The following is a 53475-nucleotide window of genomic DNA, read 5'->3' as shown; positions in this document are numbered from 1 at the left end:
CCAATCGCGCCTCGGACTGTGCCACGCGCGCATGTGCCGCCAGCGCCAGCGCCAGACCGGCCCCGAACGTGGTGCCATGCAGGGCGGCAACCACCGGCTTGGGGTAGTCCTCAATCAGACTGGAGAGCGTATCAATCCACGGCTCCGCCAAAGGGCCATCGTATTCCGTCAGGTCCACGCCCGAGGAAAACCCCGTCCCGGCCCCTGCCAGAACAACGGCGCGCACATCCTGAGCCACCGCAGCGGCCTCCAGAGCGCGCCGCAAATCTGCGCGCAGCTCGGCAGCCAAGGCATTGGCCACAGGCCGATCGAGCAGCAGCACCGCCACCCCGTCGCGCAACTCTTGACGTATTTGCCCTGTCACACCGCCCCCGCCGATCAAACGCACCTGCACACTAGTTCTAAGGGGAAAATCCCCATGCGCAAGCGTCTGACGGAAGAAGCGGCAGGATCAGACCGGCATGTTCTCGAATTGTGCCTCAATAGCCTCGCAGAGCAAGACCTCATGCAGGCTCTTGGTCTGGTCGGGAACCGCCAGCCCCTCGGCGCGCAGCCGCTCGATCATGCGGCGCAACTGCGGCTCCAGTCTGTGGCGGCTTTCGACATCCGCCTGCCCAATTTGATGCTGTAGGCGATCAAGCTCAGTGCAAGTATTGGTCATGGTCGTCCTCCCTGGTGGCAATTGCAACTCTAACGTGTTTTTTTCCTTGAGGCTACAACATAGGCCGAGCCCGTAACAGATGCGTGACCGATCTCAGGATAGCTGCGCAGCACAGCTCCGACACAGCGGGGTTTCCGGCAGAATATCCAGCCGGTCGGCGGAAATTGGCTCTTCGCATTTGGCACAGATGCCATATGCCCCCTTGCGGATGCGGTCGAGCGCAGCACGGATTCGCACCACCTCTTCCTGTCCATGCTGACCCAGATGCTCGAGAACCTCGTCACCTTCGCGCTCGATCGCGGCGTCGTCCCAATCCTTGGATCTTGTTGAATCCAATTCACCTTCAATCGCGTGCAGGCGTTTATCCAATTCACCCAGACGCGCCATCAGCGCCGACCGATACTTTTCTGTCTCCAGCATGAGAACCCTCCCTGATTATCCTCAGTCTATCAAACCGGCGCGCTTCGGTCATTGATGCAAGTCAACCGAGGCAGGTTGATCGGCACCAAAGCGCCGGTTCACACCGGCTCCCGGCTCTGACCGGCATCGGACAGAGACACGAGATCGCGCCCCGTGCGCGGCGGCGATGCGCTTGCGGCACTGGCAACCGGCACCTGCGTCGCGGTCTCATCCTCTGGGTCGGGCCGGTCGGGCAGCGGCGCAGCCCCACCCGCGATCAGGCGCAGCGCGCGCCAGCCGTTCATCTGTCCCAGCTGTGCGATGGCCACAATATGCCCCTTGGTGCCCACCAACTGCGTCTCGCCCAGTGCCTCACGCGGGATCGGCACCAAATCGCCGGGCTTGAACGCCCAGACATCGCGCAACGGCAGCCGCAACCGGCCCATCACCGCATCAAGCACCACCGGCGCAGTACGCACCACCTGGTCCAGAGGCGCCGAGCCGTCCCCCAATGCGCCCACCCCGGGCGCTGCGCGGACGGGCAGTGGCACCACCGGCAACAGCAGGTCGAGATGCCCAGTCTTGGCCCCCGGCCCCAAATCGACCGTCAGCCGCAGCAAGTCGTAATCTGGGGCCAGAAGCACAAGCGACAGCGCGCGCATATCCTCGACCAAGTCGCCAAAGCTGAAGCCGCGCGCCAGATAGCCCTCGACCTCGGCTGTCATCTGGCTGTCAAACTCGGCCATCACCGCATCAATCAGCGGCGCGACCATCGCCGCATCGGTGCGTGTGGCGGCACGCGGCCGCGCCACGGCGGGGCGCACGGCCCCCGTGGTTTGCACCTCGATCAACCCCGCCAGAAACTGCGGATCAAGACAGAGCGCCCCCCGCGTGCCCGCCGCGCCATCAAGATGCACCAAGAGTCCCTCATCGCTCACATGCTGGGCAACCTCAGCCAAGGGCAAACGCATCTGCTCGACCGTCGCGACCGTGATGCCAAGGCCAAAGAGCGAATCCGCCACCCGTGCAAGCGCCAGCCGCAACGCCTTGGCCGGGGACATTTGACGGCTGTCAAACCCGCCCCGTGCCGCCTGTGCCATGCGTTGAATGACCGAACCGTGATCCTGCGACCCCATAGCCAGCGCCATTGCCCCCTTCTGAAGCTCATGGGGCAACCCTAGGCAGGCTTGGTTACGATTTCCTTTAGGCGGGGCCGAAAACCGCGCGCCGCTACTGCGCCGCCATGCGCGCCATCAGTGGCAAGGTCACGCGAAATGCCGCGCCCTTCTGTCCCGGCAAATAGCTGACCGCGCCCTCCAACCGGGCCATGATCTCGCGGCAAATCGCAAGGCCAAGGCCCGCCCCCCCCGCCTTGTGCTGCCCAATGCGCGAGAATTTCTCAAATATAACAGCCTGTTGTGCAGGTGCGATGCCCGATCCATTGTCGGTAAAGTCAATCACCAACTGCCCGTCCACCACGGCTGTGCGGATGGTCAGCACCGGCGGCTGCCCGTCACAATATTTGCGTGCATTGGCGATGAGATTGATGAATACCTGCGCCAATCGGTCAAGGTCGGTGGTCAATTCCACAGCCTCGGCCCCACGGTCGCGCACCACCCGGAGCGTGCCGCCCTGCACCCCCGCCGCGCGTTCCGCCCGGTCGAGGAGATCCGCCAGCGATCCCGTCTGCACATGCAGCACGACCTGACCATTCTCCAACACGCTGAGATCCAGGAGGTCATCCAAGAGCCGTGTCAGGCGCACTGCCTCGTCATGAATCACCGAGGCATATTTGTTCTGCTCCTCTGGTGTCAGATCCCCGGTGTCGCGCAGGATTTCCGAGAACGCCCGGATCGACGTCATCGGCGTGCGCAACTCATGGCTGATCTGGCTCAGGAACCCGTCCTTTTGCACCGAAAGCTGTGTCAGCTTTTCATTGGCCTGCCGGAGCTGCCGTGCGGTGCGGGCCAGTTCCTGCGATTTCGCCTCAAGCTGGCTGGAATATTCCATGATCTGCGCGGTCTCATCCGCCACCGCCATCAGATCCTCGACCGAGACCGCCGCGCCGCCGACGATCTGGCTGATCATCGCATGGGCCGTCGCGGCCCCGACCGACCCCGACAATTCCCGCTCCAACTCTTGCAGGAACGTCGGGCTGGGTTCGGGCAGATACCCCGCCAGCCCCTGCCGCCTCGCGGCCTCGGCAAAGAGCGCCTGCGCCTCGGTCGCCCCCATGATCCGCTGCGCCATGATCAACAGATCCTCGCTCTGCGCCATGCCGCCGGTCCAGCCGCCGGGCGTGCCGGAATGATCGAACACATTGACGAATTGCGCGCCCTGCAACCGCTCGACCGGCTGCGGAAAGCTGAGCAGCGAGCCAAGGACAAAGGCGGCGGTGTTGAGCAGCATCGACCACAGCACCGCATGCACCACAGGGTCCATCCCCTCGGCCCCAAAGAGCGCGCGGGGCCGCAGCCACTGCAGGCCAAAGAGCCCCTCGTCAAACACCACCTGCGGCAGCACAACCGAGGGTCCAAAGCTGGGCAGGAAGAGGCAATAGATCCACACCGTCGCCCCGACACAGAGCCCCGCCAAGGCCCCCGTGCGCGTAGCTCCGCGCCAGAACAGCCCGCCCATCAAGGCCGGCATGAACTGCGCCACACCTGCAAAGGCGATCAGGCCAATCGCCGCCAGCGCAGTCCCCCCTCCCGACAGGCGGAAATACATATAGCCCAAAAGCACGACCCCGGCGATGCTGAGCCGCCGCGCAAGCAGCGCCACATGCCGCACATCCCCCGACACCATCGCCGCACTTCCCGAAAAATGCAGCCAAAGCGGCATCACCACATGGTTCGACACCATGGTCGAGAGCGCGATAGCGGCGACGATGACCATCGAGGTGGCGCTGGAGAATCCGCCCAGAAACGACAGGATCGCCAACCCGTCGCGCCCATCCATCAACGGCAGGGTCAGCACAAAGAGATCGGGATTGGCCCCTGCCGGCATCACCTCCAGCCCCACCGCCGCGATGGGGACGACAAAGAGGCTCATCAACATCAGATAGGTCGGAAACGCCCAGGCCGCCGTGCGCAGATGGTCCTCGTCCTCATTCTCGACCACCATCACCTGAAACATACGCGGCAGGCACAAAAACGCCGCCGCCGACAGCATCGTGAGACCAACCCAGCGACTGCCCGACACCTCAAAGCGTGCAATGGCCGAGGCGTCGATCCGGTCGAGCGTCGCCGCCACCCCGCCCGATAGGCCCCAGACCACGAAAATCCCGACCGCCAAGAGCGCACAGAGCTTGACCACCGCTTCGAGCGCGATGGCCATGACCACGCCGTGATGGCGCTCGTTCGCATCCAGATTGCGCGTGCCGAAAAGAATGGTAAAGAGCGCCAGCCCCCCCGCCACCCAAAGTGCCGTGGATTGCATATCCGGCAGGGTCGTGGCCGTGGGATCGGTCTCGGCAAAGGCGGCAAAGGACAGCGTCACCGATTGCAATTGCAGCGCGATATAGGGCGTCGTGCCGATCACCGCCAACACCGTCACGATCACGGCCAGCAGGTTGGATTTGCCATAGCGCGAGGAAATCAGATCGGCGATCGAGGTGATCCGCTGACTGCGCCCCACCCGCACCATCTTGCGCAGGGTCCACCACCAGCCGATCATGATCAACGTCGGCCCCAGATAGATCGTGACGAATTCCAGCCCCGACCGCGCGGCAAAACCGACCGCGCCGTAGAATGTCCAGGCCGTGCAATAGATCGACAGCGACAGCGTATAGACATAGGGCGAGCGCAGCCAGCTTCCGCGCCCGCGCAGCGCCGCACGATCCGCCGCAAAGGCCACGGCAAAGAGAAACACCACATAAAGCACGCAAACAAGGATGAGGGCGTTGAGGATCGTCATCTAGCGCTCCTGCGATCCTTTCGGGTCATCCTCGGTATCAGTCGGGCGCAGCCGCGTCGAAATCACGCCCGAGATCCCCGCCAGCACGATCCAGAGACCAAAGATATAGAACATCGCATCCGTGGTGCGCACCTCCCTAGTCTCCCACAAGAGCGGCAGCGAGAACAACACCGCCCCGGCAATCGGCAGCATCCGCGCCGCATCCGACAAACGCCGCAGCCGATAGGTGCGCCGCGCCAGAAACAACGGGCTGCGTTCGGGACTCATGGCACCACCAGCGCCCGTACCGCCGCCAGAACATCGGCGTTGGAAAACGGCTTGGTCATGTATTGGCTGGCTCCGGCACGCTCTGCCATCTCGCGATCCTTGGTCTGGCCACGTGCCGTCAGCATCAGGACCGGCGTGCGGCCATAGACGGCATCGGCGCGGATTTCCTGAAGGATGTCAAAGCCGCTCTTGCCGGGCAGCATCACATCCAGAATGATCAGATCCGGCGCGCGGGCGCGCACCGCTTCCATCGCATCATGGCCATTCGCGTGGGTCTTTACCTCCCAGCCATCCCGCGACAGGATAAAGCTGACAGCCTCGATGATGTTCGGTTCATCCTCGATCACCAGAACCCTCTTACTCATGCAACTGGCCTCCCCTCCGTTGCGCGCGCAGGCGCTGCCGCACGTCTGTCTGTCGGTCCATCCCGTCACAATCCTTTCGCGACAATCGACGGCTCACGCCGCGCCGCACAGTCGGGCACCGGACAGATCCGACAACTCACCCCCATCTGACGCAACTCGCCCCCCGCCTCGCCCGGATCGGGCACAAGCAGCATCAGCGCCTGCATCAGCGGCGGTCGATCAAAACCCGCAGCCACAGCCTGTGCGGCCACGGCAAAGGCCTCGACCACCTCGGCCCCGCGCCCCGCCTGCCGCAACCGCATCCGAATGGGCACCTGCGGCTGGCTCAGCACCTGATAGAGCGGCCAGAGCGTGCAGGCCCCCGCCATACGCGGCATGGCAAATCCGCCAATCGGCTTGCGAAATGTCAAGGTGCCCGACGCATCGCAAATCACCAGGCCGACCGGCCCCACCTCTGCCTCCGGCAGGCTCGCCAGACGCCGGAACACCCGCGCCATATCCGCCCCCGTCGCCTCTGCCAATCGGTCGGGCCTTAGCCCCAGCATCCCCACCCGCGCCAGAAACGCCCTGAGCGGCAAGGCCTGCGCATCCTCCATATACCGCAAAAGCGCGTCGCGCGTCAGGCTCTGCGCCGGACTCGACATGCCCTGCGCCGCGGCCGCCTCGATCAACCGCGCCACATCGCGCGGCCCCGCCATCTCGCGCTCCAATTCCGCCAGATGATAGCCGCGCGCGGCCAGAAAGGCATGCATTTCGTCCTGTGGCGACGTCAGTTCCGCCTCGGTGTTGGGGGCCGCCTCCAGATACCGCACCAAGGCCTGCGCGCCTTCGGTCAACCGCGCGCTGTCCTCGTTGATGTTGCGATGAAACCGCGCCTGCCATTCCGGCTCGATCGCCTCGGTTTCGACCAGAATCGAAGACGTCGCCCGAATCGCCGTCACCGCCGAAATCACCTCATGCAGCGAATCCGACAGAAACGGGTCATGCGCCAGCCGGTCGGTCAATGTCTCGATGGTGCGCTCCAACGCCTGATTGCGGCGACGCAGCTCGTTCAACAGCCCCGCCCAACCGGGATAGCGCCCGGCGAATTCCTCGATCCGGTCCAGTTCAGGCCCATCCGTATCCGGCTTGCCCGCCGCCTCGCGCAGACCGGAAATCAACGTCACCTCAGCCCCTTGGGTCAATTGCGACGGCTCAACCTTGAGCGCCTCCGCAAGCTTGAGCAGGGTCTTGCCCCCGATCCGGCGGTGATTGTGCTCGATCAGGTTGAGATAGGAGGGCGAAATCCCGGCCTGCTGCGCCAAATCCGATTGCCGGATACCGTTCAACACCCGCCTCTCGCGAATTCTGGTGCCGATCATGAGCCGGTCCGGCATCTGGCGAGTCCTTGTCCCGGAGGGCTATCTGTGGGCAATCTGTGAGTGCGAGAATTTTTTTACAACAAGCGCACAAGACTTGTCTATAAGTTTACAGCCTGTTTATTCCACGAAAATAACGCGGCGCGCAATATTCTTACGTCGATATCCGAGGTCACGTTTTCGTACAAGCCTGCGACCCCGCCCCAATGGCCCTCAGCACCCGAGAGGCCGCGCAGACCCCTGCCCGGTTTTTACGCATCCGCGTCGCAAAGAGGCGCGACAGTCGCTTTTGATCTCCCCAGCCTGAGACGACCCTAGGACACTGCGGCGCGCGCGCCAAACTGATAGAAATGGACCCCCATGGCCACGCTTTCGGCACATCCCACCCCCGCGCCGTCGCGCGCGCTGCAGGGGATACTCTGCGTCGAGATCGCCATGCTGCTCTTTGTCGGGCAGGATGCCATGATGAAAACGCTGCTGACCCTCTATCCGGTCTGGTTGCTGATTTTCGTGCGCTCCATCGTGACCCTCTTGGTGATGACGCCGCTCATCTTGATTCTCGGGGCCCCACACCGCCTGCTGACGCCGCTCTGGCCGCTGCATCTCTTGCGCGCCTTCCTCTTCGCCACAGGCTTTTCCATGTTCTACGCGGCCTTCCCGTTCATGGGACTGGCCGAGGTCAGCACAATCTTCTTCTCCGCGCCGCTGATCACCGCACTCTTCGCCTCGGTGTTCTTGCGTGAAACCATCGGACCGCATCGCTGCGCGGCCCTCGTCGTGGGCTTTATCGGCGTGCTGATCGCCATGAACCCGGCGGGCGAGAATTTCTCTTGGGTGGCGATCCTGCCCTTGCTCTGCGCTGTGACCTACGCCATCTCGCAGATCATCGCCCGTCAGATCGGCGACCGCGAGAGCACATTGACCGTGGGTCTCTATACCCTGACCTTCGCCGGGCTGCTGATCCTGCCGATGGGCTGGCTGGTCAATCAGGTGATCGAGATCACCCCGGCCACCCACCACCTGCGCTGGGAATTACCACCCGAGGCCTTTGGCGACCTGCCACGCCTTGCCCTTTTGGGGGTCATCGGCATGGCAGCCTATTCGCTGGTCTCGCGGGCATACCAGATCGCCAACGCAAGCCTCGTGGCCCCCTTTGACTATACCTACCTGCCCTTTGCCGCGATCCTTGCCTATGTGCTCTGGGACGAAGTTCCGGCGCTGAATGTCCTTGCCGGTATGACGCTGATCATTGCCTCTGGCCTCTATCTCGGCTGGCGCGAATTGCGCGCAGCGCGCCATAGCGACGAGGTGCCTGTCACCGCCGAGGCGATCTTTGCCCCCGGCAGCCCCCTTCCGCCGCAAATCCCCGAAGAAGAAAGCGCCAAATGACCACCGTCCTGACCCGGTCCGAACGTGACCTGCGCGGCTATGCCCTTGTGTTTCTCGCAGGTCTGGTCTGGTCCACCGTGGGCCTTGGCATCCGCCTGATCGACGAGGCGCAGGTCTGGCAGATTCTGTTCTACCGCTCTGTCTCGATGACGCTGTTGCTCTATGGGGTGATCCGCCTGCGCACCGGACAAGATCCGCTGCGCCTTGCGTGGCGCATGGGTTGGCCGGGGGTGATTGGCGGGCTGTCACTGGTTGCGGCCTACACAGGCGCGATCTTTGCCATCCAGACCACATCCGTCGCCAATGCCATGATGCTTTTCGCCTGTTCTCCCCTCTTGGCCGCTGTCCTTGGCCGTGTGATCCTTGGCGAATATGTGCGGCCCCAGACATGGGTCGCCATTCTCGTTGCGGGCTGTGGCATCGCGGTGATGGTCTGGGACAAGTTCGCCGGGGCCGCCCTCTTGGGCAATCTCGCCGCCATCGGCTCTGCGGTGGGGTTTGCGACCTTCACCATCACCCTCCGCTGGGGCAAGGCAACAGAGATGATGCCCGCCGTCTTTCTGTCGGGTGTCTTTGGCATGGTGCTGATGGCGATCATCTGCCTCTGGCTTGGCCTGTCGCTCGGGATCACCCCCGGCGACATGGGGATTTCGCTCGGAATGGGCGTGTTTCAGGTGGGTTTGGGGCTGATCCTCTATACCATCGGCTCCAAGACCGTGCCGGCCGCCGAACTGACGCTTCTGTCCTTGGCCGAAGTGGTGCTGGGCCCGGTCTGGGTCTGGCTTGTGCTCGGCGAGACGGCCACCCCGAATACCCTGATCGGCGGCACGATCCTTTTGACTGCGATTGCGGGCAACGCCCTCTCGGGCGCGCGGCGCAGACCCCCGCCACCGATGCTGTGATCGGATATCCGCCGCTCCTCCGGTCTCCCGGATGGAACAAATCCCCCGACCCTGCGTTGAATCCTGTGTTCAAACCAAATCAAAAGGGGATTACCATGAACCGCAGTCTCATTCTCGCCAGCGTCACCAGCCTCGCCCTTGCAGGCTGCATGCAGGGCGTCAGCGACCGGGAACTGGTCGGCGGCGCAGCCGGTGCAGCCGGTGGTGCCTTGCTCGCCTCCGCCTTTGACGCCGATTCCGGCTGGACCGTCGTTTCGGCACTGGCAGGGGCTGCCGCAGGCACGCTTGTGGCCCGCAACACCGCCAAGAACCAATGCGCCTACTCGAATGGCGACGGCACCTATCGCACCGTGCCCTGCTGATGCGAAAAGTGGAGGGTCTTGGCCTTTAGGTGACGTCGGCCCCAAGCGGCGCTTACGCGCGGCATCAAGCCCGAAGGGCGCCGCGCAATCGCTGGGCCGACGTCCCCGTCAGGCCAAACCCTGCCCCTCACCCTCTCCCGCGATAGGGTGGCACACCTTGATCAGGAATCCAGACCCCCTCGGGCATCGCCCCGGTCTGCCAGAAGACATCAATCGGAATGCCGCCACGCGGATACCAATAGCCGCCAATCCGAAGCCACTGCGGCTCCAGAAACGCCACCAGGCGCCGCGCAATCGAAATCGTGCAATCCTCATGGAATGCCCCATGATTGCGGAAACTGGTGAGATAAAGCTTGAGCGACTTGCTCTCGACCAGCCATTTGCCCGGCACATAATCAATCACCAGATGCGCGAAATCAGGCTGGCCGGTCATCGGACAGAGCGAGGTGAACTCGGGCGCGGTAAACCGCACGTTATAGAGCACATCCGCCTGCGGATTACTCACCCGCTCCAACAGCGCCTCTTCGGGGCTCTGCGGTATCTGCGCAGCACCACCCAACTGCTTGAGGTCCTTGTAGATATTTTCGCTCATCGCTCTCTCCTTCACACCCCGCGCTTGTTGCCCCAGAGCATCACATGCAGTTGCGGCAGCACCTTCGCCTCAAACCATCCGTCGCCTGTCACCCGCTCCACCAGCCAGCGCATCCGCTCATCAATGCCCGCCTGATCGACGGTCGCGGCATCGTCCTCGGGCGGTGGCGGCGTGTGATTACCCGGTTGCAGATAGAGCGGCAGATGCGGATAACGCCCCGCCACCTGCCGCGCCCATTGGTAATCCACCTCGTCAAACACCACGATCTTGAGCACGCTTGCCGCGCCCTTGGCCGCCGCAACACATTCCTCGAACAGCGCCCAATCCACCACCATGCTAGATGACGGCGGCTTGGGGCTGAGCACCAGCATATCAAGCGCCGCAAACCAGTCGCGCGCCACGGACCCCTGAGTTTCCATCGCGAACCGATAGCCCTGCGCATGGCCCAGATCAATCAACGCCCCCAGCGGCTGGATCGCCGGATTGCCCCCCGACAGCGTCACCATGATAGCCCGGCCGCCCGAGAGGCGCACCACCTCGGCCATCACGGCCTCAGCGCTCATCGGCACCCAAGTCTCGCGATAGGCCGATTCGACCGCATGCAGGCTGTCGCACCAGCTACAGCGATAGTCACAGCCCCCCGTGCGCACGAATACCGTCGGCTGACCGATCAGCGCCCCCTCGCCCTGTATCGTCGGCCCAAAGATTTCCGATACCCGGATCGCGTCGCTCACGGACGAAACTCCGCCCAGGTCTTCGGCGTTTCGCTGACCTTGACCGCCGTCACCTCCGGCCAGCGCGCATGGCACCAGTCGTAAAAATGCTTGGCCATCCGCTCTGCGGTCACACAGCCATCGCCCAGCACATCATTCAGATGCCGGTGATCCAGCGCGTCATCAATATACCGCTTCAGATCGCCCAGATCGAGGTAATCGCGCACGAACCCATGCGCGTTCAACTCGGCGGCGGTCAGCTCCACCACGACGATGTAATTATGCCCATGCAGCCGCGCGCATTGATGCGTCTCAGGCAGGCCAAACAGCTGATGCGACGCGGAAAAATGGAATTCCTTGGTGATCCGGTACATCACGCCCCCCGCCCGGCCACAGCCGCCAGCCAGAAATCGCGGTCCTCATAGTCGGTCGGATCAACCACCCCCGCCAGATGAAACGCCTCGCGCCGCTCGACACAGGTGCCGCAACGCCCGCAATGCCGCGCACCCCCCTTGTAGCAGGACCATGTCTCGGCAAAGGGCGTGCCATGCTTGGCCCCATCGGTGACAATATCGCCCTTGGACCCCTGCAAATAGGGCGTATAGAGCTTGACCTCGGCATAGCCCTCCAGCGCCGCATCCTGCATCGCCTGAAAGGCGTTGATGAAACCGGGGCGGCAATCAGGGTAGATGAAATGATCCCCGCCATGCACCGCTGTGGCCACCGCATCGGCCTTTTCCGCCGCGGCCATGCCAAAGGCGATGGCCAGCATGATCGCATTGCGATTGGGCACGATGGTGATTTTCATGGTCTCTTCGGCGTAATGCCCATCCGGCACCGCCACATCATCGGTCAGCGCCGATCCCGACAGGGCCGCGCCAATCTGGCGAATATCCACCACCTTATGCGGCACGCCCAGACGGCGCGCGCAAGCAGCGGCGTACTCCACCTCTTTCACATGGCGTTGCCCGTAATCAAAGCTCAAAAGCCCCGCCAATTCATGCTCGGCGGCCACCTTATGGGCGAGCGATACGGAATCGAGCCCGCCCGAGCAGATAACAATCGTCCTCATCTTTCATCCTTGTTTTTTAAAGCGGGTAGGCTGCGACCGCTCGACCCCGCGCATCTAGCGCCTTTGCGCGGCGAAAACAAGGTGGGGTTACTCGGCGAAACGCCCCCGCAACTCGGTCTTGAGCACCTTGCCGTAATTGTTCTTGGGCAGGTCCGGCACCGCAATATAGCGCTTGGGCCGCTTGAACCGCGCGATCTGGCTCAGGCAATGGGCATCGAGTGCGGCCTCATCCAACGCCCCGTCACAGACCACGAAGGCCACCACAATCTCACCCCATTCGGCATCCATCTGCCCCACAACCGCCGCCTCAATCACTGACGGGTGGGTCAAGAGCACCTCCTCCACCTCGCGTGGATAGATATTGCTGCCGCCCGAGATGATCATATCCTTGGACCGATCCTGCAAGGTCACATAGCCGTCAGCGTCCATCCGCCCCAGATCGCCGGTCCAGAGCCAGCCGCCCTTGAGCGCCTTGTCACTGGCCTCGACGTTCTGCCAATACCCCGGCATCACCGCATCGCCGCGCACGAGGATTTCACCGACCTCGCCCGGCGGCACCCCCGCGCCTGTCTCATCGGCAATCCGCACCTCCCCCACCGATTGCGCCCGACCGACAGAGGCCAGCCGTTCGCGCCAACGCGGATGGCTGCGGTCCGCCACATCGACGCGGGACAGGGCGGTGATCGCCATCGGGCATTCCCCCTGCCCGTAGATTTGCAGGAAAACCGGGCCAAAGACCTCAACCGCCTCCAGAATATCGGCCAGATACATCGGCCCCCCGGCATAAACCACGCTGCGCAGCCCCGCGCCGGTCTCGCCGCTCAAACGCGCCCGCGCCGTCAGCCGCTTGACCATCGTCGGGGCCGCAAACATATGCACCCGACCATGATGCCGCGCGAGATCGAAAATCTCGGCCTCGTCAAACCCGCCCGACGCAGGGCAGACATGCCGCGCCCCGCGCAGCACATGCACCATCGCATAGAGCCCCGCACCATGGCTCATCGGCGCGGCATAAAGCGTGGCATCCGCGCCCGTCACCTCATCCACATCCGCCAGATAGCTCAGCGACATCGCCACCAGCATCCTATGCGTGATCCGAATCCCCTTGGGCCGCCCGGTGGTGCCGGAGGTGTAAAACAGCCACGCCAGATCCTCCGGCGCACGGGTCTCCACCTCGGCCACGGCCTCGCCCCGCGCCACCGCCTGCGCCGCAACGCCCTCTGCGGCCAAAGCCTCCCGCCGGGCCGCATCCGCCAGAACCACAGCTGCGCCCGCGTCCGCAATGATCCACGCCGCCTCTGCCCCGTGCAGCTTGGCGTTGATCGGCACAGCGGCCGCCCCGGCATACCAGATGCCATAGAGCGCCAGCAGATACTCGGGCGCATTGCCCATGAAAATCGCCACCCGGTCGCCGGCAACCACCCCTTGCGCCATCAACCCGCCCGCCACCTCGCGCGCCGCGCGGTCAAACCCCGCATAATCCGCGACCACGTCGACACCTTGAAACAGCGCCTCGCGCGCGGGCCACGTCTGCGCCGCCCGCTCCAGCCAAATCCCGATATTCATCACCCAATCCTCCCCGTCGCCACCAAACCACCGACAAAGCCCCGGCACAATTCCGTAGAAACACGCAAAGCCCTTGGCGCGCCGCATCCCGCGCGCCATAAACGGGCCATGGAGACCGCCATGGAGATCAAGGAACTCGCCTTCGACCACGCCCCCGTGGGCCTCGCGCTGCTGGAACACCGCATCATCCGGCAGTGCAATCAAAAATTTGCCGTGATCTTTGGCGATGCCCCTACCGATTACATCAACATCCCCCTTGCCCGCTATTACCCCTCGATTGAGGATTATCGCCGCATCGGGGCGGATGCGCTCTCGATCATGCGCAAGACCGGGCGCTATTCCGACGAGCGGGTGATGAAACGGCGCGATGGCACGCTCTTCTGGTGCCGGGTGCGCGGCCAATCCCTCACCCCCGAGGCCCCGTTTCAGCGCGGCATCTGGTCGTTTTCCGATCTCTCTAACGAACGCCCCATGGTGCAACTCACCCAACGCGAACGCGAAGTGGCGATTCTCACCTGTCGTGGCCTCACCTCCAAGGAAATCGGCCTGGATCTCGGCCTCAGCTACCGCACGATCGAGGTCTACCGCGCCCGCCTGCTTGAGAAATTTCAGGCCCGCAACCTTGCGGAACTCGTAGCCAAACTTTCGGGCATGCCGCTCTGAATACGCGCGCCTCTCGCAAAATTGCCCTCCCACCCCCAGATTATTGGGCAATGGCCGCTTTTCTCAGCCTCCGCCTTGCCCTATAAGCGGCCAAAACAAAATGCCATGAGCCCCGGACGGGACATCATCGCGCTGTGGTCGAGGAAGATATGTCGAACAAATCCCATGAATCGGACGTGGCCTTTATCAAGGCGTTGGCGGAACTCTTGAACGAGAACGATCTGACCGAACTGTCGGTCAAACGTGAATACGGCGACTCAGACACGCTCAACGTGCGCGTCAGTCGCCGGGGCGAGACTGTCACCACCCATTACGCCCCCCCCGCAGCACCCGCCCAGATGCACGCCCCCTCCGCCGCCTCGGCCCCGGCCGCCGCAGCGCCCACCGAAGACCCCGCAAGCCATCCCGGCGCCGTGACCTCGCCCATGGTCGGCACCGTCTATATGCAGGCCGAACCGGGCTCGCCCGCCTTTGTCAGCGTCGGCGCGCAGGTGGCCGAGGGCGACACTTTGCTGATCATCGAGGCGATGAAGACGATGAACCATATTCCCGCCCCGCGGGGCGGCACCGTCAAACGCATCCTGATCGAGGATGGCGCGGCGGTCGAATATGGTGCGCCCCTGATGATCATCGAATAAGGCCCGCTGCACATGTTCGAGAAAATCCTGATCGCCAACCGGGGCGAGATCGCCCTCCGCGTGATCCGCGCCGCCCGTGAGATGGGGATCAAGACCGTCGCCGTGCATTCCACCGCCGACGCCGACGCCATGCATGTGCGCATGGCGGACGAATCCGTCTGCATCGGCCCGCCCGCCTCGTCCGAGAGCTATCTGTCGATCCCCTCGATCATCGCCGCCTGTGAGGTCACGGGCGCGCAGGCCATTCATCCGGGCTATGGCTTTCTGTCGGAGAACGCCAATTTCGTGCAGATCGTCGAGGATCACGGCCTGACCTTCATCGGCCCGTCTGCCGAACATATCCGCATCATGGGCGACAAGATCACCGCCAAGGACACGATGAAGGCGCTTGGCGTGCCCTGCGTTCCCGGCTCAGAGGGCGGCATCGCCACTCTCAAGCAAGCGCAGGCGCTCTGCGCTGACATCGGCTTTCCAATCATCGTCAAGGCCACCGCCGGCGGCGGCGGGCGCGGCATGAAGGTGGCGCAGAACGCCGCCGAGTTGGAAAAGGCATTCCTGACCGCCCGCTCCGAGGCCAAGGCGGCCTTTGGCAATGACGAGGTCTATATCGAGAAATACCTCACCACGCCGCGTCACATCGAAATTCAGGTGTTCGGCGATGGCAAGGGCCGTGCCGTGCATCTGGGCGAGCGCGATTGCTCGCTTCAGCGCCGCCACCAAAAGGTTCTGGAAGAGGCCCCCGGCCCCTGCATCACCGCCGAGGAACGCGCCCGTATCGGCAAAATCTGTGCCGATGCCTGCGCGAATATCCAGTATCGCGGCGCGGGCACCATCGAGTTTCTCTATGAAAAGGGTGATTTCTTCTTCATCGAGATGAACACACGGTTGCAGGTCGAGCATCCCGTGACCGAGGCGATCTTTGGCGTCGATCTTGTGCAGGAACAGATCCGCGTCGCCGAAGGCCTGCCGATGTCCTTTACGCAGGACGATCTGATCATCAACGGCCACGCCATAGAGGTCCGCATCAACGCCGAGAAGCTGCCTGATTTCGCGCCGCGCCCCGGTCGGATCACCCAGTTTCACGCCCCCGGCGGTCTGGGCGTGCGGATGGATTCGGCGCTCTATGATGGCTATAAGATCCCGCCCTATTACGACAGCCTGATTGCCAAGCTGATCGTGCACGGCAAGGACCGTCACAGCGCCCTCCAGCGTCTCGCCCGCGCCCTTGGCGAATTGATCGTCGATGGCGTCGACACCACCGTGCCGCTCTTTCACGCGCTCTTGCAGGAAGAGGACATCCAGTCCGGCAATTACAACATCCACTGGCTGGAACACTGGCTGGAAACGCATCTGCGCGACTGAGGTCAGGTGCAACGACCGTCCGGACGGACGCGAATGGCGTGAAGGGGACGTTGGACCTTTGCTATGAGCCGCGCAGCACCCGTCCGCCGGGTGGGCGCTGCGACCTCATCGGCTGGCACTTTATCCCCGCCAAATACTTATGCGTTTTCAATATGTTGAGCCGTTGCAAAAGCGCCCGCCCGAGGGGGCGGACGGGCGCTGCGCGGCGGTGCCTACGGCACCTTGATTCCGCGCTTTGGTGCGTGGAACCAACGCCCCCTTTAGGCCAAAACCGCTCCTAACTCTTCCCCGAAATCACCCGAGCCGCCGCCGCCAGCCCGCCCTCACCATGCGGAATATCGAGCGCCATCAGCCCGGCCTCAATCGCAGCAAGCGCCCCCAGAACCATATGCGCATTGACATGCCCCATATGGCCGATGCGGAAGAACCCATGCCACGCCGGATCACCCGGCTCTGCCATGCCAAGCCCGATCCCCAGCGTCACACCTGCATGATCCTGCACCCAGGACCGCAACCGCGACCCATGCGGTGCCCCGATCCGCAGCGCGGTCACGGCCCGGCTACGCAATGCGGGATCACCGATGTTCAATTCCAGCGGCCCCACCTGCCCCCAGGTCTCGCACGCGGCCCAGATCGCGCGCGCCAGCCGGTCATGCCGCGCCCAGACCACCTCGATCCCTCCCTCCGCTGCGATCAAATCGAGTGCCGCGCGCAACCCGTAAAGGTGATGCGTCGGAGCGGTGCCGCCAAAGTATTGATAAAACATCTGCGGATCGGCCCGATGGGTCCAATCCCAGTAGCGACTGACCAGAGGCATCTTCTTGCGCGCCTCCGCCGCCTTGTCCGAGAAGAACACAAACGCCAGACCGGGCGGCACCATCAGCCCCTTTTGGCTGCCCGCCACCATCACATCGACGCCCCAAGCGTCCATTTCGAACCGGTCACAGGCCAGCGAGGCGATGCAATCGGCCATCAAGAGCGCCGGATGCCCGGCCGCGTCCAGTGCCGCCCGCACCCCGGCAATGTCATTGAGGACCGAGGTGGACGTATCAACATGGGTGGCCAGAACCGCCTTGATCGCGTGCGCCCGATCCGCGCGCAGCACCTCTTCCAGACGGTTGAGATCAATCGGCGATCGCTTGCCGAAATCCAGCATCTCGACCGTGATCCCCTGCCCCTGCGCCACCTCGGCCCAACCATGCCCAAACCGCCCCGTGGCCGGCACCAGCACCCGGTCGCCGGGTTGAAGGGTATTAGCCAGCGCCGCCTCCCACGCACCATGCCCGTTCGAAATATAGATCGTCGCATGTTGGCGCGTCCGCGCGACAGCGCGCAGATCAGGAATCAGCCCCGCCGTCATCTCGATCAGGTCGCCCTCATAGATATTCGGGGCGGCGCGGTGCATGGCACGCAGCACCTCTTCCGGCATGACCGAGGGGCCGGGAATGGCCAGATAGGCGCGACCGTGGGCGAGGCTCATGTGGGGGGATCTCCTGCTGCTTCGCGGCGCACCTTACGCCCTTGGCAAGCGGCGTCAATCACAGCCGCGCTCTGTTGCGTATGTCCGAGATCGTCGGTGCCAGGTCGCGTTGAAACAAGCGAATTCAAAGTTCTCTTGTCCGGAATTTTTCAAGAACTCCGTGCCCCTCTAGCCCTTGCGCCGATAGGCCTCAGCCAGCCGCACAGGGTCCGCCCCGCAGAGATAACGGATCAGCGTCCAGAGGTTGCGTGCCCCCCGCCGCAGCCACCCCTCGCGCCGATACCGCGCCGCAGAGGTGGTGACCGCCAGCGGCAAGAGCGCAATGCCGCCCTTGAGCGCGCGCGCCATAGCGACATCCTCCATCAGCGGAATATCGGCAAATCCGCCCACCGCCTCATACTCCTTGCGCGCGATCAAGAGCGCCTGATCACCATAGGGCAACCCCAGCACCCGACTGCGCAGATTGGCCCAGCCCGCCACCAGCCCGGGCATCACCCCGGTCGCATCAAACGACAGCCGAAAGGCGGCAGGCCCACCCAACGCCATGTGCGCGCTGACCGCGCCGGCCCATCCAACAGGCAAAACCGTATCGGCATGCAGAAACAGCAACCAATCCCCGCCCGCCACCTGCGCCCCCCGCCGCAATTGCCCGCCACGGGTCGCCGCCCCCTGAACGATCACCGCCCCCGCCGCATCGGCAATCTGCACCGTGGCATCGCCCGACCCGCCATCGGTCACAACCAATTCACGGATCACACCTGCCTCTAGCCCCTCCATCAACGCGGCAAGACAGACAGGCAGACTCGCCCCTGCATTTCGTGTCGGAATCACCACCGAGAGTGCTGCGCGCATGACGACCCCTGTTGTGTCTGCTTTCGTGACCTATATTACGGGCGAACAACACGGGGGAAGAGGCATGACGCGCCGCATTCTGCAGATCACCGGCAAAGATGCCCTGCATTTCCTGCAAGGCTTGGTGACAAACGACCTGAACAAACTCGATCAGGGGCTAGTCTACGCGGCCATCCTGACGCCGCAGGGCAAATATCTGGCCGATTTCCTGCTGTCACGCCACGGCGATGCAATCCGGCTCGACGTCGACGACAGCCTTGCGCCAATGCTCTTGCAACGTCTGACCCTGTACAAACTGCGCGCCGACGTGACCCTCACCCAGACCGATCTCAAGGTTCTGCGTGGCACCGGCCCGGCCCCTGAGGGCGCACTCACAGACCCGCGCCACCCGGACTTGGGCTGGCGGCTCTATGGCGATGCAGAGGGCGACGACGGCAGCGATTTCGAGCGGATTCGCGTGGCCCATTGCATCCCCGAAACCGGGATAGAGCTGACCCCTGACACCTTTATCCTCGAGGCCGGGTTCGAGCGCCTCAATGGCGTGGATTTCCGCAAGGGCTGTTACGTCGGCCAAGAGGTCACGGCCCGGATGAAACACAAGACCGAGCTGCGCAAAGGTCTGACCATGGTCGCCGTCCATGGCACAGCCCCCATCGGCAGCGAAATCCGGACCCCCGAGGGCAAACCCGCAGGCACGCTCTACACCCAATCCGGCGGGCGCGGCATCGCCTATCTCCGCCACGACCGCGCAGCGGCCGGCATGATCGCAGGCGAGGCGCGGGTCGATCCATTGTCCCTCACCACGCCCTGAACCGGGCATGCCTGCATCTCATGGGCTGATCCAAAGGTTCCGACTTTTAGAGCGTTTCGCGTGAAACCTGACTCGCGGGGTTTGTGGTGAAACGCCCCCCGCGAGTGCTGTGCTGCTGGCATATATTTTTGTGAACAGTCAGGTCGCGTATGTCCGCCGCCACCCCAGCGCGCCGACAGCGCCAATCGCAAAAATCAACAGTAATGCTGACGCTGGTAGTGGCACCGGGACCACCTCACTTATAGACGAAGAAGTAATGGAGTCGCTGAGACCACCACTGCCCGCACCGCTTCCGTCAGCAAATTCAACGAAGGGGATGATGGCGAGAAGACTGCCAGTTAGTAGCAGGTCTGCCAATTCCAATGTGGTGGTAAACGGATTCTCCGACAAACTAAAAACTAAGAACAGGTCAGCTAACGTATCTCCGCCCGGCAGGGGCGTCCCCGGCCCTGTGAACCGAATGCCAAGCTGATTTCCGACCGAAGTACTAGAGAAAAAAGACGTCTGTGCTGACGCCACGGAAAAGCTTAGGGGCACTCCATCGGTCCAGGTCGCGGCCCCTGATGCGTTCGAATATGTGGCGTCATACAGTCCCCCGACGACGTCGAAGGTAAAATCTAGCGACAAGAGGTTGCCCCCGAAGTCATAAGAAAAAACGCCCGGGCTATCGGCTGTATCAGACGCGACAACATTGATAGTTTTAGCCGATACCGCTGTTGAAAATAGGGCCAAAAAAATGGCCGCAGCAAGTTTCATAGTTTTCATAACTTTTCCCCCCGAAAAAGATAATATATCGGAACATTATTTTTTTTGCATGTCAACGCCCATGGCGCAGCGCACATCAGCACTGACCGCCTCACGGCGGCGCAGATCACCACTCACCGCCTCACGGCCGCGAACATCCACACCACCAAGCTAAAACGGTGCCAGCCTGTTTAGTTGACCGTTCAATGCAGCCCTCTGACGGGGGCAAACTACAATAGAAATTAGGGATAACGCACCATAGAAACCGCCCCCAAATTCCCGCTAAGTTTTTGCTTTTATATGATTTTTTATGGTGGGTGATAAGGGCTTTGAACCGTGGACAGTGTCAATAAAATCAATAACTTACGTGATTTTTTGTAACCCTGTAACCGGCCGAGAAATGGGCAAGATGACGTTGGGTCAATAAGCCCAAACAGACAAGGCCACCACAGTGGCCTCGCCAATATCATGGCCGTTAAGTATCAATCACGTTAGTGGCAATGCACCCGGCCTTGGCTGTTATCCATGTGACAGCACTGGCCCGGTGGGGAACTTTTTCGGCACCCACCACCGTGCTCAACGGTCTCATTTGAGCTACCAATGCCGACAGGCAAAAGAACGCGCGAAATCGCTACACTTGGCACGGCCAGCGTCCCGGAAATCACAAAGGCAATCAGAATCTTTCTCATAATCAGCTCCAGAAAATAGTTTCCGAAAGATTAACGTAGGCGAAAAATTTTAAACCCGCCAGCGTTTACACCGGCGGGTAGATCGTCCTGATAGCGCGAAGCGCAAGAGTCCCTCGCTGAAACCACGTATTCAGAACTGACGAAAAACCGCATAGATAAGAGGGAAATGGTGGGTGATAAGGGATTTGAACCCCTGACATCTTCGATGTGAACGAAGCGCTCTACCACTGAGCTAATCACCCGCCGTGGGGGCTTTTAGCGTCACTCTTCGCCCTGTGCAACCTCATCTTTCATGTCATCGTCACTGTCCTGATCATCGGTCCCGGCATCCGATCCAGACCCCGCTTTCGACTGCCTGATCTTGGCCACGATGATCCGCGCATTCGCGACATCACGGACCCGGTTGATCTTGATCTTGCCCATTGGCGGCAGGTTCAATTCGCGCCCCTCGGCCAGAGCCTCGCCCAGAACCTCAAGAACCGCCTCAACGACGGGCTTGGCGTATTTCTTCTTGATATCGCCCTTGCCCAGAACCTTGTCGATCAGTTCCTGCTTTTTCAACTCCGGCCCTGCATCTGCCGGGATCGTGTCCGTCACGGTCAGGGCGATGACATTATTCGCCGCATTGTCCACAGGCGCAATGACCGCCACACTCTCGACCACGGGGACGGGTTCTTTGACCACGCTGGGTTTGCGCGCCGTCTTGGGCTTGGCCGCGTTCGTTCTGGTCGTGCTTTTGGTCGATGTCTTGCGCGGGCTCGTTGATTTGGCCTTGGTCGTCATGATGCGCCTCAATTGTTTCGCTGCTGGAAACACGCTAGCGCGCAGCACGACATAACGCCAGACAGAGTTGCGCCGTCACAGGAATAGGCGCTCAACTATCCATCTTGAGCGCGGAAATGAACGCCTCTTGCGGGATGTCCACCTTGCCGAACTGGCGCATCCTCTTCTTGCCGGCCTTCTGCTTTTCCAACAGCTTCTTCTTGCGCGTGGCATCCCCGCCATAACACTTGGCCGTCACATCCTTGCGCATGGCCGAGAGCGTTTCGCGCGCGATGACCTTGCCACCGATAGCGGCCTGAATCGGAATCTTGAACATATGGCGCGGGATCAGATCCTTGAGCTTTTCCACCATCGCCCGCCCGCGCATTTCCGCGCGGTCCCGGTGCACCATCATCGACAGCGCATCAACCGGCTCATCGTTCACAAGGATCGACATTTTCACAAGACTGTCCTCGCGGTAGCCCTGCAGCTGATAATCAAACGAGGCATAGCCCTTGGTGACCGATTTCAGCCGGTCATAGAAATCGAACACCACCTCATTGAGCGGCAGATCATAGACCACCATCGCCCGATTGCCGGCATAGGTCAGGTCCATCTGGATGCCGCGCCGATCCTGACAGAGCTTGAGCACATCGCCCAGATACTCGTCCGGCACCAGAATGGTCGCCTTGATCCGAGGTTCCTCGATATGGCTCACATAGGTCAGATCCGGCATGTCGGCGGGATTGTGCAGATCGGCGCGCGTCCCGTCCTTCATAAACAGGTGATAGATCACCGACGGGGCGGTGGTGATCAGGTCGATATCGTATTCGCGCTCAATCCGGTCCCGGATCACCTCAAGGTGCAAGAGACCCAAGAACCCGCAGCGAAACCCAAAGCCAAGCGCCGCCGAGGTTTCCATCTCATAGCTGAAAGACGCGTCATTCAGCGCCAGCTTCTCGATCGCGTTGCGCAGATCCTCAAACTCGTTCGAATCCACCGGGAAGAGGCCACAGAACACCACCGGCACCGAGGGTTTGAACCCCGGCAACGCCTTGGCGCAGGGACGTTTTTCGTGGGTGATCGTGTCACCGACCTTGGTATCGCGCACCTGCTTGATCGAGGCGGTGATAAACCCGATCTCACCGGGCCCAAGGCTCTCGACCTTTTCCATCTGCGGCCGGAATACACCGATCCGCTCGACGTTATAGGTGGCCTCGGTCTGCATCATATGGATACGGTCGCCCTTTTTCATGCGTCCGTCCATGATCCGCACCAGAACGACGACGCCCAGATAGGCGTCATACCAGCTATCCACCAGCATCGCCTTGAGCGGCGCAGCCTCGTCGCCCTTGGGCGCAGGCAGATGCTTGACGATGGCTTCAAGTGTTTCGGCAATGCCGACGCCGGTCTTGGCCGAGACGCGGATCGCACCGCTCGCGTCAATCCCGATCACATCCTCGATCTGCTCGGCCACCCGGTCGCATTCAGAGGCGGGCAAATCAATCTTGTTCAGGATCGGCACGATCTCATGGCCCGCATCAATCGCCTGATAGACATTGGCCAGCGTCTGCGCCTCAACGCCCTGCGTGCTGTCCACCACCAAGAGACTGCCCTCGACCGCGCGCATGGAGCGGCTGACCTCATAGGCAAAATCGACATGGCCCGGCGTGTCGATCAGGTTGAGCACATAGATCTCGCCGTCCTGCGCCTTGTAATCAATGCGCACGGTGTTGGCCTTGATCGTGATCCCGCGCTCGCGCTCGATATCCATGGCATCGAGCATCTGCTCTTTCATGTCACGGTCCTGAACCGTCCCGGTCGACTGAATCAACCGGTCGGCAAGCGTGGATTTCCCGTGGTCGATATGGGCCACGATCGAAAAATTGCGGATGTGAGCAAGGTCTGTCATAGCTCTGGCATATGTATGGGAATAGGCGTTTGGTCAAGGTGGGATGATGCGCGCCCACTGGCGCAGGTGCCCACCCGCGCCCGATCAAACACAGTCCGGGCTTTTGTCCCGCCCCATAGGGGTCTAAGGGGGATCAACGCCCCTTTTTTTACCGGAGTTTCCTGTTATGTCCTGCGCCCTCTGTGCCATCGATGCCCCCCTCACCCCCTATCCCGTGACGGGCGGCCCCGACGGGGCAAGCGTCAGCCTCTGTGCCACCTGCGCCGATCAGATCGCGGGCACCCCAGACCCGGAGCATTGGCGCTGTCTGGCCTCAACCATGTGGTCCGAGGATACCCCGACGCAAGTTCTGGCCGCGCGCATGCTCACTCGCCTCAGCGACCATGACTGGGCGCGCGATCTCAGCGATCAACTCTGGCTTGATGATGACACCCGCGCCTGGGCCGACAATATCCCCCGCGACACCGGCCACCGCGACAGCAACGGCGTGCCTTTGGCCCAAGGCGATACTGTGGTCCTGATCAAGGATCTGCCGGTCAAGGGTGCCAATTTCACCGCCAAACGCGGCACGGCGGTGCGTGGCATCGCGCTGGTCCACGACAACCCCGCCCATATTGAAGGCCGGGTCGAGGGCCAGCGCATCGTCATCCTGACCGAGTTCGTCAAGAAACGCTGAACCCTACCCCCGGAACACCGGCGCACGCCCCGCCAGATTGGCCGCGATCTGCTCCATCTGGTCCGGCTTGCCGATCAGCGCGGCCTGCTCACGACTTTCCGCCATCAGAACGGCCGCCTCATCGGCGCCGCTTTCGGCCAGACCAATCAGGCGCTTGGCGGCCCGTATCGCCGCCGGGCTCTTGCCCGCAATCTCGGACGCCAAATCGCGCGCCATGGCCAGCGGATCATCGGCCAGTTCCGTCACCAACCCCCAATCCCGCGCCTGCACGGCTGAGACGGGCCGCGCCGTATAGGTCATGCGCCGGATCACGTCCGACCGGGTCAATTTCGGCAAGAGCGCCATGCCGCCCATGTCCGGAATCAACCCCCATTTCATCTCCATGATCGCGAGTTCCGTATCCGGGGCCGCAATCCGCACATCCGCCCCCAGCGCAAGCTGGAACCCCGCGCCGTAAACCGCGCCATGCAGCGCCGCGATGACCGGCACCGGCAGATCCCGCCAGACCATCACCACCGCCTGAAAGAGATTGCCGGTGCCATGCGTGCGCGGCAGACACAGCGCCTCGGGATCACCTGCCGCCAATTGCGCAAAGCTCATCACATCGAGACCTGCGCAAAACGCGCGGCCTTCGCCCGACAGCACCACAGCGCGGATATCCGCCTCACTCAGCGCCTGCCCCGTCGAAACAAGCGCCTCTGCCATCGCAGGATCGACCGCATTGCGCTTGTCCGCCCGCGTGAGCGTCACATGCGCGATATGATCCTTGATCTCGGTCGTGACTCGGGCCATGGCCAATCCTCCCTTTTTCACCATGAAACACCACAGCCCTGCCGCAGACCAGCACAACGTCACGGCACACCCTTGCAAGGCTCTGCCGCATCCCGTTAACTGCGCCCCATGACATATCCGCGCTATACCCCGCTGATCCAGAGCCTGCCCGCCGCTGTCCCCTTCGTCGGGCCGGAAGAGCAGGAACGCCAACGCGGCGCGCCCTTTGCAGCACGCCTCGGGGCCAATGAAAACCTCTTTGGCCCGTCCCCCAAGGCGCTTGCCGCACTCCGCGCCGAGGCTGAAAATGTCTGGAAATACGGCGACCCCACCAGCCATGACTTGCGCGCGGCGCTTGCCGATCACATGGGCGTGGCGCCAGAGAATGTGCTGGTGGGCGAAGGCATCGACGGCCTTTTGGGCAATCTGGTGCGGCTCGTGGTTGGCCCCGGTGATGCGGTCGTCACCTCGGACGGGGCCTATCCCACCTTCAATTACCACGTGACGGGATTTGGCGGCACGCTGCACAAAGTGCCCTATCGCGATGATCGCGAAGACCTGCCCGCCCTCATCGCCCGCGCGCATGAACTGGGCGCAAAACTGATCTACTTCGCCAATCCCGACAATCCGATGGGCACATGGGTGCCGGGCGCGGAGATTTTGACCGCCCTCGACACCCTCCCTGACGGCTGCCTGCTCTGCCTTGACGAGGCCTATGTCGAGTTTGCGCCCGAGGAAACGGCGGCAGAGATTGCCGCCAATGATCCCCGCGTCATCCGCATGCGTACCTTTTCCAAGGCATACGGCATGGCCGGGGCCCGCATCGGCTATGCGGTTGGGGCCACAGCCCTGATCAAGAGCTTTGACAAGATCCGCAACCATTTCGGCATGAACCGCATGGCGCAAGCCGGGGCACTCGCCGCGCTCCGCGATACCGATTGGCTGGCACATGTGCAGGCCGAGGTGCGCCGCTCCCGCGACAGCATCGCGCGAATCGCCAAAGAGAACGGGCTGAGCGCGCTGCCCTCGGCCACCAATTTCGTCACCGTCGATTGTGGCCGCGACGGCGACTTTACCCGCCGCGTTCTGGCGGGGCTGGTGGCACGCGGCGTCTTCGTCCGTATGCCCTTTGTCGCGCCACAGGATCGCTGCATCCGCATCAGTTGCGGTCGGACAGAGGAGATGGAGACCTTAGCCAGAACCTTGCCCGAGGCTCTGACCGAGGCAGATCATGCGCCCGACTCCGTCCAAAATTGACCTCGCCGCCCGTGGGACATCGTAAAGGCTGCGACGGCACCCGGTGAACGTACGTTCACACCGCACAAACGTACGGCTCAGTCCTCCGCCTGCGCCGCCTCGATCAAGTCGCGCACCTGCGGCCCCAACCCTTCGACAATCCGTGCAACACCGTCTGCATTAGGATGAATGCCATCCGCCTGAAACAACTTTTGCAGCGTAGACGGATCGCCTTCACCCAGTCCTGCAAAGAAATCAGGCATGAAGAGCGTGTCATAAGCCTCTGACAAATCAGGGTAAATTTCATCAAATGCCATCTTGTAATCTGCCCCGTAATTGCCCGGCGCTCTCAGGCCAACCAACAAGACCTCGACCCCCTGCGCCTCTGCCACGCGCAGAATTTCCTCTATATTTCGGCGACTTACCGCCGGATCAATGCCCCGCAACAGATCATTGCCGCCCAGTGCCACAATCATCGCATCCACCTCAGGCGTCAGGCTCCACTCCACCCGCGCAGCCCCGCCCGCCGTGGTGTCACCGGACACGCCCGCATTGATTAACTCCGCCTCAACCCCTTGATTTTTCAACCACTTCCGCATCTGCGGCACCAGCCCATCCTGCTCTGGCAGGCCATATCCTTGGGTCAAACTGTCCCCCAATGCCAGAACCGTGACCGGTTCTGCGGCCATCACGGGGCTGACAAGGCAGAGAAACGCCGCTACCACCTTGCCCAAGGGCCGCTGCACCCCATATGACAGAAAACCTTTGTAAATCAGGCGCAAACGCATGAGTTCTCCTCTTCTGTCCCTCACCGACGTCACATTGTCGCTCGAGGGAAACGCCGGTCTTGTGCGAATACTCCACGGGATTACCCTGGATGTCCACAAGGCCGAGACATTGGGTCTGATTGGACCCTCCGGTTCCGGCAAATCCTCGCTCTTAATGCTGATGGGCGGCCTGGAACGCGCCACCGCCGGTCAAGTCATGGCAATGGGAAATGACCTTTCATTAATGAACGAAGACCAGTTGGCCCGCCTGCGGCGCGAGAATTTTGGTGTTGTTTTTCAATCGTTTCACCTTATTCCGACTATGACAGCACTGGAAAATGTGGCCACTCCGCTTGAACTCGCAGGCGTCGCAAACGCCTATGAGCGCGCCCAAGAGGAACTCCTCGCTGTGGGTCTCGCATCCCGGTCAGGTCACTACCCATCGCAGCTCTCGGGCGGCGAACAACAGCGCGTGGCCCTCGCCCGCGCCGCCGCCACGCGCCCGGCGATCATCCTTGCGGATGAACCCACCGGCAATCTCGACAGCACCACAGGCGCTTCGATCATCGAACTACTCTTCGACCTGCGCGACCGCCACGGCGCAACCTTGGTGCTCGTGACCCATGACCCAGAGCTTGCCCGTCGCTGCGACCGCGTTGTCAGCCTGCGCGACGGCCGCGTCGAGGTCGCAGCATGAGTCTGCGCATAGCGGCCCGCCTTGCCCGCCGCGAGTTGCGCGGTGGCCTGCGTGGGTTCCGCATCTTTCTGGCCTGTGTGATCCTCGGCGTAGCCGCCATCGCCGCCGTCGGAACCCTGCGCGAAAGCATCCGCGCCGGTATAGTCGAACAAGGTGCCGCGATCCTTGGTGGCGACGCCGAACTTGAGCTGACCTATCGCTTTGCCACTGAGGCCGAGTATAGCTGGATGGTGCTAAATGCCGATGCTGTATCGGAAATTGCTGATTTTCGCTCTATGGCGATTGCCCCTGACGGACGTCGCGAACTGACGCAACTGAAGGCCGTAGATCACTCTTACCCTCTGGTTGGCAACGTGGTTCTCTCACCCGACATGCCACTGGATGTGGCGTTTGGCGGTGCCGGCGGCTTGCCCGGCGCGGTGATGCAGCCAATTCTGGCGGCGCGGTTGGGCATCACAGTGGGTGACACCTTTCGCTTGGGCGAACGTGAGTTTCGCCTGATGGCCGAACTGGTGAAAGAGCCGGATCAAACCCGCGCAGGCTTTGGCCTCGGTCCACGCACCATCGTCAGCCGCGCCAATCTGGACGGCTCCGGATTACTTAGCCCCGGCTCACTATTTACCACGAAATACCGCCTTCTCCTGCCCGAGGGCTCGGACCTTGCCGCGCTGGAAACCCGCAGTCTCCAAGAGCTGGATGGCTCCGGCTTTCGCTGGTCCGACGCCCGCAACGCCAGCCCCCGCGTGGCTGAATTCGTCACCCGCCTGGGGGCGTTTCTGGTTCTGGTGGGCCTCTCGGGGCTTGCGGTGGGCGGCGTCGGCATCTCGGCGGCTTTGCGGTCCTATCTTGCGGGCAAGGTACAAGTCATCGCGACATTGCGCACGCTGGGGGCCGATCAACGCACGATTTTTCTGACGTATTTCATACAGGTAGGCGTTCTATCCGTGATTGGCATCATCGGCGGCCTCATTCTCGGGGTGGGCGTGCCGGTGCTGCTCGGACCCGTTATCGCGGCGCGATTGCCCGTCCCGGCGATTTTTGCCCCCTATGCCGCTCCGATGGCCGAGGCGGCGCTCTACAGCGTGCTGAGTGTGCTTATTTTTACGCTCTGGCCCCTCGCCCGCGCCCGAGAGGTCCGCGCCGCGGCCCTTTACCGCGAAGCGGCAGGTGCCGCCCGCCGCTGGCCCGGCTGGCCGTGGATTGCGACAACCCTCGGTCTCATTGCAGCCCTCCTCGTCGCCGCTATCATCTTCTCGGGCAATCTGCGCCTCACACTTTGGACCGCAGGCGGCATCGGCAGTGCGCTCTTGGTCCTGTCTCTGGCCGCTATGCTGGTCCAGAAACTGGCCCGCACCTTACGACCTCGCCTGCGCGGGCGTCCCGCTTTTGGCTGGGCCTTGGGTGCCATCGGCGGGCCGGGCACCACCGCCGGATCGGTCATGCTCTCGCTCGGTCTTGGCCTCGCCGTTCTGGCTGCAGTCGGCCAGATCGACGGCAACCTGCGCCGCGCCATCGCCGCCGACCTGCCTGAACGCGCGCCCTCTTTCTTCTTTGTCGATCTGCAAAAGGACCAGATGGAGTGGTTCCTCGAGCGGCTGGAGAACGACCCCGCTGTCAGCCGCATCGACAATGCGCCCATGCTGCGCGGCATCATCAGCCGCATCAATGACCGCCCTGCGACCGAAGTCGCACCCGGACATTGGGTGGTCGAAGGCGACCGCGCCGTCAGCTACGCCGACGCCCTGCCCGCCCGGACGGAACTTACCGCCGGCACTTGGTGGGGCGAGGGTTACACCGGGTCGCCGCAACTCAGCTTTGCCGCCGAAGAGGCCATGGAAATGGGCATCGGCATCGGCGATGAAATCACCATCAACATTCTCGGCCGCGACATCACAGCGCCCATCACATCGCTGCGCGAGGTGGATTTCTCCAGCGTCGGCATGGGCTTTGTCCTTTTGATGAACGAGGCTGCTGTGGCCGGTGCTCCTCATACGTTCATCGCCACAGTCTATGCCGACGATCAGGCGTCCGAGGAAACGATCCTGCGCGATGTGACCGACCGCTATCCCAATGTCACCGCCATCAACGTCCGCGATGCGCTGACCCAAGTGACAGATCTCTTGGCGGGCCTCGCCTCGGCCACGTCATGGGGCGCGTCGGTGACTCTGCTCACCGGCTTTCTCGTGCTCATCGGCGCGGCGGCGGCGGATCAGCGCGCCCGTACCTATGAAGCGGCGATTCTCAAGACCCTCGGTGCCACGCGCGCCCGCATTCTCTCCAGCCTTATCTTGCGTGCCCTCATTCTCGGGGGGGCGGCGGGACTGGTGGCGCTAGGGGCGGGCATCGGCGGCGGTTGGGCGGTCAGCCATTTCGTGATGGACACGCCGTTTACGGTGATATGGACCTCCGCGTTAGCGATCATTCTGGGCGGGATGTTTGTGACGCTGCTGGCCGGTCTGGTCTTTGCCCTGGGACCATTGCGTGCCCGTCCTGCACGGACCTTACGCGCGCGTGAATGAATGACCCTACGCGCGCGCGCATGACGCCCGCGACCCGGCTTTTTCTTGGCTGAAATACTCTGGGGGTCCGGGGGTGAAACCTCTGATCTTTTTGACCATTCCCGCGTTGATTTCGGCTCCCAAGGCTGGCACTCCACCTGCGCACCGACAGGAGATGACATGATCGATTCGCTGCCCATCCCGCTTTCGCCCCCCTTCACCCCGGCGCAGCAGACCATGCTGATCAACCTCGTGCGTCGCGCCGCGCGCGCCGAGATCATGCCGCGCTTTCGTACTGTGACCCGAGCCGATGCCAGCACCAAATCCGGTCCGCATGATCTGGTGACAGAGGCCGATCACCAGACCGAGGCGATGCTGGCCCGTGGGCTTCAAAGGATGTTCCCGCATGCCCTGATCGTGGGCGAAGAAGCGGTGGCGGCCAAGCCCGCCCTGCGCGATGATGTCTCCGAAGCGGAACTGGCAATTATCATCGACCCCGTGGATGGCACTTGGAATTTCGTGCATGGCCTGCCGCTCTTTGGGGTGATCATCGCAGTCACCCGCTATGGGCGCCCGGTAATGGGGTTGCTCTATGACCCCATCTCGGATGACTGGATCATCGCCGACGAAACGTCGCCGGCGCGTCTTGAGGCCGCACTCGGGGTCGCGCACCCGGCGCGCGTCTCGCGCGGTGGCGAATTGGCGGACCTGCAAGGTTACATGCACTACTACCTGATGTCGCAATCGCGCCAAGAGCAACTGGCACCATTGCTGCCCGCAGTTGCACGTTGCATAGCCCTGCGCTGTTCGTGCCAAGAATACCGGCTCTTGGCTCAGGGCGCGGTGGATTTCGTTATGTCGGATGTTCTGAACCCGTGGGATCATGCAGCGGGCGTCCTTGTCTGCCAACAGGCAGGCGGCGTTGCGCGCATGCTCGATGGGCGCGACTATTCAACGGCGATCACCAAAGGCGTATTGCTCAGCGCCGCCGATCAGGCGACATGGACACGGCTCCGTGATCACTTTGCCTGTCTTTTGGACTGATAAAGCCACAAATAGACTTTTCATTTGCCTTTAAAACGCCTTGCCTGCATGACTTAGTAGTGGCTACGGCCCGTTTTTAACCTCATCGGATTTCAGGTATGACATCGACCCGGCGCATGACGGATCAAATCGACGTTGTAACTCTGTCCGACGCGGACAGGGATGCGGCAATTGACAGACTCTATGACGTAGCGCTCGACCCCGCGCGCTACGAGGCGCTGCTTGACCACTGGGAGAGCGCGATAGGTCCGCTGCGCGCGCGCGTCGACCTGAGCATGCCTCACCTGTTGGATGACCCGCAGATTGCAGAACATTTCCGCCGGGCCACCGAATTCCTTGATCGCTTAGCCCCCGAGGAAACAGACAATCTCGGGCTGGATGGCATGCTGGTCCCATTCGACCGGGTGCCTGCCTTGCTGTTGGACCGCTGCCGCCACATCCGCGCGGCCAATCTCGCCGCTCGTCAGGCAATGGCTCTGCCTGCAAAGGCAGAATTGCACGATCTGCCGATCCATCAGGCTGATATGGACGCACTGAGATGCGCGCTCGATATCCTCTTTGACAACCGGGAAAAAGACACCGCTGTTCTTCGGGTGCGTGCAGCGCAGGCCGATCACCTGATCGTTTTCCGCCTGCAGCGTTGCATCGCGGCGGATGGTACGGTCCTCGTCCTCGCAGCGTCAAACGCCGTGAGCATGCCGCCGGGGTTCTGTGAGATCCTCATTCAAGCCTTTGATCTGACCCAGACCGAGGCCGATATTCTGTGCCATCTCGTCGATTGCCGGAGCGTCAGTGAGATCGCCGCAGAGCGGGGACGCTCGGTTGACACGGTTCGCGCTCAGATCAAATCACTGCTTGCCAAGACCGAGACCCATTCCCAGTTGGAACTGGTACGTCTCGCTCTGTCGTTGATCGACATGACCGCCATGACCGTGCGCGCCGCCCCCGGTCCGCATGAGGTCAGCAAAGGCTATGCGACACTGGCGGAACGTGATTTCAAATCGTTGGTGACGCCGGACGGACGGAGGGTGGACTATCTGATCCTTGGCGCGCCACGCGGCCGCCCCGTACTCTACCTTCCGCTTGATTTCGGGTTGGTGCGCTGGCCCGCCTCGGCTGAGGCTTGCGCTGCATTGCGCGGCTTAAAGGTGATCGTGCCCCTACGTCCCGGCTATGGCCTGTCGGATATGGTGGACCGAAGCACAGATTATGACACAGCCCTTCTCGATGACTCGATGCGGGTACTACGCGCCGAAGGCGTTGGACATTGTCCGATCCTATGCCTCAGCGGAGATGCCTATTATGCGGTCAAGTTGGCCCGTGCAAATCCCTTTGCCTTCAGCGGAATCATCGCGTGCTCCGGCATGTTGCCCCTCACCCGGCGCGAACAGTTCGAGCGTATGCACAAATGGCACCGTTTCATCATGGCCGGAGCCAAATACACGCCGCATCTGTTGCCCTTCATGGTCAAAGCTGGATTTCTTTTGGCCCGAAAGATCGGAAAGCGGACGTTCCTGCACGCCGTCTACGGAAATTCCGCGGCCGATGTCGCCACGATCGAAGATCCAGAAGCCTTTGAGGCGCTCGCCACCGGCTCCGAAGTCGCTCTTTCTGAGCACCACTCTGCGCATGAAGCGTTTTCGCGACAGCTTATTTCCGGCCAGCTTGAAGATTGGAGCGCCGATGTCGAGGCCCTTCGGGGCAAGCTACCCATTGTCTTCATAAACGGCACGCAAGACCCGCAGGTACCGCTTGCCACCATTGAGGAATTCCGCCGCGACTATGGTTGGATCGAGTTTCACCTGATCGAAGACGCCGGGCAACTGGCTTTTTTCCGGCATTGGCGCATCGTTCTCGAGCGTTTGATGCCAATGCTCGCGGATTAATGACGGCCTTACCCAATTTGGGGGATGACAGACTCATATTACTCACACTAGCGTGAATTCACGTGATCAGAGCGGACCGTGTGAGTGATGGCGCACCCGTTCCTATCGCATATCCGGCTGAAGTTTTTGGGTCGGACACTTTTTAAGGTAGATTTTTCAGCATAACGAAAGGCGGCCCCCAAAGGCCGCCTTTTTTCGTTTCTCACAAGTGATTGAGCGGATCACTCCGCAGCATCGGCATAATCCTCGAGTGGCGGGCAGGTGCAGACCAGATGTCGGTCGCCGTAAACATTGTCCACCCGGTTGACCGGCGGCCAGTATTTGTCCACCCGAAAGGCTCCCGGCGGGAAACAGCCCTGTTCGCGGCTATAGGGACGATCCCAATCCTTGACGAGATCCTCCATCGTATGCGGCGCGTTCTTGAGCGGATTGTTCTCCGCATCAATCCGGCCCTCTTCGATGTCGCGGATCTCTTCGCGGATGGCCAGCATCGCGTCGCAGAACCGGTCGAGTTCCGCCTTGGTCTCAGACTCGGTCGGTTCCACCATCAGCGTGCCCGCCACAGGCCAGCTCATCGTCGGCGCATGGAACCCGCAGTCGATCAACCGTTTGGCTATATCGTCCACCGTCACGCCCGCGCTCTCGGCAAAGGGGCGCACGTCGAGGATGCACTCATGCGCCACCCGGCCACCCCGGCCCTTGTAAAGCACCGGAAAGGCCCCCTCCAGCCGCTTGGCGATGTAATTGGCGTTGAGGATTGCGACCCGCGTCGCCTGCGTCAGCCCGGCACCGCCCATCATCAGGCAATAGGCCCATGAAATCGGCAACAGCGAGGGCGAGCCAAAGGGGGCGGCACTGACCGGCCCCTCTGCACCGCCGGTTTCGGGATGCCCCGGCAGATGCGGCACCAGATGCGCCTTGACCCCAATCGGCCCCATGCCGGGACCACCGCCGCCATGCGGGATGCAGAAGGTCTTGTGCAGGTTAAGGTGGCTCACATCGCCCCCCAGATCACCGGGGCGGCTCAGCCCGACCATGGCGTTCATATTGGCCCCGTCGATATAGACTTGGCCGCCATGAGCGTGGGTGATCTCGCAAACCTCGCGCACAGTCTCCTCGAACACGCCATGGGTTGACGGATAGGTGATCATGCAGCCCGCAAGGTTCTCGGAATGCTTCTCTGCCTTGGCGCGGAAATCCTCCACGTCGATATCACCATTGCCGGCGGACTTGACCACGACAACATCCCAGCCCACCATCTGCGCGCTCGCAGGGTTGGTGCCATGGGCGCTGACCGGGATCAGACAGACGCGGCGATGTCCCTGCCCCTGCGCCCGGTGATAGGCGGAAATGGTCAAGAGCCCTGCATATTCCCCCTGCGCGCCGGAATTCGGCTGCATGGAAATGGCGGCATAGCCGGTGATGTCACAGAGCTTGGCGCTCAGGTCGTCGATCATCTCCTTATAGCCAAGCGCCTGATCGGCCGGCACAAACGGATGCAAGAGCGAAAATTCGCGCCAACTGACCGGCATCATCTCGGCGGCGGAATTGAGCTTCATCGTGCAGGACCCCAGCGGGATCATCGCCCGGTCGAGCGCCAAATCACGATCCGCCAACCGCCGCATGTAGCGCATCATTTCCGTCTCGGCGCGGTTCATGTGGAAAATCGGATGGGTCAGGTAATCGCTCTCGCGCTGCAACGCATCGGGGATGCGGTATTCGGGCGTGAAATCGGCATCCTCCATGATGATGCCAAAGGCACGCCAGACCGCCTCGATGGTGGCGGTGCGGCTGCGCTCATCCAGCGTGATGCCGATCTTGGTCTCGCCGACGCGGCGCAGGTTGATCCCCTCGCGCACAGCCGATTGCAACACACCACGCTGCAAGAGGCCCACATCAACCGTGACCGTGTCAAAGAAATCACCCGGCTCCACATGGAATCCCGCCGCCTCCAGACCCTTGGCCAGACGCACCGTCTTGCGGTGGATGCGCTGCGCAATGGCCCGCAGCCCCTTGGGACCATGAAAAACGGCATACATCGACGCCATGACGGCAAGAAGCGCCTGCGCCGTGCAGACGTTTGACGTGGCCTTTTCGCGGCGGATATGCTGCTCGCGGGTTTGCAGGCTCAGGCGATAGGCGCGGTTGCCGTGGCTGTCGATCGACACGCCAACAATCCGTCCCGGCATGGCGCGTTTATAGGCATCCTTGGTCGCCATATAGGCGGCATGCGGCCCACCATAGCCCACCGGCACGCCAAAGCGCTGCGTCGAGCCCACGGCGATATCTGCCCCCATGGCTCCGGGTTCCTTGAGCAGCGTCAGGGCCAGCGGATCGGCAATCACAATGCCAAGCGCGCCATTCTCATGCAGCGCTGCGATCACCGGGGTGAAATCGCGCAATGTGCCATAGGTGCCGGGATACTGGAAAATCGCGGCAAAGACCTTGTCCGCCTCCAGAACATCCGGGCTGCCGACGATCACTTCGATACCCAGAGGCGCAGCGCGGGTCTGGATCACGGCGATGTTTTGCGGGTGGCAGTTCTCATCGACAAAGAATACTTTTGCCTTGGATTTGGCCACGCGCTGCGCCATGGTCATCGCCTCGGCCGCCGCCGTTGCCTCATCCAAGAGCGACGCATTGGCAATCTCAAGGCCCGTCAGATCGCTGACCATGGTCTGGAAATTCAACAGCGCCTCAAGCCGCCCTTGGCTGATCTCGGGCTGATAGGGCGTATAGGCCGTATACCACGCCGGGTTCTCAAAGATGTTCCGCTGGATCGCGGGCGGCGTCACCGTACCATGATAGCCCTGCCCAATCAGCGAGGTCAGAACCTTGTTCTTGGACGCGGTCTGCCACATGTGGAATTGCAATTCCTGCTCGGACTTCGGCTTGCCGAAATCGAGCGGTTTGTCCTGACGGATGGATTTCGGCACCGTTTCATCAATCAACGCCTCGAGAGATGTGACGCCCAGAACCTTGAACATCTCGGTCATTTCCTCGGGCGAGGGGCCGATATGGCGGCGATTTGCAAAGTCATAGGGCAGATAATCGGTCGCTTTGAACGACATGGGTTTGTCCTCATCAGATCGCGCGGGCGGCATAACGCAAACCCGCTGCTTCTCTTTGGCAAAAATACTCCCGCCGGAGGCCCGAAACTCTTTTGGGGCCGTCCGCACCTCCGGCAGGCGGGTTCAGGCGATATGGGCCTGATAGGCGGCCTCATCCATATACTCGTCCATCTGGCTGGGATCGGCGGGTTTGATCTTGAAAAACCAGGCATCGCCCATTGGATCCTCATTCACCTTGCCCGGATCATCCAGCAAGGCCTCGTTGACCTCGACGATCTCACCGTCGATGGGGGCAAGAATATCCGAGGCTGCCTTGACGCTTTCGATCACCACAACGCCATCATCCTTGACCACCTCGCGACCCACCTCGGGCAGGTCGACAAAGACCACATCGCCGAGTTGCTCACTGGCATGCTCGGTGATGCCCACGACCACGACGTCATCTTCGACGCGCAGCCACTCATGTTCTTCAGTAAATTTCATCGCTTTCCGGCTCCCTGTTGCTCAGCGTTTGAAAGTGGCGGGGGTAAAGGGCAGTCTGGCCACCCGAACGGCCATGCGCTTGCCGCGCACCTCACCGTATAGCTCTGTGCCCTCAGCGGCGAGACGCTGCGGTACATAGCCCATTGACATAGGCGCCTCGATGCTCGGGCCGAACGCGCCAGAGGTTACATGACCTACAGGCTCGACTCCTTCGACATCTGCAAAAAGCATCGTTCCCTCGCGCATCGGCGCGCGCCCCTCTGGACGCAGGCCGACGCGGGCGCGGGATGCGCCCTCATGCAGTTCGCTCAGGACACGCTCGGCACCCGGAAATCCACCTGCACGCGCGCCACCCGAGCGGCGGACCTTCTGAATTGCCCAACTCAGGCTTGCTTCAACCGGCGTCGTGCCAGTGTCTATGTCATGGCCATAAAGGCACAATCCCGCCTCGAGCCGCAGGCTGTCGCGCGCGCCCAATCCAATTGGCTCGACATCCTCATGCGCCAAGAGCGCGCGCGCGAGCGGTTCTGCCTGCGTCTCGGGCATCGAAATCTCATAACCATCCTCGCCCGTGTACCCCGAGCGCGAAATCCACAGCTCACCGAACTCTGAGCCGAAAATTCCGACATCCATGAACCTCATCGCGGCCACATCCGGCACCAATGCCACCAACACTGCCTCAGCGGCGGGACCTTGTAAGGCCAGCAGCGCGCGGTCCGAGATTTCCGTGACCTCAACCCCTGTCAGACCTGTGCGCATATGCGCGATGTCGGCGGCCTTGCACGCGGCGTTGACCACGACGAACATATGGTCGCCCCGGTTGGCCAGCATCAGATCGTCGAGAATGCCGCCCGTTTCATTTGTGAACATGCCATAGCGTTGCCGCATCACGCCAAGACCCAACAGGTCGACGGGCACCAACCGCTCCATTGCCTGCGCGACGGCGGCATATCCACCCGGCGCGCGCAGGATCACCTGACCCATGTGGCTCACGTCAAACAGCCCCGCCTTGGCGCGGCAATGAAGATGTTCCTTCATGACACCAAGCGGATATTGCACAGGCATCTCATACCCCGCAAAGGGCACCATCTTGGCGCCCAATTCGCGGTGCAACGCATTCAGTGGTGTCATGTGCAAATCAGACATCCGCATCCTTCCCTTTGCCTTTGGGTCCGGATCATCTGTTGATCAGTCCGGCACCGCCAAAGCGCAAAACCCATCACAGGTCGCGCCACGATGCCCCCTCTGTCCTTTCGCCTGAGATCGCTATCCCGTCGGCGCCCCGCACAAGATCGGGGTCTCTCCAGAGTTCCGTGATCGGGCAGGTCCTTGCGCCTGAGAGTTTCCGGGGCGGTTGCTCCTTCGGCACTGGCATGTGCCAGTTCTCCCTATCCGATCTGCGGTGGACGCTAGTATACAGCGCGCACCAGTTCAAGCCTGTTTGAGACAGGGGGCCGCTGAAAATATCGTGAAGAGCGCCTGATTATCGCAGACGAGCGCATCCAGCGTCACCTCGTCAAGATGGGCATAGAACGCCTCGACCGCATCGACCAATGCCACGCGAAGGCGGCAGGCCTCTGTCAAGGACAGGTGTTGTCCACATCGGCAAAGCATTCCGCCACTGGCGTGTTCTGCTCCAACTGACGAAATACATCGCCCACAGTGATCTCTGTCATCGGACGCCCGAGGCGCACGCCGCCCGTGCGCCCACGCTGGGTATAGAGGAAACCCAACTGTGACAGTCGATTGATGATCTGCGCCAAATGGCTCTCAGATGTGTTGCAGCGCTCGGCAATCTCGGCTTTGGTGACGAGACGGTCATTGTTCGAGGCGCAAAACATCAACAGCCGAATGGCGATATTGGTCCGTTTGGTGATCCGCATGATTGGCCCTGACCTCTGATTGACTGCGGCAAGCCTTGCGTCGAAACGGGCATGTGACCATGATTCAGATCAAAACCGGGACAGAAACCTTGATTGGAAACTCATATTTCTTTGGATACGGCAGCCTCGTGAACCGCGCGAGCCACGCCTTTGCAAGTGCAATTCCCGCGCAACTGACAGGATGGCGGCGGGTTTGGCGACACACGAACCTGCGGCCTGTGGCCTATCTGACGGTTGTGCCCGAGCCGGAGGCGGAAATTGACGGGCTCATCGCCCCCGTGCCCGAGGCCGACTGGCCCGCGCTTGATCTCCGCGAGGCGGCTTATGTCCGCGCGACGGCAACCCATCAGGTGCGCCACACCCTTCCTCATACCCCGAACATCGCTGTCTACACGATCCCGGATGGGTATCACGGTGCGCCAACGCAGGCGCATCCAATTTTGCTCAGCTATCTCGACGTTGTCGTCCAAGGCTATTTGCACGAGTTTGGCGTAGCGGGCGTGCAGCGTTTCTTTGACACCACTCTCGGCTGGGACGCGCCCGTTCTGGACGATCGAGCAAAACCGCTCTATCCCCGTCACCAAAACCTCAGCACGTTTGAGCGCACTCAGACGGACGATCACCTGGACCGGTTGGGCGTCTCTCTCATAGACCATTCCGATTGACAAAGGGCCGCGCGTGAAAATTCAGATCCTTTCAACCACGGCCCTCTATCTCCTGCGCTTCAGCCGCAAACTCTGGCTCAGGGTCGCGCTCTTTGCCCTATTGGCGGTGCTGGCCTCTGCGGCTGCCATTTTGCTCAACCAGCACATCCCCAACACTCTGAAGGAACGCTTCACGCCAGATGCCGTGATGCCGATCCTGACAATTCTAGCCTCTAGCATGCTGGCGGTGAGCACCTTCTCTCTCAATGTCATGGTGACGGCACATAATGCCGCCGCCGGACAGACCACGCCGAGGGTTCACAGAATTCTATTGGCAGACACAACCACCCACACGGTTCTGGCGACTTTCATCGGCGCCTTTGTCTATGCGCTGAGCGCCATCATCCTCTTCAAGTCGGGCTTTTATCCCGAAGGGGCCAGCGTATTGGTGCTGGGCTTTACCGTGGTGGTGGTGGTGCTGGTGGTTCTGGCGCTTTTGCGGTGGATCAACCGATTGAGCGATCTGGGCAGCATGGACGCGACGCTTCATTCCATCGAGCAAGAGGCGCATCACTGCCTGGTCCGCGCTCGTAATCTTCCCGCCCTTGGTGCAAGGTGCCTGACCGCGTCCACTGTCTTGCCTACCGACGCGCGGCCTCTCAAAGCCCCGGCCACCGGGTATCTGCAATTGATCGACATGCATGCCATCAGCGAAAGGCTGAAAACGGATCAGACCCGCGTCTACATCTATGTTCGACCCGGCGACTATTTGATCAAAGGTCAGACCATCGGCCATGCCACGGGTCTGCATGAGGACGACGCAAACACCATCGGCCAGAGCCTGACCATCGCCGCAAACCGCAGCTTTGAACAGGATGCGGCTTACGGGCTTCTGGTTCTCTCCGAAACCGCGTCACGGGCGCTTTCACCGGGGATCAATGATCCGGGCACCGCAATCGCCGTTGTTTGCCGTCAGGAGAAACTCTTGCTCGATTGGGCCAATGCCACACCCAACGAAACCAGCCCGCGCTTTCCGCGCCTCTTTATGCCTGATATCTCGCGCGCGGCGATGATTGAGAACGCGTTTCTGGGGGTGGCCCGCGATGGGGCCGGTCAGATCGAGGTGGCGCTGCGCCTGCAAGACGCGCTTGCGCGCCTTGCCGCCACACCTGACCGTGATTTGGCCGAGGCAGCACGTGACATGGCGCAGCACGCATTGGAACATGCTGAATTAGCGCTGCCCCTTGAGCGTGACAAGTCGCGGTTACGCGCTGCGGTTCTCAGCCCTTCGTCTTGATCGCCTGCAAGAGCGGCAGCACCTGCGCCATTTCCGGCCCATGCGCCTGCCCCGTCAGGGCCATGCGCAGCGGCATAAAGAGGCTTTTGCCCTTGCGACCCGTGGCCTCTTTGACAGTCGCGGTCCATTTACCCCAAGTTTCAGTGTCATACGGACCCTCGGGCAAGAGCGCGAGCGCTTGCGCGACGAACGCTCGATCCTCGTCCTCGATGACCGGATCTGCCCCGTCACGGAAGAGCACCCACCACCCCTCAAGATCCTTGAGCGTGGTGATATTCTCGCGCGTGACCTCCCAGAATTGCGGGGCCAGTGCGTCGGGCACGCCAATTTCCGCAATCTTGCCCGCCACCGCCTCGAACGGCAGCGCCGCCAGATGACGCGCGGTAAGCGGAAATAGGTCAGTCTCGTCGAACTTGGTCGGCGCAGAGCCAAACCGCTCGATATCAAAGCCCTCGATCAACTCTGCCATCTCACTGCGCAATTCCACCGGATCGGCGGAACCAAGACGCGCCATCAGGCTGAGCAGCGCCATCGGCTCTACCCCCTGCGCCCGCAGATCGCGCAGCGATAGCGCGCCCAGACGTTTGGACAGCGCCTCGCCTTGCGGACCCGTCAAGAGCGAGTGATGCGCGAAGTGCGGCGGGGTCGCGCCCAAGGCCTCGATGATCTGAATTTGCGTGGCGGTGTTGGTCACATGATCAGAGCCGCGCACGATATGCGTGACGCCCATGTCGACATCATCCACCACCGAAGCCAGTGTATAGAGCACCTGACCATCGCCACGAATGAGCACCGGATCACTGACCGAGGCCGCATCAATCGAAATATCGCCCAAGATGCCGTCATGCCATTCGATCCGCTCTTGAATGAGCTTGAACCGCCACACACCGGTGCCCCGCTCGGCGCGCAGCTTGTCCTTCTCCGCATCGCTCAAGGCAAGAGCTGCTCGATCATAGACCGGCGGGCGGCCCATGTTGAGCTGCTTCTTGCGCTTGAGGTCAAGTTCCGTCGGTGTCTCGAACGCCTCATAGAACCGCTCCATGCTGCGCAGCTTGTCCGCCGCTTCGGCATAGCGGTCAAGTCGCAGCGATTGCCTCTCGATCCGGTCCCAATGCAGACCCAGCCATTCCAGATCCTGCTTGAGCGCATCGACATAGGCTTCTTTCGAGCGTTCGGCGTCAGTATCGTCGATCCGCAGGATAAACGTGCCCCCCGCGCGCCGGGCAATAAGATAGTTCATCAGCGCGGTGCGCAGATTGCCAACATGGATGTATCCGGTGGGCGACGGGGCGAAACGGGTGGTGATCATGGGCGTCTCCTGACTCTGTCGCGCGATGTGTCACAGCCGTGCCCGATTGTCCAGATTGCGGCGGATCAGCCTTGAGTGGGCCAAACGCGATGTTCATCGTCAATCACCACAGGGTGCACATGCCTGCGGCCGCCATGGGCGCGCAAATGCGGATGATCGAGCGGCAGATCGGGATGCTCATGCCGGGGCGCGTCCAGCAGGTCGGCAGGCCATAGCCACGCCGCTGCAAGCAGCCCCAAAACCGCCAAACCGGCCAGCAGCAACAGGGCCAGCCCCATCCCAAGCACCTGCCCCAACCAGCCGGCCAATGGGTAGCTCACCAACCAGCAGGCATGGCTGAGCGCGAATTGCGCGGCAAAGATGGCCGGGCGATCCTCGGCATGGACTGAGCGCCGCAAAAGCCGCCCCGACGGCGTGAGAACGCCAGAGTAAAGAAACCCGATCATGGCCCAAATCAGTAGAAACACGCCCCAGTCCGTTACCCCACCACGCCAAAGCACCGCCCCCATGACTAATGCCACAATAATCAAGCCCCGCGCGGCGACCACCATCAGCCACCGGTCGGTGAAATGATTCAGCAGCCGCGGCAGCATCAACGCGGCACCCATGGACCCCGCCCCAAAGGCGGCCATGGCCAGCGCCAGGTCACTCTCGCTCCCGCCATAACCGCTCCGCACCAGCACCACCGTGTTCACAAGCACGAATGCCCCGACAGAGGCTGCCGCGAAATTGAGCGCCAACAACCCACGCAGCCGGGGTGTGGCCAGGTAAATGCGCAACCCCCGAAAGAGACGCTCGCGAAACGGACGATCGGCCACCGTGCCATGCACCATCGGAACTGCGGTTACAGCCACCAGCAACGCAGACCCCACAAACCCCGCGACCGTGCCCAGAAACAGCCAGTGATAGCTCATCACCATCAGCAAAACGCCCGCAAGCGCCGGGCTGACCAGATTCTCCAGATCATAGGCCATCCGTGACAAAGACAGCGCGCGTGTATAGTCCCGCTCATCCGGGAGCACATCAGGCAGCACCGCCTGATAGGCCGGGGTGAAGGTGGCCGAGGCAGCCTGCAAGATGAAAATCAACGCGTAGATCTGCCACAGATCACTCACAAAAGGCAGGCACAGTCCGACACCCGCACGCAACAGGTCCGCCGCGATCAGAACAGCCTTGCGCGGTAGGCGCTGCACCACGGCCTGCGCTACGGGCGACAGTCCCACATAGGCAACCATCTTGATCGTGTAGGCAGTACCCAAAACCAACCCCGCGCGATCCCCCGCCAGATCATAGGCCAAGAGGCCAAGCGCAACGCTGAGCAGGCCCGTACCAATCAACGCCACGACCTGCGCACAGAACAGGCGGGCGTAATCGCGGTTTTGAAAAACGGTGAACATGACCGCAAGCTAGCCTTTGGTGCGGGGCTTTTGAAGTGAGGCTTACAAACCCGCCAACACCTCAACTTTGTGTGAACGTTAATTGCACTACATCAAATTACGCTACTCTCTGTGAGGAACAAAAAACAGGAGGTTTTAATGTCCCACATCACTCTCACCCGCCGCGCCGTTCTGGGCTCGGCTGCCGCCCTCCCGCTGGCCGGTATCGCCGGAACATCCGCGCGCGCAGCAGCGCCGATGCTGGGCGCGGCCACAACCCGCTTCAACCGCGTGCCGCTCGGCGAGTTCGAAGTAACCACACTGCTCGCCGCCACCATGCCGCGTCCCGATCCGCATACCATCTTTGGTCTCAATGTGACTGCCGAAGAGTTTGCCGAGGCTTCTGCCGCCCACAATATCCCAACGGATCAGGCGCAGTTCTTCTTTACCCCGACCGTGATCAACACCGGCACGGAACTGGTGCTGTTTGACACCGGACTCAATCCCGATGCCATCACCGGCGCGCTTGCCGCTGCGGGTTATACCCCTGATCAGGTCGATGTTGTGGTCATCACCCATATGCACGGCGATCACATCGGTGGGCTGACGGGTGAAGGCGGTTCGGTGACGTTCCCCAATGCCCGCTACGTGACAGCCAGCACAGAGTTCGACCATTGGGCCGGCGCCTCCAATGAGAATTTTGAGGCCAAGATGCGTCCCTTGGCCGAAAAGACCGAGATGATCGGCGACGGGGCCAGCGTGGCTTCGGGCATCACCGCCATGTCCGCCCCGGGCCATACCCCCGGCCATACCGCTTATATGATCGAGAGCGCAGGCAAATCGCTGGTGATCGCCGCCGATTTCGCCAATCACTATGTCTGGTCGCTTGGGTACCCCGATTGGGAGGTGAAATTCGACATGGACAAGGCGCAGGCCGCCGTCACCCGACGCAAGGTTTTGGACATGCTCGCCACCGATAAGGTGCCGTTCATCGGCTATCACATGCCCTTCCCCGCCGTGGGCTATGTCGAAACGCGCGGCGACGGGTTCCAATACGTGCCTTCCAGTTATCAGCTGATGCTCTGATCCGACCGTTGGGGCGGATTTACATTTCCGCCCCAACGCCCCATATCCCGGCCACGCATCACGCTCTGCCCGATCTCACCGCAGTCGAGGATATGGCCCGCACGGCGATGGCCAGCCTCCCTGCTGCCTTCCGCCAAGCAGCGCAGGAGGTGGCTCTGCTTGTTGTGGACTGGCCGCCAGCGCATGTGCTCAAAGAGATGCAGATCGACGACCCTCTCGATCTCACCGGCCTCTACGAAGGCATCCCGCTGACAGAAAAATCCCAATTCGACCAACCACTTGGTCCAGACACAATCTGGATTTTCCGAGAGCCTATCCTTGCAGAGTGGCGCGAGCGCGGCGATATTGAGTTGACCGACCTGATAACCCATGTGGTGGTGCATGAAGTCGCGCACCACTTCGGCTGGTCGGACGAGGATATCGCCACCGTCGACCGCTGGTGGGAATGACCGGGCTCAGATCAGCCGGTCCATGATCCGTACAGCGGCGCTCAGCACTTGGGGCTAGGTGTCGAAAGCGCGGCACCCTCTTTCATATCCCCCGCCTCGGCGTCAGGCTTGGCAAGCGCATGACCAGAGGCCGGACCGCGCAGCGGTTGCACCAGCATCCGGTCGAGCCACAGGTCGCGCCGCGTGCGGAATTGCTCGATCCCGATCTGCATCGCGGCATGACCGCGCGCAGGCTGCGCCACATAGGTGCCCAATAGGCGATCCCACCACGGCAGGTTAAAGCCGTAATTGGAATTGGTCTCGCGTGGATCACTCGAATGATGCACCCGGTGCATATCCGGCGTCACCACAATCAGGCGCAGCCAGCGATCCACAGATTGAGGCACGTTCACATTCCCATGATTGAACAGCGCCGTTCCATTGAGCAGCACCTCAAAAATCAGCACCGCCAACGCTGGCGGACCGAGCGCCGCCACCATTGCCAGCTTGATCGCCATCGACATCACAATCTCGACCGGGTGAAAGCGCAGGCCCGTTGTGGCGTCAAACTCCAGATCGGCATGGTGCATCCGGTGCAGCCGCCACAGCCCCGGCACAGCATGGAACATCACGTGTTGCAGGTAGATCGCGAGATCAAGCAGCAGAACCGAGACAACGATCGCGACCCATTCGGGCACGGCCAAATTGTTGAAGAGGCCCCATCCCCGCTCTGCCCCGATCACCGCCAGACCGACCGCGAGAACCGGAAAAGTCAGCCGCAGAATGACCGTATCCAAGACCACGAGGCCCAGATTGTTGGTCCAACGGATCACGCGCGGGATCTCTTGTCTGCGGCGCGGCGCGGTCAGTTCCCAGATCATCATGACAACCAACAGCGCCAGAAACACCGACAGACGGATCACAGGCTCTGCGCTCAGGATCGTTTCGGACATGGGCGGGCCTTTCAGGCTTGCGCGGTGACGCGGAGTCCTTATGATTCAAGTCATCACTTGAATGATTAGAGAGGCACCGCCGCCATGTCAACAAGCCCGAAACAGGCGCTCTTGCAGGAATATGCCCTCATCGCGCAGGCTCTTGCCGCACCTGCGCGGCTGATGCTCTTGGAACAACTGGCGCAGACCGAGGCTTCGGTCGAGACACTGGCGCACAAGACCGGACTAACGGTGGCCAATACCTCGCAGCACCTGCAACAGCTGCGCCGTGCCGGCCTTGTCACCAGCCGCCGTGCGGGCAAGACGGTGATCTATGCGCTGCGCGACGCGCGCACGATCACGCTCATGGGGTTAATGAGCGAGGTGGCCGAAACCAATCTGGCGCAGGTGACAGTGATTCTGGATGGGCTGTCCGGCGACGCCCCGACACCTGAACCCCTCACCCGCGCCGAGCTTGCCGAACGCTTGACCATCGGTGCCGTCACCCTGCTCGACATTCGGCCCGAAGACGAATTTGCCGCCGGTCATATTCCCGGCGCGCGGCGGGTCAGCCTTGGGGAACTCGAGACATTGATCGCGTCGCTCGATCCAAGCCGCGAAATCATCGCCTATTGCCGTGGGCCCTATTGTCTCTATGCACATCAGGCTGTCAGCCTCTTGCGCCAACGCGGCCTGAACGCCCGCCGTTTGCTCGGTGGCCTGCCCGAGTGGCGCGAAGACGGGCGTGCTGTGCAGCACGGCTCTGCGTGACGGAACACGCCTATGAGCCACCGCAATATACGGCATAAACACTTGATATAGGGGGAACTACTCTTGATCAAACTGTCACCCAAGAGGGTGAAATGGTGCGGTCGAGAGGACTCGAACCTCCACGGGTGTTACCCCACAGCGACCTCAACGCTGCGCGTCTACCAATTCCGCCACGACCGCACGTGATCAGGTAGGTCCGGGCCGTATATGCAAACTAATCAGGCTTGTGAAGGGGCAAAACACATTGCCCCTCCGGTTTTTCAAACGATGGGCTGCGCGCCTATTCCAGCTTGAATGTCGGCAGGGTTGCAACCGGCTGCACGCTCTCTGATGCGCCCGCCGCTGCGCCCTGTGTTTTGAACGCCGCCTTGCGCAAAAGCCCGGTGCGCTCGGTGTTGCCGGGGGCGAAAACGGGCTCTGCGCCGCGCTCGATCGCCTCAACAGCCCCTTGATACCATGCCAGGGCCAGATCTGGCCGCCGCGTTGTGCCAAAGCCTTCGTTCAGGTGATGTCCCATCAGCTCACCGTAAGGTTCCTCACCCAAGGCTGTGAGCAAAAGGGCAGAGCCAAGCGCCACATTCATGTTGTCGATGCGGTAGCCCACCGAAAGGCAGATTTTCGCCGTTCCCGACAATTGCGCCGGGGATTGCCCCGATTGGAGCACGAAACCGCGCACGTTCTGCACGACCTCTTCGCGTGAATTCAGCGAGAGCGCCGCCACATGATCCCGCATCGCAGGCTCAAAGGCGCGGCACTGTTCTTCGAGTTGTGCCGGTGTCACGCCCTTGAGAGCGGCCGCCATCGTCTCGCCTTCGGCAATCGCATAGGTGCGTGCGAGGCAGAACTGCTCGTTCAACGCAACGCGCGAATCGCCCAGCGACGCCGCAGTTACAAAACCGCCGTTAGAATTGGTGATCAGGCTGACCTGATTGCAATGCGACGCCAGCGATGGCCCCTCGCCACCAGAAGCCATGAGATTTGGCAGCGCGGCAAACCCGACTGCAGCCGGGGCCGTGCTTGCTGCCGGCACCTGCGCCGCCTCTGGAATGGAGGCCATCACCGGCGAAGGGGCAGCAGGCACAGGCACGGGGGCCGCCGCATAGGTCGGCACGCCGACGGCCTCGTCGCGATAGGCATGCAACAATCCGCGCGTCCCCTGTCCGCGTTGCGCGATCAACTGCGCGGTGGCCGCTCCGCTGCTCTGTGCGCGGTAATACGAGCTGATCAAAAACTGACGCTCGTAATCGGCCAGATAGCCGGTCGCCGGATAGCCCATATGCGCCTGAAACTGCGCCGCCGCGTCGCGGGTGTTGCGTCCGCGCACGCCATCAGGCGACCCTGCCGGAAAGCCAAAGTAATTCAGCGCTGTCTGTTCTTCGCGGACTTGCTGGCGCTCGACCGTGTTGACGGGAGCCTGATAGACCCGCCGCGTCGTGGTCGTGGTTTGTTGTTTGCGTTCCCGCGCCTTGGCGCTTTCGTTCACGATGATGCCACTGACGGCACCACCAACCAGCCCCCCGACCAGTCCATCCTTGAAATCCGCATGGGCAACGCCCGCAGGCATTGCTACCGATGCCGCCAATGCAGCCATCATAATTCGTTTTGAAAACATCTCTCATCTCCCCTAAGCAGGTGCAAAACTCGATAGGACAATCTACCACAAGTTTTCCCTCACACGTAGACAGAGTCAAACCTTGCCGCTCGAAACCCCCATTGCAATCGACCAAACCGGCGTGGAATGGCACCTCTCCGCCGATCTTGTGCCCTATCCGGTGGCCGTAGCCGCGATGGAGGAGCGCGTTGCGCGAATCGCCGACGGCACCGCAGCCGAGGCAATTTGGCTTCTGGAGCATCCGCCACTTTATACCGCCGGCACCTCGGCCAAACCGGCAGACCTGACCGATCCTGACCGTTTTCCGGTCTATGAGGCCAAACGCGGCGGGCAGTATACCTATCATGGCCCCGGTCAGCGCGTCATCTACATCATGCTCGACGTGGGCAAGCGCGGCCGCGATGTGCGTTGCTTCGTGCGCCAACTGGAAGGCTGGGTCATCGCGACCTTGGCCGAATTCAATGTGATTGGGGAAATACGACCGGGTCGCGTGGGGGTCTGGGTCACCCGACCGGACAAGCCACTCACAGCCACAGGCCAACCGGCTGAGGACAAGATCGCCGCCATCGGCATCCGCCTGCGCAAATGGATCAGCTTTCACGGTATCTCGATCAACGTCGAACCCGACCTGGAGCATTTCACCGGCATCGTGCCCTGCGGGATCACAGACCACGGCGTGACCTCTCTCGTGGACCTAGGTCTTCCGGTCACCATGGCCGACCTTGATGTGGCTCTGCGACGGCGCTTTTCACAGATATTTGACTGAGGCCGACCAACGCCGCTACCAAAGTTGGAGGTTGCAAGCCGAAGCAGTCGGGCTATGGTTACACCCGGAACGCAACCAAACCCCAATGAGGTAGCTTATGAAGACACTTCTCGCCGCTTCCGCCACGCTCGTGGCGCTCTCCCTGCCCGCCTTCGCCGCAGGCGACGCCGCCAAAGGCGAAAAAGAATTCAATAAATGCAAAGCCTGCCACATGATCGCCTCTGACAGCGAAACCATCGTGAAGGGCGGCAAGACCGGCCCGAACCTCTATGGCGTGATCGGCCGCGCGGCGGGCAGCGTCGAGGACTTCAAGTATTCTGACGGTCTGGCCGCCAAAGGCGCAGACGGGCTGGTTTGGGATGAGGCAGAGCTTGCAGCCTATGTCAAAGACCCGAGTGAATATCTTGGCAGCCGCTCGAAGATGACCTTCAAGCTCGCCAAGGGGGCCGAGGACGTGGCCGCCTATCTCGCGACCTTCTCGCAGTAAGAAACGAAATGCCGCAAGGCGTATAGCCCCGCGCCACCGCGCGGGGTTTTTTCTTGACCAGGCTCAGGTAAACCGCGCCCGCGTTCGGTTGGCCAGTGCCACCAGCGACAGCATCACCGGCACCTCGACCAGCACGCCGACCACTGTGGCCAGCGCCGCGCCGGAATTGAGCCCAAAGAGCGAGATGGCCACTGCCACCGCGAGCTCAAAGAAATTCGACGTCCCGATCAACGCACAGGGGGCTGCGATCCGGTGCGGCACTTTGAGCAGCCAGGCCGCCACATAGGCCAGCACGAAAATCCCGTAGCTTTGCAAGATAATGGGCACCGCGATCAACCCGATCACCATTGGCCGCTCGACAATGACCCGGCCCTGCAGGCCAAAGAGGATCACCACCGTTGCGATCAACCCGAGGATCGACCACGGTTTCACCCGCGCCTGAAACGCCGCAATCCGCGCCTCTGACCCTAGCCTGCGCCGCGTGAGCAACCCCGCCGCCAGCGGCAGCGCCACAAAGAGCAGCACCGACAGAACCAGCGTTTCCCAGGGCACGACGATATCCGTGACGCCCAGCAGAAACGCCACGAGCGGCGCAAAGGCAAAGACCATCACCACATCGTTGACCGACACCTGCAAGAGCGTATAGCTCTCGTCGCCCTTGGTCAGTTGCGACCAGACAAACACCATCGCCGTGCAGGGGGCAGCGCCCAAGAGGATCAGCCCGGCGATATATTGCTGTGCGTCGGCGGGGGCAATCAGATCGGCGAAGACACCCTCAAAGAACAGCACCGCCAAGGCCGCCATGCTGAAGGGCTTGATCAGCCAATTGACCACCAGCGTAATCGCAAGCCCCCGAGGTTGGCGCGCCACTTGGCCCAGGCTCGTGGGATCGACGCCGACCATCATCGGATAGACCATGGCCCAGATCAACACCGCCACCACCAGATTGACCCGCGCCACCTCTGCCGCCGCAATCGCCGCGATGAGACCCGGTGCCACAAGCCCAAGGATAACACCCGCCGCCATGGCGAGGGCCACCCAGACTGTCAGATAGCGCTCGAAACCGCTCATGCCTCTGCCTTTTCCTGTAGACCCAGCCGCCCCGCCGCCAGAGCCGACAGCGCGACCATCCCTGTCGCCACCCCCAGCATCAGCGCAAGCCCACCCAGCTGATAGGTCAGCCCCGAGAGCAGCGTGCCCAAGAGCCGCCCAGCGGCATTGGCCATGTAATAGAAACCCACATCCATTGTCACCCGCTCGGCACGGGTAAAGGCAAGGATCAAATAGGAATGCAGCGCCGAATTGACCGCAAAAATTGCGCCAAAGACCAGCAACCCCGCCACCAGCGCCATCGTGAGCCACGTCTGCGCCCCCCCTGCCATCAGCGCCAGCGCGGTCAGCACCGCAGGCACCGCGCAGAGGGCAAGCGCCCAGCTCCGCGCCGCCGCGATCAGGGCCGCCTCAGGTCGCGATTTGGCGCGCAATATCTTGGGGGCCGAGGCCTGCACCGCGCCATAGAGGATGATCCAGCCCGCCATGAAGCTGCCGATCAGAAAGAACGCCGCGCGGTTGCCCGCCTCGGACCCGTCCGACAAGACGCCGTAGAAATAGATCGGAATGCCCACCACGAACCACACATCTCGTGCGCCAAAAAGGAACACGCGCGCCGCGCTCAGCCAGTTCACATTGGCCGATTTCGAAAAGATTTCCGAGAATTTCGCGCCCTTGCGCCCGCGTGGCAGGCCCGGTGGCATGGCAAGGACCACGGTAATCAGGATCACCGCCAGCACCCCCGCCATGGCCCAGACCGCGCCCACGAACCCGATCCCCGCCAAGAGCGCTGCCCCCAACAGAAACCCAACGCCCTTAACCGCGTTCTTGGAGCCGGTGAGCACCGCCACCCAGCGAAAGAGGCCGCCGTCCTCCTTGGGCGCCAACAGCTTGACCGCGGATTTCGAGGACATCTTGGCCAAATCCTTGGCTACGCCGGACGCGCCTTGCACGCCCATCACAAAGCCCACCGAGAGAGCAAGGCTCCACGTCGGGTCAAGTTGCGCCAGCGCAATGAGCGCCCCCACTTGCAGGCCAAGCCCGGCGTAGAGCGTCGCCGTCAGCCCGAACCGCGCCGCAATCCAGCCCGCCGAGAGGTTCGTCACCATCCCCGCGACCTCATACAAAACAAAGAGATAGGCCAGTTGCATCGGGCTGAACCCCAGCGTGTGAAAATGCAAGAGCACCAGCATCCTCAGCGCGCCATCGCTGAGCATAAAGGCCCAATAGGCCGCCGTGACGGCGATATAGGCGCTGAGGCCTTCGGGGCGTGTGGTCACAGGCTGTCCCCGACCATGCAGGCCACATCGACCAAGCGGTGCGCATAGCCCATCTCGTTGTCATACCAGACATAAACCTTCACCTGCGTGCCATTCACCACCATGGTCGAGGACGCATCGACGATGCCAGAGCGGGTGTCATTGGTGTAATCGGCGCTAACCAGCGGGCGTGTTTCATAGCCCAGAATTCCCGCAAGCGGCCCATCGGCTGCGGATTTGAACAGCGCGTTCACCTCCTCGACACTTGTCTCGCGTTCCATTTCAAAGACACAATCGGTGATCGACGCATTCAGCAGCGGCACGCGCACGGCGTGGCCGTTCAATCGGCCTTTCAACTCGGGGTAAATCAGTGTGATCGCCGTGGCACTGCCCGTGGTGGTGGGGATCAGAGAATTGAGCGCCGAGCGCGCGCGGCGCAGGTCCTTGGCAGGGCGATCCACGATGGTCTGAGTGTTGGTCACGTCATGGATCGTGGTGATCGAGCCATGTTTGATGCCAATGCTCTCATGCAGCACCTTGACCACCGGGGCGAGGCAATTCGTGGTGCAGCTTGCCGCCGTCACGATGCGGTGCCGTGCAGGCTCATAAATCTCGTGATTGACGCCGTAAACAATATTGGCCGCATCGCCATCCTTGACCGGGGCGGACACGACGACCTTCTTGACGCCCGCCGCAAAGTAAGGCGCGATCTTGGCCTCGGTCTTGAAAACACCGGTGCAGTCGATCACAACATCAACGCCTGCCAAGGGCAGGTCGCCGAGGTCGCGCGCGCCGACAAAAGGCAGGCGCGTGCCGTCGATGATCACCGCGCCCTCGTCATGGCCGAAACGTGCGTCCCAGCGCCCATGCACCGTATCGAATTCGAGCAGATGGGCGTGCATGGCGGCATCGCCCACCGCGTCGTTGATCCAGGCGATCTTGGCCCCCCGCGCGATCAGCGGCTTAAGGATCAGCTTGCCGATCCGCCCAAGACCGTTGATCGCATAGACCGTCATGCGCCCTGCCCCGCGCCCTGCCGCGCAATATCATCGACCGCCGCTTGCAGACTGACACGATCCAATGTGTCGATGGGCAGCGCCGCAAAGGCGGTGATCCGGTTGCGGAGCGCGCCATAAGCCTGTTGAAACGCAAGGCTTTTCTGCGCCTCCGTGCCGTCGACCTTGACCGGATCGGGCATGCCCCAATGGGCGCTGACCGGCTGACCTTCCCAAGCCGGGCACTCCTCGTTGGCGGCCGTGTCGCAGACGGTAAAAACAAAGTCGAGCGCCGGCGCATCGGGGTCTGTGAACTCTGACACGTTCTTGGCACGCAGCGGGCTCACATCATGGCCCTTGGCGCGCAAGACCTCCAGAGCAAAGGGATTGAGCTCGGAATAGGGCCGCGTTCCGGCGGAATGGACGGTGAACCGATCCCCGGCCATGTCACGCAGGATGGTTTCGGCAAAGATCGAGCGGGCAGAATTGCCAACGCAGATGAAGAGCACGGTGTATTTGCGATGGGCCATATCGGGGCCTCCTCTGAGGGTGGGAAAGGGCGCGCAGATATCCGGGCGCCCGCGACAACAATCGTTGAGCAGGTAATCGAAGGTGCGTCGCACCTCTGTCATGGCGATGGAATATCTCAGGGATGTGCCGGCCCGCTCTTGCACCACCATCCCTGCCTGCATCAAGGCCGCGAGATAGGCGGAGAGGGTCGAGGGCTTGAGGCCCAGCACCGTGGCCAATTCGCCCGCCGGGACACGGTCCGGATAGCGGCGCATGAGCAGCCTGAAGATGGCCAGCCGCTGCGGATGACCCAAGGTTGCAAGACGGGCGGGGGCAATTGTTTCCATAATTCATGAATATTAGAATTATTGAGGATATCAAGTGAAGGTTTTGTGACGGTGTAGGGCGACGCCCCCCGTAGGGTGCGCATTCATTGCGCACCGTGGCGCGGGTTGATGCGGTGGGTC

At 61.9% G+C, this 53475-nt stretch carries 51 protein-coding genes, 2 tRNA genes, 1 pseudogene and 1 riboswitch; of the genes and pseudogenes, 20 read left to right on the top strand and 34 right to left on the bottom strand.

Translation table 11 applies throughout. From position 1 onward, the window contains the following. The 8 genes from ROS217_RS12415 to ROS217_RS12380 all read right to left on the bottom strand — a co-directional run. Positions 1–364 (bottom strand): enoyl-CoA hydratase/isomerase family protein (locus ROS217_RS12415; RefSeq protein WP_198134888.1); only part of this gene is annotated, 364 nt, incomplete at its 3' end. Positions 365–451: 87 nt separating this feature from the next. Next, positions 452–661 carry a hypothetical protein gene (locus ROS217_RS12410; protein WP_009818106.1) on the bottom strand — a complete coding sequence of 70 codons (210 nt, stop codon included), beginning with the start codon at positions 659–661 and terminating at the stop codon, positions 452–454. 93 nt (positions 662–754) lie between these two features. Continuing rightward, the gene (locus ROS217_RS12405; RefSeq protein ID WP_009818105.1) at positions 755–1081 is read right to left on the bottom strand and encodes a TraR/DksA family transcriptional regulator; all 327 of its coding nucleotides are present in this window, start codon (positions 1079–1081) and stop codon (positions 755–757) included. 98 nt (positions 1082–1179) lie between these two features. Next, the gene (locus ROS217_RS12400) at positions 1180–2208 is read right to left on the bottom strand and encodes a FliM/FliN family flagellar motor C-terminal domain-containing protein (RefSeq protein WP_009818104.1); all 1029 of its coding nucleotides are present in this window, start codon (positions 2206–2208) and stop codon (positions 1180–1182) included. 82 nt (positions 2209–2290) lie between these two features. Beyond that, the gene (locus tag ROS217_RS12395) at positions 2291–4975 is read right to left on the bottom strand and encodes a sensor histidine kinase (RefSeq protein WP_009818103.1); all 2685 of its coding nucleotides are present in this window, start codon (positions 4973–4975) and stop codon (positions 2291–2293) included. Further along, entirely contained in the window at positions 4976–5242 is a 267-nt protein-coding gene (locus tag ROS217_RS12390) for a hypothetical protein (protein ID WP_009818102.1), read from the bottom strand. Further along, on the bottom strand, positions 5239–5607 hold the full coding sequence (locus ROS217_RS12385; RefSeq protein ID WP_040650567.1) for a response regulator transcription factor: 369 nt from the start codon (positions 5605–5607) through the stop codon (positions 5239–5241). Before ROS217_RS12385 ends, ROS217_RS12390 begins: the two co-directional genes overlap by 4 nt. 65 nt (positions 5608–5672) lie before the next feature. Next, positions 5673–6983, bottom strand: coding sequence for a helix-turn-helix domain-containing protein (locus ROS217_RS12380; protein ID WP_009818100.1), 1311 nt, complete (start codon positions 6981–6983; stop codon positions 5673–5675). Positions 6984–7325: 342 nt separating this feature from the next. On the opposite strand from ROS217_RS12380, the gene ROS217_RS12375 reads away from it, so the two are divergent. The 3 genes from ROS217_RS12375 to ROS217_RS12365 all read left to right on the top strand — a co-directional run bounded on the left by ROS217_RS12375 (position 7326) and on the right by ROS217_RS12365 (position 9618). Beyond that, positions 7326–8354, top strand: a complete 1029-nt coding sequence (locus tag ROS217_RS12375; protein WP_040650566.1) for a DMT family transporter — start codon at positions 7326–7328, stop codon at positions 8352–8354. Further along, positions 8351–9256 carry a DMT family transporter gene (locus ROS217_RS12370; RefSeq protein WP_009818097.1) on the top strand — a complete coding sequence of 302 codons (906 nt, stop codon included), beginning with the start codon at positions 8351–8353 and terminating at the stop codon, positions 9254–9256. The genes ROS217_RS12375 and ROS217_RS12370 overlap by 4 nt, the downstream gene beginning before the upstream one ends. 95 nt (positions 9257–9351) lie before the next feature. Continuing rightward, complete coding sequence (locus ROS217_RS12365; RefSeq protein ID WP_009818096.1) at positions 9352–9618, top strand: glycine zipper 2TM domain-containing protein; 267 nt, start codon at positions 9352–9354, stop codon at positions 9616–9618. Between the two features lie 127 nt (positions 9619–9745). Here the strand turns inward: ROS217_RS12365 and queF are convergent, their stop codons facing one another. The 5 genes from queF to ROS217_RS12340 form a co-directional block, all read right to left on the bottom strand. After that, the gene (gene queF, locus ROS217_RS12360) at positions 9746–10210 is read right to left on the bottom strand and encodes a preQ(1) synthase (RefSeq protein WP_009818095.1); all 465 of its coding nucleotides are present in this window, start codon (positions 10208–10210) and stop codon (positions 9746–9748) included. 11 nt (positions 10211–10221) lie between these two features. Continuing rightward, a complete protein-coding gene (gene queE, locus ROS217_RS12355; protein ID WP_009818094.1) occupies positions 10222–10944 on the bottom strand; it encodes a 7-carboxy-7-deazaguanine synthase QueE in 723 nt (240 codons plus the stop codon). Further along, a complete protein-coding gene (locus tag ROS217_RS12350; RefSeq protein WP_009818093.1) occupies positions 10941–11297 on the bottom strand; it encodes a 6-pyruvoyl trahydropterin synthase family protein in 357 nt (118 codons plus the stop codon). The genes queE and ROS217_RS12350 overlap by 4 nt, the downstream gene beginning before the upstream one ends. Then, on the bottom strand, positions 11297–11995 hold the full coding sequence (gene queC, locus ROS217_RS12345) for a 7-cyano-7-deazaguanine synthase QueC (protein WP_009818092.1): 699 nt from the start codon (positions 11993–11995) through the stop codon (positions 11297–11299). The genes ROS217_RS12350 and queC overlap by 1 nt, the downstream gene beginning before the upstream one ends. A gap of 87 nt (positions 11996–12082) precedes the next feature. Then, complete coding sequence (locus ROS217_RS12340) at positions 12083–13561, bottom strand: class I adenylate-forming enzyme family protein (RefSeq protein WP_040651435.1); 1479 nt, start codon at positions 13559–13561, stop codon at positions 12083–12085. Between the two features lie 120 nt (positions 13562–13681). Between ROS217_RS12340 and ROS217_RS12335 the strand changes: the two genes are divergently transcribed. The 3 genes from ROS217_RS12335 to accC all read left to right on the top strand — a co-directional run bounded on the left by ROS217_RS12335 (position 13682) and on the right by accC (position 16224). After that, on the top strand, positions 13682–14224 hold the full coding sequence (locus ROS217_RS12335; protein ID WP_009818090.1) for a LuxR C-terminal-related transcriptional regulator: 543 nt from the start codon (positions 13682–13684) through the stop codon (positions 14222–14224). 149 nt (positions 14225–14373) lie between these two features. Further along, positions 14374–14862, top strand: a complete 489-nt coding sequence (gene accB, locus ROS217_RS12330; protein ID WP_040651429.1) for an acetyl-CoA carboxylase biotin carboxyl carrier protein — start codon at positions 14374–14376, stop codon at positions 14860–14862. A 12-nt stretch (positions 14863–14874) separates the two neighbouring features. Continuing rightward, on the top strand, positions 14875–16224 hold the full coding sequence (accC, locus tag ROS217_RS12325; protein WP_009818088.1) for an acetyl-CoA carboxylase biotin carboxylase subunit: 1350 nt from the start codon (positions 14875–14877) through the stop codon (positions 16222–16224). Between the two features lie 277 nt (positions 16225–16501). Here accC and ROS217_RS12320 read toward each other — a convergent pair whose 3' ends face one another. Together ROS217_RS12320 and ROS217_RS12315 are read right to left on the bottom strand one after the other, a co-directional pair. Next, entirely contained in the window at positions 16502–17704 is a 1203-nt protein-coding gene (locus ROS217_RS12320) for a pyridoxal-phosphate-dependent aminotransferase family protein (protein ID WP_009818087.1), read from the bottom strand. Positions 17705–17872: 168 nt separating this feature from the next. Further along, positions 17873–18556, bottom strand: a complete 684-nt coding sequence (locus ROS217_RS12315; protein WP_009818086.1) for a TIGR04283 family arsenosugar biosynthesis glycosyltransferase — start codon at positions 18554–18556, stop codon at positions 17873–17875. A gap of 64 nt (positions 18557–18620) precedes the next feature. On the opposite strand from ROS217_RS12315, the gene ygfZ reads away from it, so the two are divergent. Then, positions 18621–19367 (top strand): CAF17-like 4Fe-4S cluster assembly/insertion protein YgfZ, encoded by a 747-nt coding sequence (gene ygfZ, locus ROS217_RS12310; protein WP_040651427.1) that lies wholly within the window; start codon positions 18621–18623, stop codon positions 19365–19367. 138 nt (positions 19368–19505) lie between these two features. Here ygfZ and ROS217_RS12305 read toward each other — a convergent pair whose 3' ends face one another. The 4 genes from ROS217_RS12305 to lepA all read right to left on the bottom strand — a co-directional run bounded on the left by ROS217_RS12305 (position 19506) and on the right by lepA (position 23474). Beyond that, positions 19506–20132 carry a hypothetical protein gene (locus tag ROS217_RS12305; RefSeq protein WP_009818084.1) on the bottom strand — a complete coding sequence of 209 codons (627 nt, stop codon included), beginning with the start codon at positions 20130–20132 and terminating at the stop codon, positions 19506–19508. An 835-nt stretch (positions 20133–20967) separates the two neighbouring features. Further along, a tRNA-Val gene (locus ROS217_RS12300) sits at positions 20968–21042 on the bottom strand. Positions 21043–21061: 19 nt separating this feature from the next. After that, positions 21062–21583 carry an HU family DNA-binding protein gene (locus ROS217_RS12295; RefSeq protein ID WP_009818082.1) on the bottom strand — a complete coding sequence of 174 codons (522 nt, stop codon included), beginning with the start codon at positions 21581–21583 and terminating at the stop codon, positions 21062–21064. 91 nt (positions 21584–21674) lie between these two features. Next, complete coding sequence (gene lepA, locus ROS217_RS12290) at positions 21675–23474, bottom strand: translation elongation factor 4 (RefSeq protein WP_009818081.1); 1800 nt, start codon at positions 23472–23474, stop codon at positions 21675–21677. Positions 23475–23640: 166 nt separating this feature from the next. Here lepA and ROS217_RS12285 point away from each other — a divergent pair, with 166 nt between their 5' ends. After that, on the top strand, positions 23641–24150 hold the full coding sequence (locus ROS217_RS12285) for a PhnA domain-containing protein (RefSeq protein WP_009818080.1): 510 nt from the start codon (positions 23641–23643) through the stop codon (positions 24148–24150). A 3-nt stretch (positions 24151–24153) separates the two neighbouring features. On the opposite strand, the gene ROS217_RS12280 is transcribed toward ROS217_RS12285, so the two are convergent. Continuing rightward, the gene (locus ROS217_RS12280; protein WP_009818079.1) at positions 24154–24942 is read right to left on the bottom strand and encodes a crotonase/enoyl-CoA hydratase family protein; all 789 of its coding nucleotides are present in this window, start codon (positions 24940–24942) and stop codon (positions 24154–24156) included. Between the two features lie 108 nt (positions 24943–25050). On the opposite strand from ROS217_RS12280, the gene ROS217_RS12275 reads away from it, so the two are divergent. Further along, positions 25051–26178: a pyridoxal phosphate-dependent aminotransferase gene (locus ROS217_RS12275; protein ID WP_009818078.1), complete on the top strand. Its 1128-nt coding sequence runs from the start codon at positions 25051–25053 to the stop codon at positions 26176–26178. Between the two features lie 77 nt (positions 26179–26255). Here the strand turns inward: ROS217_RS12275 and ROS217_RS12270 are convergent, their stop codons facing one another. Next, a complete protein-coding gene (locus ROS217_RS12270) occupies positions 26256–26945 on the bottom strand; it encodes an arylesterase (RefSeq protein WP_009818077.1) in 690 nt (229 codons plus the stop codon). Here ROS217_RS12270 and ROS217_RS12265 point away from each other — a divergent pair. The 4 genes from ROS217_RS12265 to ROS217_RS12250 all read left to right on the top strand — a co-directional run bounded on the left by ROS217_RS12265 (position 26944) and on the right by ROS217_RS12250 (position 33049). Next, the gene (locus ROS217_RS12265; RefSeq protein ID WP_009818076.1) at positions 26944–27621 is read left to right on the top strand and encodes an ABC transporter ATP-binding protein; all 678 of its coding nucleotides are present in this window, start codon (positions 26944–26946) and stop codon (positions 27619–27621) included. The two genes, ROS217_RS12270 and ROS217_RS12265, sit on opposite strands and share 2 nt — an antisense overlap. Then, on the top strand, positions 27618–30140 hold the full coding sequence (locus tag ROS217_RS12260) for an ABC transporter permease (RefSeq protein ID WP_009818075.1): 2523 nt from the start codon (positions 27618–27620) through the stop codon (positions 30138–30140). Before ROS217_RS12265 ends, ROS217_RS12260 begins: the two co-directional genes overlap by 4 nt. 159 nt (positions 30141–30299) lie before the next feature. Next, complete coding sequence (locus ROS217_RS12255; RefSeq protein ID WP_009818074.1) at positions 30300–31163, top strand: inositol monophosphatase family protein; 864 nt, start codon at positions 30300–30302, stop codon at positions 31161–31163. Positions 31164–31261: 98 nt separating this feature from the next. Continuing rightward, positions 31262–33049 carry a LuxR C-terminal-related transcriptional regulator gene (locus ROS217_RS12250; RefSeq protein WP_009818073.1) on the top strand — a complete coding sequence of 596 codons (1788 nt, stop codon included), beginning with the start codon at positions 31262–31264 and terminating at the stop codon, positions 33047–33049. Between the two features lie 221 nt (positions 33050–33270). Here ROS217_RS12250 and gcvP read toward each other — a convergent pair whose 3' ends face one another. The 4 genes and pseudogenes from gcvP to ROS217_RS12230 all read right to left on the bottom strand — a co-directional run bounded on the left by gcvP (position 33271) and on the right by ROS217_RS12230 (position 38486). After that, complete coding sequence (gene gcvP / locus ROS217_RS12245) at positions 33271–36120, bottom strand: aminomethyl-transferring glycine dehydrogenase (RefSeq protein ID WP_040651424.1); 2850 nt, start codon at positions 36118–36120, stop codon at positions 33271–33273. Positions 36121–36243: 123 nt separating this feature from the next. Next, positions 36244–36603: a glycine cleavage system protein GcvH gene (gene gcvH, locus ROS217_RS12240; protein WP_009818071.1), complete on the bottom strand. Its 360-nt coding sequence runs from the start codon at positions 36601–36603 to the stop codon at positions 36244–36246. A gap of 21 nt (positions 36604–36624) precedes the next feature. Beyond that, on the bottom strand, positions 36625–37749 hold the full coding sequence (gcvT, locus tag ROS217_RS12235; protein ID WP_040650565.1) for a glycine cleavage system aminomethyltransferase GcvT: 1125 nt from the start codon (positions 37747–37749) through the stop codon (positions 36625–36627). A gap of 167 nt (positions 37750–37916) precedes the next feature. After that, positions 37917–38003: riboswitch (glycine riboswitch) on the bottom strand. Between the two features lie 31 nt (positions 38004–38034). Beyond that, positions 38035–38486: pseudogene (locus ROS217_RS12230) on the bottom strand (RrF2 family transcriptional regulator). Between the two features lie 59 nt (positions 38487–38545). On the opposite strand from ROS217_RS12230, the gene ROS217_RS12225 reads away from it, so the two are divergent. Both ROS217_RS12225 and ROS217_RS12220 read left to right on the top strand, forming a co-directional pair. Next, positions 38546–39151: a gamma-glutamylcyclotransferase family protein gene (locus ROS217_RS12225; protein WP_009818067.1), complete on the top strand. Its 606-nt coding sequence runs from the start codon at positions 38546–38548 to the stop codon at positions 39149–39151. A 13-nt stretch (positions 39152–39164) separates the two neighbouring features. Beyond that, positions 39165–40427 carry a DUF2254 domain-containing protein gene (locus ROS217_RS12220; protein WP_009818066.1) on the top strand — a complete coding sequence of 421 codons (1263 nt, stop codon included), beginning with the start codon at positions 39165–39167 and terminating at the stop codon, positions 40425–40427. On the opposite strand, the gene gltX is transcribed toward ROS217_RS12220, so the two are convergent. Then, positions 40411–41736 (bottom strand): glutamate--tRNA ligase, encoded by a 1326-nt coding sequence (gltX, locus tag ROS217_RS12215; protein ID WP_009818065.1) that lies wholly within the window; start codon positions 41734–41736, stop codon positions 40411–40413. The genes ROS217_RS12220 and gltX overlap by 17 nt on opposite strands. 65 nt (positions 41737–41801) lie before the next feature. Next, complete coding sequence (locus tag ROS217_RS12210; protein ID WP_009818064.1) at positions 41802–43133, bottom strand: MFS transporter; 1332 nt, start codon at positions 43131–43133, stop codon at positions 41802–41804. A 138-nt stretch (positions 43134–43271) separates the two neighbouring features. Here ROS217_RS12210 and ROS217_RS12205 point away from each other — a divergent pair, with 138 nt between their 5' ends. Next, positions 43272–44198, top strand: coding sequence for an MBL fold metallo-hydrolase (locus ROS217_RS12205; RefSeq protein WP_009818063.1), 927 nt, complete (start codon positions 43272–43274; stop codon positions 44196–44198). Between the two features lie 92 nt (positions 44199–44290). Continuing rightward, positions 44291–44647, top strand: a complete 357-nt coding sequence (locus tag ROS217_RS12200; RefSeq protein WP_050766433.1) for a metallopeptidase family protein — start codon at positions 44291–44293, stop codon at positions 44645–44647. 41 nt (positions 44648–44688) lie between these two features. Here ROS217_RS12200 and ROS217_RS12195 read toward each other — a convergent pair whose 3' ends face one another. Beyond that, positions 44689–45579, bottom strand: coding sequence for a sterol desaturase family protein (locus tag ROS217_RS12195; RefSeq protein ID WP_009818061.1), 891 nt, complete (start codon positions 45577–45579; stop codon positions 44689–44691). A gap of 84 nt (positions 45580–45663) precedes the next feature. Between ROS217_RS12195 and ROS217_RS12190 the strand changes: the two genes are divergently transcribed. Next, complete coding sequence (locus ROS217_RS12190) at positions 45664–46329, top strand: ArsR/SmtB family transcription factor (RefSeq protein WP_009818060.1); 666 nt, start codon at positions 45664–45666, stop codon at positions 46327–46329. Between the two features lie 93 nt (positions 46330–46422). On the opposite strand, the gene ROS217_RS12185 is transcribed toward ROS217_RS12190, so the two are convergent. Beyond that, positions 46423–46509 (bottom strand) — tRNA-Leu (locus ROS217_RS12185). A gap of 100 nt (positions 46510–46609) precedes the next feature. After that, positions 46610–47941 (bottom strand): peptidoglycan-binding domain-containing protein, encoded by a 1332-nt coding sequence (locus ROS217_RS12180; RefSeq protein WP_040650564.1) that lies wholly within the window; start codon positions 47939–47941, stop codon positions 46610–46612. An 82-nt stretch (positions 47942–48023) separates the two neighbouring features. On the opposite strand from ROS217_RS12180, the gene lipB reads away from it, so the two are divergent. Then, on the top strand, positions 48024–48707 hold the full coding sequence (lipB, locus tag ROS217_RS12175; RefSeq protein WP_009818058.1) for a lipoyl(octanoyl) transferase LipB: 684 nt from the start codon (positions 48024–48026) through the stop codon (positions 48705–48707). Positions 48708–48804: 97 nt separating this feature from the next. Then, positions 48805–49194, top strand: a complete 390-nt coding sequence (locus tag ROS217_RS12170) for a c-type cytochrome (protein ID WP_009818057.1) — start codon at positions 48805–48807, stop codon at positions 49192–49194. A 63-nt stretch (positions 49195–49257) separates the two neighbouring features. Here ROS217_RS12170 and arsB read toward each other — a convergent pair whose 3' ends face one another. From arsB to ROS217_RS12150, 4 genes are read right to left on the bottom strand one after another with little or no spacing between them, the layout of a single operon-like run. Then, positions 49258–50265, bottom strand: a complete 1008-nt coding sequence (gene arsB, locus ROS217_RS12165; protein WP_009818056.1) for an ACR3 family arsenite efflux transporter — start codon at positions 50263–50265, stop codon at positions 49258–49260. Continuing rightward, positions 50262–51524 carry an organoarsenical effux MFS transporter ArsJ gene (arsJ, locus tag ROS217_RS12160; protein WP_009818055.1) on the bottom strand — a complete coding sequence of 421 codons (1263 nt, stop codon included), beginning with the start codon at positions 51522–51524 and terminating at the stop codon, positions 50262–50264. The genes arsB and arsJ overlap by 4 nt, the downstream gene beginning before the upstream one ends. After that, on the bottom strand, positions 51521–52519 hold the full coding sequence (locus tag ROS217_RS12155) for an ArsJ-associated glyceraldehyde-3-phosphate dehydrogenase (protein WP_009818054.1): 999 nt from the start codon (positions 52517–52519) through the stop codon (positions 51521–51523). The genes arsJ and ROS217_RS12155 overlap by 4 nt, the downstream gene beginning before the upstream one ends. Then, positions 52516–53355: an arsenate reductase/protein-tyrosine-phosphatase family protein gene (locus tag ROS217_RS12150; protein WP_009818053.1), complete on the bottom strand. Its 840-nt coding sequence runs from the start codon at positions 53353–53355 to the stop codon at positions 52516–52518. The genes ROS217_RS12155 and ROS217_RS12150 overlap by 4 nt, the downstream gene beginning before the upstream one ends. Positions 53356–53475: the final 120 nt, after the last annotated feature.

Origin of the sequence: Roseovarius sp. 217 (genome assembly GCF_000152845.1) — a bacterium.
Lineage (GTDB): Bacteria > Pseudomonadota > Alphaproteobacteria > Rhodobacterales > Rhodobacteraceae > Roseovarius.
Note: the sequence above shows the minus strand (reverse complement) of the source record. Positions and strands in the feature narration are given on the sequence as shown.

Excerpts from the sequence above, each read along its gene's own strand:
- ROS217_RS12410 (WP_009818106.1), bottom strand. The coding sequence starts at position 661 with ATGACCAATACTTGCACTGAGCTTGATCGCCTACAGCATCAAATTGGG.
- ROS217_RS12405 (WP_009818105.1), bottom strand. The coding sequence starts at position 1,081 with ATGCTGGAGACAGAAAAGTATCGGTCGGCGCTGATGGCGCGTCTGGGT.
- ROS217_RS12400 (WP_009818104.1), bottom strand. The coding sequence starts at position 2,208 with ATGGCGCTGGCTATGGGGTCGCAGGATCACGGTTCGGTCATTCAACGC.
- ROS217_RS12395 (WP_009818103.1), bottom strand. The coding sequence starts at position 4,975 with ATGACGATCCTCAACGCCCTCATCCTTGTTTGCGTGCTTTATGTGGTG.
- ROS217_RS12390 (WP_009818102.1), bottom strand. The coding sequence starts at position 5,242 with ATGAGTCCCGAACGCAGCCCGTTGTTTCTGGCGCGGCGCACCTATCGG.
- ROS217_RS12385 (WP_040650567.1), bottom strand. The coding sequence starts at position 5,607 with ATGAGTAAGAGGGTTCTGGTGATCGAGGATGAACCGAACATCATCGAG.
- ROS217_RS12380 (WP_009818100.1), bottom strand. The coding sequence starts at position 6,983 with ATGCCGGACCGGCTCATGATCGGCACCAGAATTCGCGAGAGGCGGGTG.
- ROS217_RS12375 (WP_040650566.1), top strand. The coding sequence starts at position 7,326 with ATGGCCACGCTTTCGGCACATCCCACCCCCGCGCCGTCGCGCGCGCTG.
- ROS217_RS12370 (WP_009818097.1), top strand. The coding sequence starts at position 8,351 with ATGACCACCGTCCTGACCCGGTCCGAACGTGACCTGCGCGGCTATGCC.
- ROS217_RS12365 (WP_009818096.1), top strand. The coding sequence starts at position 9,352 with ATGAACCGCAGTCTCATTCTCGCCAGCGTCACCAGCCTCGCCCTTGCA.
- queF (WP_009818095.1), bottom strand. The coding sequence starts at position 10,210 with ATGAGCGAAAATATCTACAAGGACCTCAAGCAGTTGGGTGGTGCTGCG.
- ROS217_RS12350 (WP_009818093.1), bottom strand. The coding sequence starts at position 11,297 with ATGTACCGGATCACCAAGGAATTCCATTTTTCCGCGTCGCATCAGCTG.
- queC (WP_009818092.1), bottom strand. The coding sequence starts at position 11,995 with ATGAGGACGATTGTTATCTGCTCGGGCGGGCTCGATTCCGTATCGCTC.
- ROS217_RS12340 (WP_040651435.1), bottom strand. The coding sequence starts at position 13,561 with ATGAATATCGGGATTTGGCTGGAGCGGGCGGCGCAGACGTGGCCCGCG.
- ROS217_RS12335 (WP_009818090.1), top strand. The coding sequence starts at position 13,682 with ATGGAGATCAAGGAACTCGCCTTCGACCACGCCCCCGTGGGCCTCGCG.
- accB (WP_040651429.1), top strand. The coding sequence starts at position 14,374 with ATGTCGAACAAATCCCATGAATCGGACGTGGCCTTTATCAAGGCGTTG.
- accC (WP_009818088.1), top strand. The coding sequence starts at position 14,875 with ATGTTCGAGAAAATCCTGATCGCCAACCGGGGCGAGATCGCCCTCCGC.
- ROS217_RS12320 (WP_009818087.1), bottom strand. The coding sequence starts at position 17,704 with ATGAGCCTCGCCCACGGTCGCGCCTATCTGGCCATTCCCGGCCCCTCG.
- ROS217_RS12315 (WP_009818086.1), bottom strand. The coding sequence starts at position 18,556 with ATGCGCGCAGCACTCTCGGTGGTGATTCCGACACGAAATGCAGGGGCG.
- ygfZ (WP_040651427.1), top strand. The coding sequence starts at position 18,621 with ATGACGCGCCGCATTCTGCAGATCACCGGCAAAGATGCCCTGCATTTC.
- ROS217_RS12305 (WP_009818084.1), bottom strand. The coding sequence starts at position 20,132 with ATGAAAACTATGAAACTTGCTGCGGCCATTTTTTTGGCCCTATTTTCA.
- ROS217_RS12295 (WP_009818082.1), bottom strand. The coding sequence starts at position 21,583 with ATGACGACCAAGGCCAAATCAACGAGCCCGCGCAAGACATCGACCAAA.
- lepA (WP_009818081.1), bottom strand. The coding sequence starts at position 23,474 with ATGACAGACCTTGCTCACATCCGCAATTTTTCGATCGTGGCCCATATC.
- ROS217_RS12285 (WP_009818080.1), top strand. The coding sequence starts at position 23,641 with ATGTCCTGCGCCCTCTGTGCCATCGATGCCCCCCTCACCCCCTATCCC.
- ROS217_RS12280 (WP_009818079.1), bottom strand. The coding sequence starts at position 24,942 with ATGGCCCGAGTCACGACCGAGATCAAGGATCATATCGCGCATGTGACG.
- ROS217_RS12275 (WP_009818078.1), top strand. The coding sequence starts at position 25,051 with ATGACATATCCGCGCTATACCCCGCTGATCCAGAGCCTGCCCGCCGCT.
- ROS217_RS12265 (WP_009818076.1), top strand. The coding sequence starts at position 26,944 with ATGAGTTCTCCTCTTCTGTCCCTCACCGACGTCACATTGTCGCTCGAG.
- ROS217_RS12270 (WP_009818077.1), bottom strand. The coding sequence starts at position 26,945 with ATGCGTTTGCGCCTGATTTACAAAGGTTTTCTGTCATATGGGGTGCAG.
- ROS217_RS12260 (WP_009818075.1), top strand. The coding sequence starts at position 27,618 with ATGAGTCTGCGCATAGCGGCCCGCCTTGCCCGCCGCGAGTTGCGCGGT.
- ROS217_RS12255 (WP_009818074.1), top strand. The coding sequence starts at position 30,300 with ATGATCGATTCGCTGCCCATCCCGCTTTCGCCCCCCTTCACCCCGGCG.
- ROS217_RS12250 (WP_009818073.1), top strand. The coding sequence starts at position 31,262 with ATGACATCGACCCGGCGCATGACGGATCAAATCGACGTTGTAACTCTG.
- gcvP (WP_040651424.1), bottom strand. The coding sequence starts at position 36,120 with ATGTCGTTCAAAGCGACCGATTATCTGCCCTATGACTTTGCAAATCGC.
- gcvH (WP_009818071.1), bottom strand. The coding sequence starts at position 36,603 with ATGAAATTTACTGAAGAACATGAGTGGCTGCGCGTCGAAGATGACGTC.
- gcvT (WP_040650565.1), bottom strand. The coding sequence starts at position 37,749 with ATGTCTGATTTGCACATGACACCACTGAATGCGTTGCACCGCGAATTG.
- ROS217_RS12225 (WP_009818067.1), top strand. The coding sequence starts at position 38,546 with ATGATTCAGATCAAAACCGGGACAGAAACCTTGATTGGAAACTCATAT.
- gltX (WP_009818065.1), bottom strand. The coding sequence starts at position 41,736 with ATGATCACCACCCGTTTCGCCCCGTCGCCCACCGGATACATCCATGTT.
- ROS217_RS12210 (WP_009818064.1), bottom strand. The coding sequence starts at position 43,133 with ATGTTCACCGTTTTTCAAAACCGCGATTACGCCCGCCTGTTCTGTGCG.
- ROS217_RS12205 (WP_009818063.1), top strand. The coding sequence starts at position 43,272 with ATGTCCCACATCACTCTCACCCGCCGCGCCGTTCTGGGCTCGGCTGCC.
- ROS217_RS12200 (WP_050766433.1), top strand. The coding sequence starts at position 44,291 with ATGGCCCGCACGGCGATGGCCAGCCTCCCTGCTGCCTTCCGCCAAGCA.
- ROS217_RS12195 (WP_009818061.1), bottom strand. The coding sequence starts at position 45,579 with ATGTCCGAAACGATCCTGAGCGCAGAGCCTGTGATCCGTCTGTCGGTG.
- ROS217_RS12190 (WP_009818060.1), top strand. The coding sequence starts at position 45,664 with ATGTCAACAAGCCCGAAACAGGCGCTCTTGCAGGAATATGCCCTCATC.
- ROS217_RS12180 (WP_040650564.1), bottom strand. The coding sequence starts at position 47,941 with ATGTTTTCAAAACGAATTATGATGGCTGCATTGGCGGCATCGGTAGCA.
- ROS217_RS12170 (WP_009818057.1), top strand. The coding sequence starts at position 48,805 with ATGAAGACACTTCTCGCCGCTTCCGCCACGCTCGTGGCGCTCTCCCTG.
- arsB (WP_009818056.1), bottom strand. The coding sequence starts at position 50,265 with ATGAGCGGTTTCGAGCGCTATCTGACAGTCTGGGTGGCCCTCGCCATG.
- ROS217_RS12155 (WP_009818054.1), bottom strand. The coding sequence starts at position 52,519 with ATGACGGTCTATGCGATCAACGGTCTTGGGCGGATCGGCAAGCTGATC.
- ROS217_RS12150 (WP_009818053.1), bottom strand. The coding sequence starts at position 53,355 with ATGGAAACAATTGCCCCCGCCCGTCTTGCAACCTTGGGTCATCCGCAG.